At 42.1% G+C, this 57671-nt stretch carries 41 protein-coding genes (1 of these 41 running past the window's edge); 3 read left to right on the forward strand and 38 right to left on the reverse strand.

Annotation, left to right across the window (positions count from 1 at the left end):
* The 7 genes from AR442_RS20995 to ctpB all read right to left on the reverse strand — a co-directional run.
* Positions 1 to 3182, reverse strand: a 3182-nt coding sequence (locus tag AR442_RS20995) for a non-ribosomal peptide synthetase (RefSeq protein WP_157843470.1), incomplete at its 3' end; no start/stop codon positions are given.
* A gap of 11 nt (positions 3183 to 3193) precedes the next feature.
* The gene (locus AR442_RS15125) at positions 3194 to 20296 is read right to left on the reverse strand and encodes a non-ribosomal peptide synthetase (protein ID WP_053285367.1); all 17103 of its coding nucleotides are present in this window, start codon (positions 20294 to 20296) and stop codon (positions 3194 to 3196) included.
* A gap of 506 nt (positions 20297 to 20802) precedes the next feature.
* Positions 20803 to 21498 (reverse strand): SDR family oxidoreductase, encoded by a 696-nt coding sequence (locus AR442_RS15130; RefSeq protein WP_014418997.1) that lies wholly within the window; start codon positions 21496 to 21498, stop codon positions 20803 to 20805.
* Positions 21499 to 21787: 289 nt separating this feature from the next.
* Positions 21788 to 22150: a hypothetical protein gene (locus tag AR442_RS20485; RefSeq protein WP_029972814.1), complete on the reverse strand. Its 363-nt coding sequence runs from the start codon at positions 22148 to 22150 to the stop codon at positions 21788 to 21790.
* 812 nt (positions 22151 to 22962) lie between these two features.
* Entirely contained in the window at positions 22963 to 24153 is a 1191-nt protein-coding gene (gene minJ, locus AR442_RS15145; RefSeq protein ID WP_014418998.1) for a cell division topological determinant MinJ, read from the reverse strand.
* A gap of 74 nt (positions 24154 to 24227) precedes the next feature.
* Complete coding sequence (gene swrA / locus AR442_RS15150) at positions 24228 to 24581, reverse strand: swarming motility protein SwrAA (RefSeq protein WP_014305920.1); 354 nt, start codon at positions 24579 to 24581, stop codon at positions 24228 to 24230.
* Positions 24582 to 24953: 372 nt separating this feature from the next.
* On the reverse strand, positions 24954 to 26312 hold the full coding sequence (ctpB, locus tag AR442_RS15155; RefSeq protein WP_373925933.1) for a carboxy-terminal processing protease CtpB: 1359 nt from the start codon (positions 26310 to 26312) through the stop codon (positions 24954 to 24956).
* A 209-nt stretch (positions 26313 to 26521) separates the two neighbouring features.
* Here ctpB and AR442_RS15160 point away from each other — a divergent pair, with 209 nt between their 5' ends.
* Positions 26522 to 27928 carry a right-handed parallel beta-helix repeat-containing protein gene (locus tag AR442_RS15160; RefSeq protein WP_014419000.1) on the forward strand — a complete coding sequence of 469 codons (1407 nt, stop codon included), beginning with the start codon at positions 26522 to 26524 and terminating at the stop codon, positions 27926 to 27928.
* 46 nt (positions 27929 to 27974) lie between these two features.
* Here AR442_RS15160 and ftsX read toward each other — a convergent pair whose 3' ends face one another.
* From ftsX to degS, 26 genes are all read right to left on the reverse strand, one after another.
* Entirely contained in the window at positions 27975 to 28865 is an 891-nt protein-coding gene (ftsX, locus tag AR442_RS15165; protein ID WP_007407464.1) for a permease-like cell division protein FtsX, read from the reverse strand.
* On the reverse strand, positions 28858 to 29544 hold the full coding sequence (gene ftsE, locus AR442_RS15170; RefSeq protein WP_007407465.1) for a cell division ATP-binding protein FtsE: 687 nt from the start codon (positions 29542 to 29544) through the stop codon (positions 28858 to 28860). Before ftsE ends, ftsX begins: the two co-directional genes overlap by 8 nt.
* 218 nt (positions 29545 to 29762) lie before the next feature.
* Complete coding sequence (gene cccB / locus AR442_RS15175) at positions 29763 to 30104, reverse strand: cytochrome c551 (RefSeq protein WP_003151417.1); 342 nt, start codon at positions 30102 to 30104, stop codon at positions 29763 to 29765.
* A gap of 35 nt (positions 30105 to 30139) precedes the next feature.
* Complete coding sequence (locus tag AR442_RS15180; protein ID WP_007614078.1) at positions 30140 to 30988, reverse strand: YitT family protein; 849 nt, start codon at positions 30986 to 30988, stop codon at positions 30140 to 30142.
* Between the two features lie 169 nt (positions 30989 to 31157).
* Positions 31158 to 32259, reverse strand: a protein-coding gene (gene prfB / locus AR442_RS15185; protein ID WP_101293994.1) for a peptide chain release factor 2 whose coding sequence is annotated in 2 segments (ribosomal slippage) — positions 31158 to 32186 and positions 32188 to 32259 — 1101 coding nt in all. Because the reading frame shifts where the segments join, the coding sequence is not laid out codon by codon here.
* 74 nt (positions 32260 to 32333) lie between these two features.
* Positions 32334 to 34859 (reverse strand): preprotein translocase subunit SecA, encoded by a 2526-nt coding sequence (gene secA, locus AR442_RS15190; RefSeq protein ID WP_007407469.1) that lies wholly within the window; start codon positions 34857 to 34859, stop codon positions 32334 to 32336.
* Positions 34860 to 35025: 166 nt separating this feature from the next.
* Entirely contained in the window at positions 35026 to 35592 is a 567-nt protein-coding gene (gene hpf, locus AR442_RS15195; protein ID WP_003151413.1) for a ribosome hibernation-promoting factor, HPF/YfiA family, read from the reverse strand.
* Positions 35593 to 35786: 194 nt separating this feature from the next.
* Entirely contained in the window at positions 35787 to 36164 is a 378-nt protein-coding gene (locus tag AR442_RS15200; protein ID WP_003151412.1) for a DUF8042 domain-containing protein, read from the reverse strand.
* A gap of 9 nt (positions 36165 to 36173) precedes the next feature.
* Positions 36174 to 36518 (reverse strand): flagella biosynthesis regulatory protein FliT, encoded by a 345-nt coding sequence (fliT, locus tag AR442_RS15205; RefSeq protein ID WP_007407472.1) that lies wholly within the window; start codon positions 36516 to 36518, stop codon positions 36174 to 36176.
* Positions 36518 to 36919, reverse strand: a complete 402-nt coding sequence (gene fliS / locus AR442_RS15210) for a flagellar export chaperone FliS (protein WP_003151407.1) — start codon at positions 36917 to 36919, stop codon at positions 36518 to 36520. The genes fliT and fliS overlap by 1 nt, the downstream gene beginning before the upstream one ends.
* A 19-nt stretch (positions 36920 to 36938) precedes the next feature.
* Positions 36939 to 38459, reverse strand: coding sequence for a flagellar hook-associated protein 2 (locus AR442_RS15215; protein ID WP_053285366.1), 1521 nt, complete (start codon positions 38457 to 38459; stop codon positions 36939 to 36941).
* A 251-nt stretch (positions 38460 to 38710) separates the two neighbouring features.
* The gene (locus AR442_RS15220) at positions 38711 to 39706 is read right to left on the reverse strand and encodes a flagellin N-terminal helical domain-containing protein (RefSeq protein ID WP_022553864.1); all 996 of its coding nucleotides are present in this window, start codon (positions 39704 to 39706) and stop codon (positions 38711 to 38713) included.
* A 143-nt stretch (positions 39707 to 39849) separates the two neighbouring features.
* Positions 39850 to 40074 carry a carbon storage regulator CsrA gene (gene csrA, locus AR442_RS15225; RefSeq protein ID WP_003151402.1) on the reverse strand — a complete coding sequence of 75 codons (225 nt, stop codon included), beginning with the start codon at positions 40072 to 40074 and terminating at the stop codon, positions 39850 to 39852.
* Positions 40068 to 40499 (reverse strand): flagellar assembly protein FliW, encoded by a 432-nt coding sequence (fliW, locus tag AR442_RS15230; RefSeq protein ID WP_007407475.1) that lies wholly within the window; start codon positions 40497 to 40499, stop codon positions 40068 to 40070. The genes csrA and fliW overlap by 7 nt, the downstream gene beginning before the upstream one ends.
* 29 nt (positions 40500 to 40528) lie before the next feature.
* Positions 40529 to 41098 (reverse strand): DUF6470 family protein, encoded by a 570-nt coding sequence (locus tag AR442_RS15235; protein ID WP_053285365.1) that lies wholly within the window; start codon positions 41096 to 41098, stop codon positions 40529 to 40531.
* Between the two features lie 90 nt (positions 41099 to 41188).
* Positions 41189 to 42106, reverse strand: coding sequence for a flagellar hook-associated protein FlgL (flgL, locus tag AR442_RS15240; RefSeq protein WP_014419007.1), 918 nt, complete (start codon positions 42104 to 42106; stop codon positions 41189 to 41191).
* An 11-nt stretch (positions 42107 to 42117) separates the two neighbouring features.
* Entirely contained in the window at positions 42118 to 43635 is a 1518-nt protein-coding gene (gene flgK, locus AR442_RS15245) for a flagellar hook-associated protein FlgK (RefSeq protein ID WP_014419008.1), read from the reverse strand.
* A gap of 15 nt (positions 43636 to 43650) precedes the next feature.
* Entirely contained in the window at positions 43651 to 44133 is a 483-nt protein-coding gene (locus AR442_RS15250) for a flagellar protein FlgN (protein ID WP_003151394.1), read from the reverse strand.
* A gap of 14 nt (positions 44134 to 44147) precedes the next feature.
* Positions 44148 to 44414, reverse strand: coding sequence for a flagellar biosynthesis anti-sigma factor FlgM (flgM, locus tag AR442_RS15255; RefSeq protein WP_003151393.1), 267 nt, complete (start codon positions 44412 to 44414; stop codon positions 44148 to 44150).
* Between the two features lie 69 nt (positions 44415 to 44483).
* On the reverse strand, positions 44484 to 44903 hold the full coding sequence (locus AR442_RS15260) for a TIGR03826 family flagellar region protein (protein ID WP_014419009.1): 420 nt from the start codon (positions 44901 to 44903) through the stop codon (positions 44484 to 44486).
* A gap of 73 nt (positions 44904 to 44976) precedes the next feature.
* Positions 44977 to 45666 carry a ComF family protein gene (locus AR442_RS15265; protein WP_197535984.1) on the reverse strand — a complete coding sequence of 230 codons (690 nt, stop codon included), beginning with the start codon at positions 45664 to 45666 and terminating at the stop codon, positions 44977 to 44979.
* Positions 45667 to 45671: 5 nt separating this feature from the next.
* Positions 45672 to 45956, reverse strand: a complete 285-nt coding sequence (gene comFB, locus AR442_RS15270; RefSeq protein ID WP_014419011.1) for a late competence protein ComFB — start codon at positions 45954 to 45956, stop codon at positions 45672 to 45674.
* Between the two features lie 57 nt (positions 45957 to 46013).
* Positions 46014 to 47399 carry an ATP-dependent helicase ComFA gene (locus tag AR442_RS15275; protein WP_014419012.1) on the reverse strand — a complete coding sequence of 462 codons (1386 nt, stop codon included), beginning with the start codon at positions 47397 to 47399 and terminating at the stop codon, positions 46014 to 46016.
* Positions 47400 to 47506: 107 nt separating this feature from the next.
* Positions 47507 to 48355, reverse strand: coding sequence for a DegV family protein (locus tag AR442_RS15280; protein ID WP_003151387.1), 849 nt, complete (start codon positions 48353 to 48355; stop codon positions 47507 to 47509).
* 97 nt (positions 48356 to 48452) lie between these two features.
* Positions 48453 to 49142: a two-component system response regulator DegU gene (gene degU / locus AR442_RS15285; RefSeq protein WP_003219701.1), complete on the reverse strand. Its 690-nt coding sequence runs from the start codon at positions 49140 to 49142 to the stop codon at positions 48453 to 48455.
* Between the two features lie 76 nt (positions 49143 to 49218).
* On the reverse strand, positions 49219 to 50382 hold the full coding sequence (gene degS, locus AR442_RS15290) for a two-component sensor histidine kinase DegS (RefSeq protein WP_007407484.1): 1164 nt from the start codon (positions 50380 to 50382) through the stop codon (positions 49219 to 49221).
* A gap of 222 nt (positions 50383 to 50604) precedes the next feature.
* Between degS and AR442_RS15295 the strand changes: the two genes are divergently transcribed.
* Positions 50605 to 51252, forward strand: a complete 648-nt coding sequence (locus AR442_RS15295) for a YigZ family protein (protein WP_007614107.1) — start codon at positions 50605 to 50607, stop codon at positions 51250 to 51252.
* Positions 51253 to 51256: 4 nt separating this feature from the next.
* Positions 51257 to 52471: an LCP family protein gene (locus AR442_RS15300; protein ID WP_014419013.1), complete on the forward strand. Its 1215-nt coding sequence runs from the start codon at positions 51257 to 51259 to the stop codon at positions 52469 to 52471.
* Between the two features lie 89 nt (positions 52472 to 52560).
* Here AR442_RS15300 and AR442_RS15305 read toward each other — a convergent pair whose 3' ends face one another.
* From AR442_RS15305 to tuaE, 5 genes are all read right to left on the reverse strand, one after another.
* The gene (locus AR442_RS15305) at positions 52561 to 53637 is read right to left on the reverse strand and encodes a glycosyltransferase family 4 protein (RefSeq protein WP_003151382.1); all 1077 of its coding nucleotides are present in this window, start codon (positions 53635 to 53637) and stop codon (positions 52561 to 52563) included.
* 132 nt (positions 53638 to 53769) lie between these two features.
* Complete coding sequence (gene tuaH, locus AR442_RS15310; protein ID WP_014419014.1) at positions 53770 to 54966, reverse strand: teichuronic acid biosynthesis protein TuaH; 1197 nt, start codon at positions 54964 to 54966, stop codon at positions 53770 to 53772.
* Between the two features lie 19 nt (positions 54967 to 54985).
* Positions 54986 to 55744, reverse strand: coding sequence for a teichuronic acid biosynthesis protein TuaG (gene tuaG, locus AR442_RS15315; RefSeq protein ID WP_003151380.1), 759 nt, complete (start codon positions 55742 to 55744; stop codon positions 54986 to 54988).
* Between the two features lie 23 nt (positions 55745 to 55767).
* Positions 55768 to 56448 carry a teichuronic acid biosynthesis protein TuaF gene (tuaF, locus tag AR442_RS15320; RefSeq protein WP_014419015.1) on the reverse strand — a complete coding sequence of 227 codons (681 nt, stop codon included), beginning with the start codon at positions 56446 to 56448 and terminating at the stop codon, positions 55768 to 55770.
* Positions 56445 to 57671: the 3' portion of a teichuronic acid biosynthesis protein TuaE gene (gene tuaE / locus AR442_RS15325; RefSeq protein ID WP_014419016.1), read on the reverse strand. Its footprint extends 261 nt past the window's final position; 1227 of the gene's 1488 nt are visible here — the last part of the coding sequence; its start codon lies beyond the right edge, outside the window — the gene reads right to left on this strand; the stop codon is at positions 56445 to 56447. Before tuaE ends, tuaF begins: the two co-directional genes overlap by 4 nt.

A 57671-nucleotide genomic window follows, 5' to 3' on the forward strand; every position in this document is an offset into this window, starting at 1 on the left:
AAAACCGGTGCCTCTTCTTTAAATACTTCTTTCCAATAGTTTCTCTGACTCTCCAGGTTTCTGCCACGCATCCATTCACTATAATCTTTGTATTGTAGTTCAAGTGGTTGTAATTCTTCACCGTTATACAATCGTGAGAAATCTTCGATTAATAGATTTAGCGTCTGATGATCGGAAATAATATGGTGCATATCAAATAGTAAAATATAGTTGTTCCGATTTCTTTCTTTGACTACTTTAAAACGCATGAGCGGTGCTGTTCCGATGTCAAACGGGCGTACAAATTGTTCCATGTCAGCGTCACTGTAGCTGTCGGTCTCTTCATATTCCACTTGGTAGAATACCTCGTCTGCAATGACTTGATATGCTCCTTCTTCGGTCATTACAAAACTTGTTCGCAGCGACTCATGACGCTTAATCAGACGATCTATGGCTTGTTGTATTTTTTCTAAATCAAGGTTACCCGTTACTTCTAGCGCTGACGCCATGTTATATGCAGTACTGTTGCCTTCCATCTGATCCAGAATAAACAATCGTTTCTGTGTAGAGGATGCTGGATAAGCTTCTCTCTGTTCTGCTTGTGGTATTGGACTATATTCGCCTTCTCCCGCGGCCTCAATCTTTCTCGACAACATGACAGGAGTTGGTAAACTAAATATATCTTTGACTGGCAAACGAATCCCTGTCTTCTTCTCGATGGCATTAATGGCTGCCGTCGCTTTTAACGAATGTCCTCCCAGTTCAAAGAAACTATCCTCTATGCCGACTGGAGATATTCCTAGAATTTCCTCAAATACATCTACGATTGCTTGCTCCGTCTTATTACTTGGTGGTACGTATTTCGAGCTTTCTAACATATCTGGCTCTGGCAACCTAGTTTTATCCAGCTTTCCATTTATGGTTAGTGGAAATTCATCGATCTGTATCATAAAGGCAGGAATCATATACTCTGTTACTTCTTCTCTTATCGCTTCCTTAATTTCGGGTATAATTAATTCTTGACCCTTCTCTCCAATGAGATATGCACAGAGAATTTCATCGTTTCCAACTTCTTTTACAACAACGACAGCATCCGTGATGTTACTCTGTTTTCTTAATACACTTTCAATTTCCCCTAACTCTATCCTGTAACCACGGACTTTCACTTGTTCATCTATACGGCCTAAATACTCTATATTTCCATCTGGCTGCCAACGTGCTAAATCTCCTGTACGGTACAGTTTTCCCTCACCGAAGGGATTTTGAATAAACTTCTTATCTGTCAATTCTGGCTGATTCAAATAACCTCTTGCTAAACCATCTCCTGCAATGCACAACTCGCCAGGTATTCCAATACCGCATAGCTCCATTTCATTTAGAAGATATACCTTTGTATTTGCAATCGGACGTCCAATGGTAATGGAAGTAGAGTCTGTATTCACTCTAAAACTAGTTGCATTTACAGTAGATTCTGTAGGACCATATGTGTTTAGCACTTCTACCTTTTTCGCCCATTCTTTTAAAGTTTCTAGACGACCTGCCTCTCCACCTGACTCCAGCAAACGAAGCGTCGGTAATGCGTCAACACACAACCCGTCTATTAACTTAGGTGTCAATGAAGCTGTTGTAACATTATTTCGATCGATATATTTTTGTAGTTGCTCCATATCATAGGTTAAATGTTTTGGTACAATGCATAATGCCGCACCATTGCATAGTGCAGGGAAGATATCTCCCACCGCTTGGTCAAAAGATACATTTGCAAATTGCAGCACCGTATCCTTGTCGTTCAGTGCAAATGTTTCCTTATATGTGACCCACATATTGACCACATTTCGATGTTCAATTAAAACTCCTTTAGGGTTTCCAGTTGTACCAGAAGTGTAGATACAATACACTAAATCATTAGACCTGTTAACATGCAAAAGATTGTCCGTTTCATTAGCATAATTATTCTCATCTTCTAAATCTAATACCGGAATCCCTACCTTCCCTGGCAGCTTATTCTTATACGTCAATACAATCTTTGGACTACTGTCCTCCAGCATATAGTGAATTCTATTATCTGGATATTCCGGATTGATGGGTACATAAGCTCCCCCTGCCTTGATGATTGCTAATATTCCTACAATCATTTCCATGCTACGCTCTGTAACTAGAGCCACCAAATCGTTTGGAACTACTCCTAAATCCCGAAGAGTACGCGCCAACTGATTTGCTCTCTCATTCAGCTCGGCATATGTCATCTGTTTATCATCAAATTTAAGTGCAATATGTTCTGCTGTTTTCTCTACCTGATTCTCAAATAAGCTGACAACTGTTTGTTCTCGAGAGTATTCTACATTCGTTGCATTGAAATCAACCAATATCTTCTCTTGTTCCCTGATATCAAGCATATGCAAATCTTTAAGTTTTTTTTCTGGATGTGTTACTGCTTCCTCAAGCAGCGTTACATAATGCCTTGCCATATATTCAATCGTTTCTTGTTTGAATAAATCTATGCAATACTCAAAATCAATTTCATACCCTTCTGACACACATTCAACCAGAACGGATAAGTCAAACTTTGAAACATTTCTTTTAATAAATGCACTTTTTCCGCCCAATAGGCCTTGCATTTCCGTCGGTTTTTTCTTTTCTTTTAATCCGAACATAAAATCAAATATCGGATTTCTTGAGAGATCTCTTTTCTTCTCTACGGCTTCAACTAAATCTTCAAATTGGTATTCTTGGTTATCATAAGCCTGCAGACACTTCTCCTTCACAGCTAATATCAAATGCTCAAAGGTCTCATCCGGACTAACTTCTCCCTTGATCACCAGAGTATTGACAAACATCCCCAACATACCCTTAGTATCTGCATGAACTCGGCCTGACACGGTAGTTCCTACAATAATATCCTTTTGGCGACTATATTTGGCTAATAATAAAATGAACACAGATAGGGTAACCATAAATTCAGTAGCACCATGCTTTAGGGCTAGATTTTTAACCCCTGAGCTTAATGGCTCTTTTACCTTTGCTACAACATTGGCTCCCCTGAAAGACTGGATTTGAGGACGGAGGAAATCCGTCTTCAAATCCACCCTGGCAATTTCACCAGCGAATTCCCTCCTCCAATATTCTTCCTGTTTTGAGATATCATAAAAATTCTGCCATACGCTGAAATCTTTATACTGGATTCGGTTAGAATTTTTATTCATAAGTTCTCCTCTTATTCATGATCAGTTTCATCATTTTCATAAAATTCGTTCACCTGATGCAGTATAACTGGCAGGCTTTCTCCATCACATATAATGTGATGAATATCAACAAATAGATAGGATGCCGTTGTTGTCTTCATTAATTTCACACGCATCAACGGTGCTTCGGATAAATTAAACGGTTGTATAAATTTATCGTATTCTGTTTGTACATCTATTTCGTCCACTTCGCTGTAGTCTATTAAAACCCTTGCGTCTGGAGAAATCGTTTGAATGGGTTCACCGTCCACAACATGGAAACTAGTTCGCAGTATCTCTTCTTGCTGTAACAGCTTATCCAAAGCCTTCTGTAGCCTTTCTTTATCCAGCGGTTCTTCGTAGGCATAGACATCCGATACGTTGTAGTTAATGTTAGGTCCGGTCATCTCGTCTAGAAGATAGAGTCGTTTCTGAGCTGAACTTGTAGGGTAGTATTCAGCTGCTGAAGCTTGTTCTATTGCCACAAACATCTCGTTCTCAATCGACTCGATATTTCCCGCTATCTGCTCGGGCGTACCAAAAGTAAAAACATCTCTAATTGACAATCTTACTCCTATGGCCTTCTCCAATTCATTGCACAAGAGCACTGCTTTCAGTGACGATCCCCCTAGATCAAAGAAGCTATCAGTTACACTGACTTTTTCAATATCTAGAATGTTCTCAAATGCCTGCACGATCAGAGTTTCATATTCATTTCGTGGTGCAATATATTCCTTTGACTTATACTGCGGCTGTGGTAAAGAGGCTTTGTCAAGTTTCCCGTTACTTGTCAGCGGAATCGCATCAACCGAAATAATATGTGCAGGCACCATGTAATCTGGTAATACTTTACTTAACTTGATCTTAACGTCCTTTTCTTCTATTTCTGTCTCAGTTATTACATAGGCACACAGGAATTTCTCATTCCTTTTGTCTTCTCGCACTATGACTACAGCTTCATTTATGCCTTCAAGCTCCAATAAACGGCTTTCTACTTCTCGTGGTTCAATACGATATCCTCTGATTTTTGCTTGGTCATCCATCCGTCCAATATATTCAATGTTTCCGTTAGGTAACCAACGTGCCAAATCACCTGTCCGATACATCTTTCCGGATCCAAATGGGTTGTGTACAAACTTCTCGTCTGTCAGGTCTTGTCGATTTAAATATCCTTGAGATACACCCTCACCTGTTATACATAACTCACCTGGAACTCCAATTCCACAAAGTTCATTTCCATTTAACATATAAATCTTCAATGTTGGAAGTGGCTTTCCTATGTCGCTAATTCCTTTCTCGATGGCTTCAGCATCAATATCGCGATAAGTAGCGTATACCGTGGTCTCTGTAGGCCCGTACATATTAACCAGACGACAATGCCTATTGTTCTCATGCCATTTCTTCAAATGTGTTGGATAAAGTGCCTCTCCTGCAAAAATAACATATCGTAAACTATTTATTGTTTGTCCTGTCGTTGCATCGATCAACGCATAAAATGGCGAAGGTACCTGGCATAAGATTGTTACCGCTTCTTTTTGCAAAAGCTCTCCAAAAGCATATCCATCTTTTACCGTATCTTCAGAAGGAATTACAAGCTTTGCTCCATTTAATAGGCATCCGAATATTTCCCAAACCGAAACATCAAAACAATAAGAATGGAATTGAACCCAAATATCATTTTCATAGAAATCAAGCTTAAACTTGTCATTCTTAAGTAATCGCACTACATTTACATGCTGAACCATAACACCCTTAGGCCTGCCAGTCGTACCAGAGGTATAAATTACATACATCAAATCACTTGATTGATTTACATGGACAAGGTTACTGCATTCCATTTTATAATTTGCCTCATCATGAAGATTCATGATAGGAATGTCAGCTTCAGGTTCTTTTGTACCGCATAATACGACCTTTGGTTTACAGTCATTAATGATATAATTAATTCTTTCCTCTGGATAAGATGGATCAACCGGTACGTAAGCTGCTCCAGCCTTTAAAATAGCGTATATACCCACCACCATCTCCAAACACTTCTCTGTTGAGATCACCACAAAGTCATTGGGTTGAATGTTATAGTCCTTACGAAGCTTTCTTGCCAGAGCATTCGCCCGTTCATTTAATTGTGCATAGGTCAGCTGTTGTCCATTAAATGTAATTGCTATACTATTAGGTATTCTGGCAGCCTGCTCTTCAAGTAACTGCACAATCGTCTTATTATCAGGGTATTCTGCATCCGTCATATTGAACTCATCCAATATTTTTGCTTCTTCGTTCATATCTACCATGGCAATATCCTGCAGCTTCTTTTCCGGAGACATTAAAACTCCTTCAATTAGTGTTAAGAAGTGTTTTGCCATGTACTCGATCGTTTCTGGTTTGAATAAGTCTGTAGAATATTCAAAATCAATCTTATAGCCTTCTGAATCACTTATCATGGTTAAGGTAAGATCAAATTTAGAAATACTTCCTTCAACGGATTCCCTCGTTCCAAATTGAATTCGATCCGAATAACTCTCTCTCTCATCGTCCTGCAATACAAACATCACATCGAATACTGGGTTTCTTGAGTAATCTCTCTTTACTCCCACTGCTTCAACTAAATCCTCGAACTGATAATCCTTGTTATCGTATGCCTGTAAACATTTCTCTTTTATACCTAATAATACATCCTCAAATGAATCATCGGAGCAGACATTCCCTTTGATTGCCAGAGTGTTTACAAACATGCCCAACATATTTCGGGTATCCGTATGGTTTCGTCCCGATATTGGAGTTCCTACTATAATTTCTTCCTGTCGACTGTATTTTCCTAACATAGAGAAAAAGATGGATAACAAAACCATAAACTCAGTTGCACCATACTTCTTCGCTAACTCTTTTACTTGAATACTCGTGTTTTCTTCTACCTGTGTTCGGAAATTAGCACCTCTAAAACTTTGTTTATGAGGGCGTGGATAATCCATGATTAAATCCAGGACTGGTATATCACCAGAAAATTCTTTCTTCCAGTACGCTGCCTGTTCTGTTATATCTCTAGCATTTTGCCAAACACAAAAGTCTTTATACTGTACTCGTGGTGTTAACAATTCTCTTCCTTCATATAACTCTTGTATTTTGTAGAGCATAATCGGCATGCTTTCTGCGTCACATAAAATATGGTGAATATCCAAAAATAAGTATGAATCATTTGGAGTATCCAGTATTTTTGCACGCATTAGTGGTGATTTTGACAGGTCAAATGGTTGGACGAAAGTATTATATTCATCCTGGATATACTGTGAATCTGCTGTATTAACTTCACTGTGCTCCAGCACAATTCTTGCATCTGAAGAAATTTTTTGAATTGGCTCACCATTCACTATATGGAAGCTTGTCCTCAAAATTTCCTCTTGCTCTACTAATTGATCCAATGCTCTCTGAAGTCGCTCATTGTCTGGTTTAACTTTAAGCTTGATTACTAAAGGAATATTATAAGTTGTACCAGGACCTGTTAGTTGGTCTAAAAGATAAAGTCTCTTTTGAGCTGAACTTATAGAATAGCTTTCTGCTTCTGCTATTTCTGGTATTTCTTCAAACGTATTTACAACCTTTGAGTTTTTAATTTGTTCTGCAATATTTTTTGGTGTAACTAAATCAAAAATTTCTCTAAGTGGTAACCTTACCCCTGCACTCTTCTCTAATTCATTACACAGCCGGATTACATTAAGCGAGTATCCACCCAAATCAAAGAAATTGTCGTTTACACTTACTCTATCCACACCAAGTACATATTCAAATGCCTCTACTACCAATTTCTCCGTCTGGGTCCTTGGTGCCTCATAACCCCTGATCATCTGACTTTCTTCAATATTCTTTTCCGGGTCCGGCAATAATTTACGATCTACCTTACCATTTGCAGATAGTGGAATCTCATCTACCTGTATGAATTGTGCCGGGATCATATAATCAGGCAGATATTTGGCTAACTCTCTTTTTATTTCTGCCAATTCTACTGTCTCATCTGCAACAATATACCCACACAGCTGCTTCTCTCCATGTGAATCACTATAATCAGCGACTACGGACTGGTGAATATTTGGCAAATGATTGATACAGTGTTCTATTTCTCCCAGTTCGACACGATGTCCACGTATCTTTACTTGACTGTCTTTTCTTCCAAGGAAGTCTACATATCCTTCCTGACGCATGACACCATAATCACCTGTTTTGTACAGATACCCTAATCTATGGTTGATAAAGGCGGCCTTCGTCTTCTCTTCTTCATTGAGATAACCTACGGCGACTCCTTTTCCACCAATATGCAGTTCTCCTGGAACGCCTATCGGGCATTCCTCTCCCCATTCATCCAGTACATAAATTTGTTGATTTTTCAACGGATAGCCATAAGGGATACTTTTCCACTCCGGCTTCACTTCTGTGATTGGGAAATAGATGGACCATATAGTGCCTTCTGTTGCTCCACCTAACCCGATGACTTGTGCTTTTGGCATTCTTGTTTTGATTTTCTCCGGCAAACCAAGAGCAATCCAGTCTCCACTTAGCATCACCCTACGTAAGCGTTCTGCTGCAGATCTCTGCACTGTATCTTGTTTTGTATTCTCCAGATACATATCCATAATGGCCGGAACCGAGTTCCATATCGTGATTTCTTCTTCGATCATGATCTGATGAATGCTGGCCACATCTAAGAGATCGGGAATTAATACTAACTGGGCTCCACTAATGAGTGCTCCAAAAATATCATAGACAGATAAATCAAAGCTCATCGATGATAGGGCAATGATTTTATCTTCGCTGCCTACTTTGAATCTCTCATTAATATCTAATAGTGTATTCACTACTGCCTCATGGGTGATCACAACGCCCTTAGGCTGTCCAGTACTTCCTGACGTATAGATAGCATAGGCTCTATCCTGCTGGCAGCCTTCTAGCGATTCCAAGGCACCATCGTTATAGGTGGAAAGGTTCTCTTTTTCATATAAATCCGGATGAATCATGAGCTTGATATCACTATTTTCCACGATATATTCTATTCTTTCCTCAGGATGTTCCGGGTTCACAGGAATATAAGCATGGCCGGCTTTTAAAATAGCCACCGTATTTACAATGGTCTCGATTCGTCTCTCTGCCCAAACGCCAATATAAGAATTGTGCGCATAGTTTTGTTCTGCTAAATAACGAGCGACCTGATTGGATTTTCTCGCCAACTCGCCATAAGTCAATGTATCCTGTCCTAATTTGACTGCAATAGCATCTGGCGTCTTCTGACATTGCCGGTCTATTAATCTTTGCAGTAAATCCCCTTCATAATCTCCTTGTGTATCATTGTAATCAAGCAGTAGTTCAGACTGTGTTACAGGCAGCGGCATAGATGAAAGATTATTGTCTATAACTTGCTGCAATCGAAGTTGATACGTTTCAAACATGGCACGGATCATATCTTCATCAAGCAAATCCTCCACATAATCCCAAGTCATCATTAATTGTCCGTCGCTTTCCGCAACTTGGAAGTCCAAAAATACTTCAGGGGCCTGATTTATTCCGTATTTCAATTCTCCCCTACTACCTATATTGGCATTGAAAGAATCCACTTCGCCACGAAGCATGCTTGTAAATATAATTGGCATTATAGCTTGAGCTTCTTGACCACGATGTTCAGCCAGATCACGCAGGAAATCAACCCCACTGTAAAATCTGTGGTTTAACGCTTCAAATAACCGATTCTGAATCTCAGTAGTTCTTTCCCAAAATGGTCTGTGAGATGATAAATCGATATCCAACAACAATTTTGATACAAAATCCCCCATCAGCGACATTCCATCTTGATGAAAAGGCTGATTACTAAACAGATTTAAGCTAAGTGCCATATTGGATTGATTGCTCCATTTAAATAGAACTTCCGCATATATTGTGCACAATAACGCAGATGGTGCAATTCTGTTATCCAAAGCTTTGTTTCTCACAATCGCCCAGTCTTTTGCAGAAATTTTCGTTTCTAAACGTTTTACTGTTGCGTTGTTTACAGCACTCCCATTAGAAAGAAGCGGTAACTGTGGTGCATCCGGGAAATCACCTACTTTCTTCTTCCAGTAGGCTTGATCTCTTTGATGCAATGCTTTCATCAAATCTGAAACTTGCCGTGCCAAAAGATTGGCATGATTATCAAGCTCTGCTTGGGTCGAATCTTTCTCCTCTTTCTTAACATCCTCTTTCTTAAGTAGCTTTTGCAAACGATCTTCTGGATTCTTGACAACTTCTGAAAGCAATGAAACATAATCATCCAACATTTGCTTTATCGTTTCCTGTTTAAATAAATCTGTAGAATACTCTAAATTGACCACATAACCCTCTGATGTGTGTATTACCATTAAATTCAGATCAAACTTAGCTACTTTTCCTTCCATTGGTACCCATGTTCCACTCATAATGCTCTTTGAACCAGACATAATTTCACTCTCTGGCATCATAAACATTACATCAAATAATGGATTTCTTGATAAATCTCTCTTTACATCTACTGCCTCAACCAAGTCTTCATATTGAAAGTCCTGATTATCGTACGCAAGAAGACATTTTTCTTTTACTCCTAGCAATACTTGTTCAAAACTCTCCTCTTGTTTCACATTTCCTTTGATAGCCAAGGAGTTTACAAACATCCCCAGCATGTCTTGTGTATCAACGTGGGTTCTACCTGATACAGGAGTTCCGACTATAATTTCTTCCTGTTGACTGTACTTGCTCAATAGAAGCATAAAGGTTGATAACATAATCATGAATTCCGTAGCACCATGCTTCTTCGCTAATTCTTTTATTTCCATAAAAACTGGTTCTTCAATCTTAGTTTTTACGTCGGCTCCATTGAAGCTCTTTTTCTTAGGACGTTGGAAATCTGTATTCAAATTTAGTATTGGAATTTCGCCTGAGAACTCGTTCTTCCAATATGCCGCCTGCTTCGTAATATCCTGAGTCATTTGCCAAGCAGAGAAATCTTTATAATGAACCCTTGGCATTGATAAAGTATTTCCTTCATATAACTCGCTTATCCAGTTCATCATAATAGGCAGACTTTCTCCATCAGAAACAATATGATGAATATCCAGCATCAAGTATGAAGCTTGTGGCGTCTGTAGTAACTTAACCCGCATCAAAGGTGCTTTGGATAAATCAAATGGGCAAACAAAACGATCATATTCATCTTGAATATCTAGTGTATCTGCTTCTTTGTATTCTAATACTACTCTCGCATCTGGTTGAATCACTTGAACTGGCTCTCCATTAATAAGATGGAAGCTGGTTCTCAATACTTCTTCTCTCTCTAAGAGTTTATCTAACGCTCCCTGTAGCTGCTCTTTATCCAGAGTGTTTTCATATTTTATGACATTCGAAATGTTATAGGAAATACTAGGACCTACTATCTCATTGAGAAGATAAAGTCGCTTTTGAACAGAACTCATAGGATAGAACTCTGCTTTAGCTATTTTCGGTATTTCCGAAAAACTATCATATTGTAAACTTCCAATTCTTTCTGCAATACGTTTGGGTGTAGATAAAGCAAATATTTCACTAAGCTTCAGTTTTATACCGATTGTCTTTTCTAATTCATTACACAATAATGTAACTTTCAGTGAATGACCACCCAAGTCAAAAAAGCTATCATGGACACTAATTTCTGTTACTCCTAGGATTTTCTCAAATGCTTCAACTACTAACTTCTCTTCTCTATTTGTTGGTGCTGCATATTCCTTAGACTTGTATTCTGGTTCTGGTAGTGCCGCTTTGTCCAGCTTTCCATTATGACTTAATGGAATTTGGTCAATTCGAATAATATATAAAGGAACCATATAGTCTGGTAACTTCTTGCGTAATTCACTCTTGATTGTATCTTCGTCTAATTTTTCTACTTCTGTATGAACGACTACATAAGCACACAGATATTTTTCTCCTTGCTTGTCTTGTCGTACTACAACGGCTGCTCCACTAACTCCTTCGAGTTCCATCAAAGTACTTTCAATTTCTCCTGGTTCGATTCTGAAACCTCTTATCTTAACCTGATCATCTATACGGCCAAGGTACTCAATATTTCCATCCGGTATCCACCGTGCCAGATCACCTGTTTTATACATCATTCCTGAACCAAAAGGATTTTTAATAAATTTCTGTGCTGTCAATTCTTCACGATTTAAGTATCCACGCGACACACTTTCTCCTGCAATACATAATTCCCCTGGTACACCTATTCCGGCTATTTTTTCATTTGATAATATATAAATTTGTGTATTACTAATAGGCTTACCAATCCATACTTTATCTACATTTAAGTCTGTTGGACAATGATATCCACTGGAATTAACTGTAGTTTCTGCTGGACCATAGAGATTCAGTAGTTCTGCTCTTACTTGTCCTTTTTCCCTTAATTGATTATAATGTCTCACACTTTCTGCATTCAGTTTCTCACCAATATTAATGATATAACGTAGCGTATTTATTCTCTCTTTGCTCATATCTAATTCTTCTAAGAACATATTGAACATTGAAGGAACGAACTGGATTGCATTGACTTTATAATCCTGAATTACCTTGATGATCTTATCACTTTGTCTTTCGTCTCCTTGTTGCAAAATAACAAGTTTACCACCCGCTAACATCCACCAAAATACTTCCCAGGCAAAAACATCAAAGGCACAAGTGGTCTTCATTAAAAGAGATTCTCCCTCGTGTAATGGATATTCTCTTTGTGTCCACATCTGCTGATTGACTATATTCCGATGCTCTACCATAACTCCTTTTGGTTTTCCTGTTGTACCCGATGTATAAACCAGATAAATAAGATCATGAGGAGTATTTACATGTTCAGGATTCTCTGCACCTTCTTCATAATTGCTTGCACTATATAAGTCGACAACCTTTTCAGGGGAAATATTATACTTTCCATGACCAATTAAAACCGCTTTCGGCTGGCTATCTTCCAATATATACTCGATGCGTTCTTCTGGATAAAACGGGTCAATTGGTACATATGCTGCACCCGACTTCAGGATGGCATATAATCCGACCACCATCTCAATACTTCTTTCTGCTATAATCGCAACAAAATCATCAGGCTGGACATGGTATTCCCGTCGTAACCTTAATGCAAGTTTATTGGCACGAGCATTTAATTCAGCGTAACTCAATTGCTCATTCCCGCATACCACTGCTGTATTATGGGGTGTTCTTGCTACTTGTTCCTCAAATAATTGGACAATGGTCTTGTCTCTTGGATAGTCACGATCCGTTGCGTTAAACTGTACTAATTCTTTCATTTCTTCCGCTTCATTTGTCATGCCTAATTCGGTTAATTTCGTGTGTGGTGCTGCAATTGCTTGTTCCATAAGTCTTTGCAAATGGGAACCGATAATGTTTATTTCTTCCTTGTTATATAGCTTTGTACTGAATAGAATTCTAAAATGAAGACGATCACTCTTAAATGCTGTCATTCCCAAGTCATACCCGATTTGTTCGCGGTAATATTCAGATTCCACATTTAATTTGCCATCAATATTGATACTTGTTCCTTGATAGCCTTCAAAGAAGAATAAGGTTCCAATTAGATTCCTTCCTAATAAAGTACGATTCTGTATTTCTGCTAAAGAAAGAAAATCGTGATCATTTGCAGCAATTGCTTGGTCCTGTAATGATTTCAACAAATCGGCAAATGTGTCTTCGTTTGTTGTCGATATACGTACAGGTATTGTATTGATAAATAAACCAACGATTTCTTCAATACCTTCAATCTCTGCATTTCTACCAGATACAACCTTTCCAAAAACGACATCATTGGTTGAGTTGTATTTTTCCAATAAAACGCCCCAACAAGCTTCTACTAGCGTGTTCAATGTTACATCGTACTTGGCACATACCGCTTCTGCTTGTTCGGTTACCCCCAAGCTTAACTTAAACTCTTGACTCTGACTCTCTTCTTCTGTTTCTTCTGGACGACCCATATGTAGAATATCAGCCCTTGTCTCATATCCTTGAAGAAGGTCTTCCCAATATTTAAGGCTCGGCTCTTTATCTTTTTCATTTAAATAATCTACAAATTTTTCATAGCTGCCCATTTTATTAGAAGCAGTCTTATTAGGTATTTTTAAACACTCTTCGTCTGTTGCCATATACGCATTAAACAAATCTCTACGCAAAATTGGCAAACACCAACCATCTAAAATAATATGATGGTTCGTCATGATCAACCGATATCCACTATTGTTTATTTTTATCAGATTCATACGAACTAGTGTATCTTCTTCTAAATCAAATCCACGTTTTACATCTTGTTCCTTTAAATCAAGATAATCGGATTCATTATCTACTTCCATATAATTAAATTCCAGATTTCTTTCTTTCAATACAACTTGTCTTGGCACACTTACTCCCCGATAACAGATCTTTGTACGTAAAATATCATGCTGTGTTGCTAGAGATTCAAAAGCTTTGTGCATCTTCTCTACATCTACTTCCGTCAATCGCAACGTCTGCTGAACAACATACTTCGTAGAGGATTCATCCAAAAGCTTCTCATAGAGCATTCCCTCTTGCACAGGAGCCAAAGGATAGATACGTTGAACTTCTTCGCCGCGGTTTTTGGCAGCTTCCTGTACATAACAAAATTCGCTATCTTTCCATACCCTCTCACCAAAATCACTTGCCGTTGACTCACTCTTCTGTGCATGGGAGCAATGTTCTGCGACCGCTATCAGTTCTTCTTCATATGCTTTTCCTATTTGCTCAATTCTCTCAGCTAAATAACGACTGCTGTTGCAGGTTACTGTCATAGATAAACTACCATTTTGCACATGACCTATGACGTTAATGGATGGTCCAAATTGATTGCGAGGATCCGTATCCTGTCCATAACCCAGTTGTGAAAACTCAAAATATGGATCGCCAGATTCTTTCTTTGTTCCTAGTTCTCCAAGATAATTAAATGATATATCTGGTGCCACTTCCACATCCATTTCTTCTGAATTAACCATGTCTGCATACTTTATGAGGCCATAATCAATTCCATGTGCTGGCACACGTCGTAGGTTCTCTTTCGTATTTCGAATATCCTGAGCAATATTAGTGCCTAACTCTTCTAAAACTACGGGATATATACTAGTGAACCATCCTATTGTCCTACCTAAATCAAAAGACCCTACTGTTTCTTCACGACCATGTCCTTCCATCTGTATAGCAAGCGTTCTCTGACCTGTTACTTTGTTTACCGCACGTCCCAGTGCTGTTACAAGTAAGTCATTAATCTCTGTATTATAAGCATGTGCACTTTCTTTTAATAACTTTTCTGTGATCGTGGAATTAAGACATACCACGGCTGTCTTTGGTTCGAATTTATCATCAGTGCTATCTTCTTTTAACTTGCCATCAACCAATTTATTTTCTAACTCTGACCAGTAAGCTATCCTTCTCTTTAACTTTTCACTCTGGCTGTAACGAGCTAATCCTTCGCTCCATACTTTAAAGGAAACGGTTTTAGCTGGTAATGTTATCTCTTTCTGATTCAAAGCTTGAGAGTAGCCCTTCTCCAAATCCTCACTTAAAATTCGCCAGGAAATCACATCCATTATCATATGATGAGCTAGCAACATCATATAATCTTGCTCCGGCGTACTAAATAAAACAGCCTGCAATAATGGTCCTTCCGCCAAATCCATCTTTACTTTCGTTGTCTTAATTTTTTCCTGAATCTCTTCAGATTCACATGCTATTGTTGTAAAGCCGTACCATTTCTTATCTTCTACTTTCCCTATAACCTGTTTCTTATCTTTGTACGTAGCTCTCAACATATCATGATGCTGTACTAACGCAGACAAAGCTTTTTGTAGTGCCAGGACATTTAGTTTTTCACGAACCTTAAACACTTGGCATACATTAAAATGTTCAGGATTCATCATATTTTGTGCGAAGAAGTAGTTTTGAATTGGTGTCAGTGAAATCTCACCACTTATTTCTCCTTGCTCCGCAGGTATAATTTCTTTTTTCGTGGATAAATTCATGGCTATTAGCTTCGGTGTTCTCTCCATCAAAAGATTTCGCATGGAGCTATCGTATCCAGCTTCTCTTATCTTGTTTAGAATATGGATAGCCTTAATCGAATCTCCACCCAAATCAAAGAAATTGTCATTTACACTTACTCTTTCCATACCAAGTACATGTTCAAATGCCTCTACTACCAATTTTTCCGTCTGGGTCTTTGGTGCCTCATAACCCCTTATCATCTTACTTTCTTCAATATATTTTTCCGGGTTCGGCAATAATTTACGATCTACCTTACCATTTGCAGATAGTGGAATCTCATCTACCTGTATGAATTGTGCCGGGATCATATAATCAGGCAGATATTTTGCTAACTCTCTTTTTATTTCTGCCAATTCTACTGTCTCATCTGCAACAATATACCCACACAGCTGCTTCTCTCCATGTGAATCACTATAATCAGCGACTACGGACTGGTGAATATTTGGCAAATGATTGATACAGTGTTCTATTTCTCCCAGTTCGACACGATGTCCACGTATCTTTACTTGACTATCTTTTCTTCCAAGGAAGTCTACATATCCTTCCTGACGCATGACACCATAATCACCTGTTTTGTACAGATACCCTAATCTATGGTTGATAAAGGCGGCCTTCGTCTTCTCTTCTTCATTGAGATAACCTGCGGCGACTCCTTTTCCACCAATATGCAGTTCTCCTGGAACGCCTACCGGGCATTCTTCTCCACAATCATCCAGTACGTAAATTTGTTGATTTTTCAACGGATATCCATAAGGGATACTTTTCCACTCTGGCTTCACTTCTGTGATTGGGAAATAGATGGACCATATAGAGCCTTCCGTTGCTCCACCTAACCCGATCACTTGTGCTTTTGGCATTCTTGTTTTGATTTTCTCCGGCAAACCAAGAGAAATCCAGTCTCCACTTAGCATCACCATACGTAAGCGCTCTGCTGCAGATCTCCGCACTGTGTCTTGTTTTGTGCTTTCCAGATACATATCCATAATGGCCGGAACCGAATTCCATATCGTGATTTCTTCTTCGATCATGATCTGGTGAATGCTACTCATATCTAAAAGATCTGGAATTAATACTAACTGGGCTCCACTAATGAGTGCTCCAAAAATATCATAGACGGATAAATCAAAGCTCATCGATGATAGGGCTATGATTTTATCTTCGCTACCTACTTTGAATTTCTTATTAATATCTAATAATGTATTCACTACTGCTTCATGGGTGATCACAACACCCTTAGGATGTCCAGTACTTCCTGACGTATAGATAGCATAGGCTTTATCCTGCTGGCAGCCTTCTAACAGTTCTAAGGCGCCATCGTTATAGGTGGACAGGTTCTCTTTTTCATATAAATCCGGATGAATCATCAGCTTGATATCACTATGTTCCACGATATATTTTATTCTTTCCTCAGGATGTTCCGGATTCACAGGAATATAAGCATGGCCGGCTTTTAAAATACCCACCGTATTTACAATGGTCTCGATTCGTCTCTCTGCCCAAACTCCAATATAAGAATTGTGCGCATAGTTTTGTTCTGCTAAATAGCGAGCGACCTGATTGGATTTTCTCGCCAACTCGCCATAGGTCAATGTATCTTGTCCTAATTTGACTGCAATAGCATCTGGCGTCTTCTGGCATTGCTGGTCTATTAATCTTTGCAGTAAATCCCCTTCATAATCTCCTTGTGTATCATTGTAATCAAGCAGTAGTTCAGACTGTGTTACAGGCAGCGGCATAGATGAAAGATTATTGTCTATAACTTGCTGCAATCGAAGTTGATACGTTTCAAACATGGCACTGATCATATCTTCATCAAACAGATCCTTCGCATAATCCCAAGTCATCATTAATTGTCCGTCTCTTTCCGTGACTTGGAAATCTAAAAATACTTGAGGGGTCTGGCTTATTCCGTATTTTATTTTTCCTAATTTTGGCAGAACATCTGTAAATTCCGATTTATCGAATAACATACTAGTAAATACAATTGGCATAATCGCTTTACTAGTCATTTCTCTCTTACTTGCAATATTTCGTATAACATCAACACCACTATAAAAACGATGGTCTACTGCTTCAAATAATATATCTTGAACCATAGATGCTCTCTCCCAAAAAGCACTATGAACAGACAAATCAATATCTAACAGTAAAACTGATGTGAAATCTCCAATTAACTTCATTACGTCTGGATGAAAGGACTGCCGATTAAATAAAGTTAAATTAAGTGCCATTCTGGATTGATTGCTCCATTTGCCCAAAACTTCCGCATAAATTGTACATAAGAATACAGATGGTGTTACACCATACTGAGCTGCTAAGCCTTTCACAACATTCCATTCATGAGTTGTCAGACTCTTCTCCATGCGCTGAAATATTGGTCTCTCTATGAATTCTGGCTCACAAACTAATGGTAGCTGAGGTGCATAGGGAAAATCCTCTATTTTGGCTTGCCAATAGTCTTGAGCTTTTTGATAGGCGGAAGATTCACGAAAGCTCTCCAATGCCCTTACATAATCTGAAAATTGAAAGGTTAAAGGTTCAATCTCCATATTCGGTTTCTCATAATAATCCATTATCTCTTGTATTAAAATTAATAAACTGCCTCCATCAGCAATTAATAAGTCAATATCCAGGAAGAGATAATTTTTCTTCTCGCCAAGAATAAATGCAGACAACTCAAATAATGGCCAATGATCTTGTTGAAAAACAAAATGTGACCTGTGATTTCTTTTTTCCAATATACGTTTTTGTTGATCCTCTAAAGACAAGTCTTGTAAATCTTCAATACAAATATCATAAGAAGAATTAGAACGCCGAACTTTTTGCATTCCTGTATCATCAAAAATAGTACGCAGCATAAGCTGACGCTCTAAAACTCGATTCAATGCATCGTTTAAGCGTTTAATATCTAATTCTGTTTCAAACTCATAATAGGCATGTGTGGAGATGTTGCCCATTTCCATAATATTTTGTCTTCCAACTAAATAGGCTCCTTGTATTTCTGTTACCGGAAATGGCTCATACCACATGTCTTTATTCCCTGTTAATTCAGATGTTTGGACATCCTCTACCTGTAGTTGTTCCCCTACAATCGTAATTATTTGTTCTAGAGTAGACATTTTGAAAAGGCTTACAATGGGGATTTCAACTTGAAATCGTTGATTGATTTCATCCTGGAAACGAATCAACGTTAACGAACTAACTCCCATCCGAGAAATCGTATCGTCTACTTTCAAAGAAGGGATAGAGAATACTTCTTTTGCAATTTCAACGATTTGATTTTCAATCTCCGCTTTGTTCCATGCTGGCTTCTTTGCAGATTCCTTGCTACTCTCATAATAATATGGAGCTATTGCGATAACATCATCAAACTCATGATTCTCAAATCGCTCTATTAAAAGAAAACGTTGCACCTTTCCACTTGTTGTTTTCGGTATCGTTTTTATTGGAATTACATAATCTGCAGCTATTCCAACCCGTTCTAATACCATATCCTGCACTTGATGGGCAAGTGGCAAAAATGCCTTGGCATCTTTTCGATTATGTACAAATACTATAATTTCATCCCTGATCGATGACGGATTGCGAACACCACACACAACGACTTGAGACAACTCTGGGATCGCCAATGTTAACATATTTTCTATATCGCTAGCATAATAATTCTGACCATTCACAAACAGAATATCCTTCTTTCTGCCCATTACAATGAGTTCTCCATTGCGTAAAAGTCCTAAATCTCCTGTACAGAAGAAGCCCTGTTCATTAAAAGGGGAACTATCATGATTCATATATCCCTCAAATACATTTTTCCCCTTGATCACTATATTGCCTATGTAATTTTCCCCTAAGATGTGGTCTTCATCATCTACAATCAATATTTCTAATTCATATAATGGTTCTCCTACTATGGCAAACTCTGCTGCATTTGGCTCCTTCGTTTCTATATACTCCACTTCTTGACCAATACGAGCTTTATGACGGTTAATACATACACTTCTATTATGTCCTTCTTCAGGAATAGTAACAGCCAGACTAGCTTCTGCCATACCATAGACTTGATGGATCGTATTTTCACGCAAGCCAGAAGACGAGAATTTTTCATAAAATCGTCTAATGGTATCCATTGATATTGGTTCTGCACCACACATTATGTTTCGCACACTAGATAAATCAATATTTTCTAAATGTGAATCCTTTACAGTCTTTATCATCCAGTCTAATCCAAAATTCGGACTTACAAGCACCGTTGCTTTTAATTGCGCACATTTTTGAAGATATAGCCAAGATTTCTTTAAAAATGTACCCGAATTTAGAAGGGAATGAGATATACCCGCAAATATCGGAGTTAAATGATAACCGATCAAGCCCATATCATGTGTCAATGGTAACCAACTAGCCATGACATCATTTGTGTCTAGTTTCAAACGATCTACTATCTGTGCCAAATTATAAACTAGATTTTCATGTGTTAATTTTACTCCTTTAGGGTTACCTGTGCTGCCAGACGAATATTGTATATACGCTAAGTCCTGACAATCTACTGTAACGCATTGCCCCTCTTCCATATTACATGCTAAGGTTTCATACTCTAAGTATTTCAAATTATTGGCTTCATAACTTTCTCTAAACGTATTTAAATTTCTTTCATCAGTAATTATCCACGCATTCGGCAACTGCTCACTTACTTTCACTAACTTCTTGAAAGCTTCAGTGTCAGGCGATGCAATTAGCGGTACAGACAGAGGAACGGGGATCATGCCTCCTAAAATACAACCCCAAAACAACCTTATAAAGAATAAATTATTGTTTGTCTGAAAGATAATATAAGAGCCCTTCTGAAATCCCTGCTTTTGTAGTGCCCCTAAGATGGATTTGGCATTAAAATAAAGACTTTCATAAGACTCAAACAATTCAGAGCCATCGGATTGAGTAAAGTAAACTCCCCTTGATTTCTCGTTAGCATAAATTCCAAGTAATTGATCAAGTGTTATATTAACTCCATCCTCTAATACTGATTTTGTATAGGGTTTCATATTGCACCTCTTAAAAAGTTATTGTTTTTATGCTGCGATATTATCTTTGTTACAATTGATGCAACGTCTTGATCTTGCCTCATTAATATTAAAATTTATGTTGAGAATTATTTATGTATATTGGCTTCTATAATTCTATTATATTATATTTAAGGATTATATCAACAAAATTCTTAAAATTTTTCCAGCTCAAAGGTCGTGGTTTAAACCCACCGCCCTTAGCCTTCGGGTTGGATAGTAATAATCAGAATCACTTAAAAAAACACTCAATAATGCCCCCGTTGTCAAGACACGATTTTTTGAGGAAAAAGTTATGTCCTTCTTATCATGTCATGTAGCATTTCAGGATGCGATCTGTTCTCAATATATCATTTTTTTACATTTTCCAATTTAATAGCGTGCAGAAAGGCAAACAGCCTCTGCACGCTTGTGTATAAATCTTAAATTTCAACTTATATCTTATATCATACAGCAGTCATTTTCTTGATCATCCAGACGGTGCTACATCAAATGCTCATCGGTTTCCCTTGATAGTCAACGAAAACAAATTCACTATCGATACGAACTTGTCGATTAATGAGATTATAAATATCTTCTGCTGTTTCTTTTGGATGTGTCGGGGCTATCATTCCTCCCATATCCGTCCTTACCCACCCTGGATGGACGGAAAGGACTTGAATGCCTTCATTCTTTAATGCTACATGGAGCTTCTCGGACAACATATTTAAGGCAGCTTTCGACAATCCATAAGGATAATCACCACTATATGCATTTGTTAGACTACCACCTTCTGACGAGATGTTGATAATGGATTGATTCTCACCCTTTTTCAGCAAAGGTAGAAAATGTTTAATCACACGGGCTGGTCCTAACGTGTTGACATCAAATGCTAGTTTGATAGCCTCTATATCAAGATCCTCAATAGACGTACCCCTTCCATTAAGAATGGCAGCATTATTGATAATCACATCAAGACTTTCACCTACATTACGAGCTGCTTCACGAACAGATTCCTCGTCTGTGACATCTAAATGAAGAATTTCTAACTGGTTGCTATTTTTCTCTTTTAATTTGGTTAATTGAGTCCTTTTTTGTTCATTCGGATCTCTGACTCCAGCAAAAACTCGGTACCCTTTTTCTAATCCAACTTCGACAAATCCAAGCCCTAAGCCCCTATTTGCCCCAGTAATTAATACATCCACCATAATCCTCCCAGATTTTTTTTAATAGTTACTTCATTTTGCATTGAAAAATCAACAATTGGCCTCTTCTCTTTATTATACCCTCCTATCCTTAACCAAATTGTAATCATTAAATTAAGTAATTCTACAAATTTAAGGTTCCATATCGCATCTATTTGAGTATCAAAGGTTTTAATTTCATAATATAAATTATAAAAAAAATGAACAAAACTAATACAACCCTCTTCTACCTTTACATGATCTAACAATTTCAGTTCAAATCCACAGTTACATTTTTTTAATGTTTTTCTTATCGGAGATATCTTACTGTTACATCTTGGGCATTCATTAACCAAATACAAATTATGTATGGGACAAATAACATTAACTGTATAGTTCCAAATTTTAATTGTGGATTTTCTTTCATTCCTCTTTCCCATAATTCTCTAGGCGTAGCCCCTCTTCTAGAATCGTAAGAATTTGCAATTAAATCTAAAAGTTCTATATGTAGCATATATATAAACCCTTGCATAGTAATACACGCCTTTCCTTCTGAATCATATTGTCCCCGTTCAAGAGGATTTGAAAAAGTCGTTCCTTTTAAGCTATATCCCTTTCTTATATCATCCTCAGTCATAATTGAATATATCCAATCTTGTTGTTCACAGTACATCTTTCCTACCTCAAACTTAACGCCAAAATTATAGGGTTAAGACAATCAGTAATTTCAAGTTGGATAAAAAGAGGATTTTTAATAGGAAATGGTGATTCAGGAGGGAAAAGGTTTGCATTAGAAGATATACAGATGTTTCAAAAAAATATATTACTCTAAAAGAAATTGCGGAAAAGCATAATACCATCTCTGTGTATATGATGAAAAAATTAAAGTGGGATGGGAATTGAGCCGATTTCAGGTATTGAGATTGATGGGAGCGAAGGATATCTTTATAAAAGTGAAGATGTAATGGTGATATTATAACCTACCAGTTACGTATTTTGGTAAACATGTAATAGGTAGGTGTTTTACGTTTGTAATTGAATTTTAAAAGTGGTATTTGTGGACTTGAATGTCTTTTAATACATTAATGGGGAAAAGTATTTTATTTCCATCATTGAACTTTGGACCAGAAATAGAATGGATTTTTCCAGTATAATTTTTCTCATAGAATGCTTTTTAAATCATTAGAATTTTTCGCAACATGGATTCCTCAAATATTGCCATAGTATATATCAAACTAGAATTTTCATAACCATTATAATCAGTTATTCTTAATATATATCCTGCTAAAGATTCATCTTCTAAAGGTTTTGGAGTTAGCAATAACCTTTCCAATAAGCCATACCTCTCCTTCATTTATTTTTTTATTATTTCAAAATAAAACAGCTAAGAAAATATAATTTTCTTAGCTGTTTTACTTTCTAGCTGATTTTGAAATCTAGTTTAGGAGTTCTTGAAACTATTCCGAATAATTATGAAAAATCACATTATAATGCTGTCATTTCTTCGTGCTCGTGTTCATCCTGCACGAATAAAATACCTAATTCATGATGTTCGCCTTCATAGGACGCGCGCTGATCAAACCGGATCTCACCGTTCAGGCCGATGATCTCCATTTTTACAAATGCGCGGTTTTTTTGAAGTGCTTCATAAAAATCCGATACATGCTTCACGGGGATGCCGTTTACCTTCGTAATAATCTCACCGATCTTCAGCTCAAGATCGTCCGCGGGTGTGTTCGGAATGATGCCGAGCACCATTAAGCCCTGATCCCGCTTAGAGAAATAAAACGGAGCCGCGTTATCGTTCAGCCGCTGTCTCAATGATAAAAACAGGCGTCCGAGCACCGCAATACAAGCGGCAGCTCCGGCAAGCGGAGTCCACCAAAGGGCCGCTGCCCCGAATACGGCCACGATAATCCCGAGAATCATGACACGTTTCGCTGTTATCCTTATGCTGACTTCCGGAAGTGACCCCTGCACACGCTGTCCGAAGCCGGCGATATAAGGAATCCAGATCAAATGGAAAGAGCCGCCCGGCACGGTAAAGACAGGCCACCAGGAAAGGTGTGACTCAAGCCCGCTGCCCGGCACCAATAAGAAAAGCGGAAACAGCCATGCGCGATTCGCCAATTGTCGGCCGATGGGCAGGCCTCTGCTGCTGACGACAAGCGCCGGAGATGTTTTCAGATGCGCTGAACGGCAGGCAGCCGCTCCCTCCGTGATAATCAAAAGGCCCATAAACACGGCCGCCGATGCCCAATTCACGCCGAATGCCTGCGGAAACCGATCCGCAAACGGCACTGTGTCGGTATACTGAAGGATAAACGCAATGAACATGCCGGCGCTGACAATATAAGCTGATGACAGCCAATTCATACGGAACGTCAGCGAAGCCAAAGCCGTCACAGCCGCGATTATGCCGAGAAGACCGAATGGAATCGAAATTCCCAGTCCAAAAAATAATATGGAGAGAAGAATACCCGGTATAAGTCCTTTTATGTATGTAAAGATAAGCTCGTCATACATATCCGCGATTTTTGTATGAAACGTATGGCGTTCACGTTTGATCCGCAAATATCCGCATGCGAGACTTATGATGATAAAAAACCAGAACATCGGGTGCAAAAAAAACAGACCGATACTTTTCAGAAGTTCAATTCCCCATTGAACAGACACTGCTTTCACCGCCTCAAGCCAAACATTTTAATTCTATTCTACCAAATAATCATTGGCTTGAATATCTCAAACGTCTATCTCTCTTCCGTCATCCACAGCGTTACATTTGAGAGAGAGAAATCTTTCAGATAGTGGTCAACCTCCACCTCGATCACGCCGCTGATCAGAAGCATGGACCGCTTAATATCCGTCAGATTGATTCCTAAACGTTTATGGTTTTTCATTAAGTAAGTGAAATAATGCTTCGCACACTCTTCATTGATTTCGTGAACGCATTCAACATTTGTGTAATTGACCAGGTATCTGCTGAACAGCATAAGAAGACTTAGTGCTTTTGTTGATGAAAATGTGACGTCTTTTGTTCTGTCTTTTAGTTGTTCCACTAATTCATAATATTTTTTTTCACGCACAATACTTGCCCTCTTCAATTGTGAACCCCCATTTTTTTATCCAGATAAGCACGGGTGATTACAGCTGCCGTGCTGAAGCGCCGCAAACACTTCTGCTTTCGATACTGAAATGCAGCTGCCAAACTAAAACTGTTCTCTATTAGAACCTTCTTTTATTGTAAGAACTAAAACTGACTGAGGCAACTTTCAAAAGTTTCATTTTGAATACATATTAACTCGGCATAAAGTCTCTCTTCTCTATAAATATCGGGTAATGTTTGTCCTTTATAAATGTTTAAATGTGAAAATTTTTTTAATATCTTGTCAAAACCGACATAATTATATGTCTTTTAGTTCATTTTTAGAGAGTGACAAAAGAAACAGGAGACGTAAAAAACGCCTCCTTTTCATTTATTTTACAAATAATGATTTTAACGCCATTTGCAGCTGTAAATCATTTTTTTCGTCAGATTTCTGTTCATTCATCAGCTGATTCATTTTTTCCGCTGTCTTTTTATCAATGACCGCTGTTTTATCAAGCTTGTACCGGTCTTGAAACGCCAGAACGGCTTTTTTCATTGTTTTGCTGAAATAGCCGTCTGCTCTGCCCGGGTCGAAGCCTAGGCCTTTCAGCAGGATTTGGGCGTGCTTGACATCCGCGCTGTTCATATCAGGCTGAAGCGGCTGTTTCAGCTGAAGCGGTCCCGCCGCAAAATAATCCGGCTGGCTCACAGCGATTGTCGGAGCAATGCCTTTTTTGTGAATCCAATTGCCTTTCGGTGTCAGCCATTTGTAAAGCGTCAATTTAATGTTGCTCCCGTCTCCCATAGGCACGGCCTGCTGAACCGTTCCTTTACCGAAAGAAGTGTCACCGACAACGTCATAATGTCCCGCTTCTTTTAACGCACCCGCAAGAATTTCTGAAGCGGAGGCGCTTCCTTTATCCGTAATGACATTGACGGGATACGGCTTCTTATGTTTTAAGGTTGAGAAATATTGTTTTTTATCGCCGTTACGCTCCGCAATTTGGATATACGGCATGTCTTTTGTGATGAAATGCTTTAAAATTTGTTCGACGCTTTGAAGGTAGCCGCCGGGATTCCCTCTTACATCAAGGACGAGACCGTCAATCCCTTGTTTTTCAAGCTTTTTCAGCGCCGCGGCGAAGTCCTGGGCGGTATGCTCGGAAAATGTCGATATGCCGATGTAGCCGACATGATGGCCGCCTGATTCTTTGCGGGAAGCAAATACGGTTTCAAGCGGGATTTCCGCTCTTTTAATCCGGAATGACAGCTGTTTATCAGTACCCGGACGCTGTATTTTAATAGAAACCTTCGATCCTTTTTTTCCTCTGATTTTCAGCACGGCTTCGTTTAAACCTTTCCCGTTCATTGACTCGCCGTTTATGCTGATGATTTCATCATTCGGCTTGAGGCCCGCTTTTTCCGCCGGAGATTGCTTAAACGGTGATACGATAATGATTTTATTGTCTTTCATACCGACTTCAGCGCCGATCCCTTCGAAAGAAGAATCAAGAGAATCGGAAAACTGCTTGGCGGTCTGCTTGTCCATATAAACGGAATAAGGGTCGTTTAATGTAGACAGCATCCCCTGAATCGCTCCTTCAAGAAGCTTTTCTTTATCTACATTTTCCACGTATTCGTTCGAGATCAGCTCATATGCTTTTTCGATTTTATCCATTGCCCGGCTTCTTTCTGCGTCTGATGAATTCGGCTGTGCCGCCCCGGCAATATGGGCTCCGCCGCACATGATGCTGACGGCAGCTATCACTGCGATCATTTTCTGCTTCATCGTTTACCTCCTCTTAGTCCTTTTACGAAAACCTGGAGATAGTATGTGTAAATTGCAAAGAATTCATGTAACGGCAACAAAAAAATGAAAAAGCGAGATTGTTACATATATATGGGTAACGTATAATATTTTGTATGCAATTCATTAAATATACAGGAGAATGCGATATGAAAATAAAATTATCGATTTTATCCGCGGCGGTTCTGGCCGCAGGCATTACCGCCTTTGTCTGGCCAAAAACAGAGGCCAATGAAAAAATGCAGACGGACGCCCTGTATGTTTCTCCGGCAGGCAGCGACCAAAATGAAGGAACGAAAGAAAAGCCGTTCCGCACATTAAAACATGCGGCTGAAAAGGCAGAGGCCGGGACAACCGTATTGATTCGGGAAGGGACGTACGATGAAACGTTTGAAGTAAAGCACAGCGGCACGGCCGAAAAGCCGATTACATTTCGGAACTATCAGAATGAGCATGTCTCAATCAGCGGCAAATCTGCGCCAAAAAGCGATTCTGAAACTCCGTTAATTCAAATCCGCAATAAACAGTACATTACCATTCACGGCGTTACGCTTGAGAATCTCTCCGTATCATCAGAAGATGCGACGGCCATGGGGATCTGCGTTACCGGATCAAGCAGTCATATCAACATTGACGGCAACCATATCCGAAACATTAAAACCACGGCTGATGAGGGAAATGCACACGGCATTGCGTTTTACGGCACAGGCGCCATGAAGGATGTCAGCATCACAAATAATACGGTTGAAAAACTGACGCTCGGCGCAAGCGAAGCGGTCGTGCTGAACGGGAATGTTGACGGATTTAAGATTGCCGGCAATACCATCCGGGACAATAACAATATCGGGATTGACGTGATCGGATACGAAGGAACGTCCAAGCAAAACGACTATGCACGAAACGGCGTCATTGAAAACAATACGGTGAGCCATAACTCTTCTTACGGAAATCCCGCTTACGGAGATGAATATTCAGCGGGCGGTATTTACGTTGACGGCGCAGAACATGTGGACATTAAGAATAACACCGTTTACAACAATGACCTCGGCATTGAAGCCACTTCCGAACATAAAGGGAAATACGCACGAGATATCCGGATTACGGATAACAAGGTGTACGGCAATGCTTACACCGGTATTTCAATCGGAGGCTATGACACGAAACGCGGCGGCACCATCAATTCGGTGATCGCTCATAACATTATGTATCGAAATGACACGAAGGACCTTGACGGCGGCCAGCTGCTGCTGCAGTACGGCACAAAAGGGAACACGATCGAAAAAAACATCATGACGGCAAGCGGTTCACGGATTTTTATCGCAAATGATTATACGAAAAACGAAGGCAATACCGTTAATCATAACGTCTATCACAAAGAAGCGGGAAAAGACGGCATTTGGTATTGGAAGAACAGAGAATATGATTCATTCACAGCGTACCAAAAAGGAACGGCAAACGATTCGGATTCCATTTATGCGGACCCGATGTACCGTGACGAATCGTCTTATGACTTTACATTAAAGCCCGGATCACCGGCCCTGCCCGTCATTCAGTAACGAAACCATTAAAAAAAGCCAGTCTATATCAGACTGGCTTTTGTATTTATACACGAAGGAATTTCCGGATGGAAGTCAGACTTCCCCATACTCCGATAACCGCGCCGATCAGAATGAGCACAAGTGATACTTGGAACACAAACGGGCTGTACGGCAGAAGTGAAACAAATGAGCCCTGAACTTTCGGGGCCACCCAAGCGACCATCGACTGGTACGTACTCAGCACGAGAGCGATCGGTATGATAGAACCGAATACCCCCAGCAGCAGCCCTTCCAGGAAGAACGGCCAGCGGATAAACCAGTTTGTCGCGCCGACAAGCTTCATGATTTCAATCTCTTTTCTTCTGGCGAAAATCGTGATTTTAATCGTATTTGAAATTAAGAACATCGCCGTGAACAGAAGGCCGATGATTAACGCAATCCCGATGTTGCGTGACACCCCGACGATCTTAAACAGACGGCTGACTTCTTCTTTCCCGTATGTCACTTTATACACATGATCAAGCTTCTCAATTTTTTTCGCGACTTTCGGCGTATCATGCGGATCTGTCGTTTTGACGATAAACGCGTTGTTCAGCGGGTTTTCCTGATCTTGCATTTTCATGGCCTTTCCGCTGTCGCCGAAGCTTTTGACCAATTGATCAAGCTCTTTATCTTTAGATGAAAACTCTACGCTTTGGATTCCCGAGATGTCTTTAATCTCATTCTGCAGCGTATCCTGCGTTTTCTTATTAGACGTCAGATCGATTAATACTTTAATTTCCACTTCTTTTTCAGCATTTTTAGCCATGTTGTTTAAATTCAGCATAATGACTAAAAACACGCCGACCAAAATCAATGTAACGGTAACGGCGCTGATGGATGCAAATGTCATCCATGTGTTTCTTCCGAGAGATTTAAAACTCTCACGCAAATGGCGCCCGAGAATTTTAATCATAAGAACCATACTCCCCTCTTGACTCATCACGCACAATAATTCCGTCTTCGATCGCGATGACCCGTTTCTTCATGGTGTTTACTATTTCTTTATTGTGTGTCGCCATCACGACGGTCGTTCCGCGGTTATTAATCTCTTCCAGCGTCTTCATGACTTCCCATGATGTTACCGGATCAAGGTTGCCCGTCGGTTCGTCAGCTATCACGACGTCAGGATTGTTGACGATGGATCTTGCGATGGAAACACGCTGCTGTTCTCCTCCGGAAAGCTGGTCGGGAAACTGCCGCGCTTTATGCTTCAGCTGCACAAGATCGAGCACTTCGAGCACGCGTTTTTTAATGACTGACTGCTGCTCTCCGATAACCTCAAGCGCGAACGCGACGTTTTCAAATACCGTCAGTTTCGGAAGAAGTTTGAAATCTTGGAAAACAACACCTATTTTACGCCGCACGAAAGGAATCTCTTTTTCTTTCACAGACGCGAGATCTTTATGATTAATCAATATTTGCCCTTTTGTCGGTTTTTCTTCTCTGTAAATCATTTTAATAAAAGTAGATTTACCGGCTCCGCTCGGTCCTACGACATATACAAATTCTCCGGGATGAATCATGACTGACAGCCCGTTAATCGCTTTTACACCGTTCGGATAGGATTTATATACTTCTTTCATCTCTATCATGAAATCACCTAATCTTTTAATTATGTCTTGCAGCCATAGAGTTCGCAAACGTACAGCGGTTTATGGCCGATTTACCAGGAAACAGATGAAAAATCTGAAAGTTCCTTTTCCTCAGTACACTTCATTATACGTCAAATTTAGACATATTACTATTACAGTTTCTTTTCATTCCCAGGCCGTGAAAAAACCTTGCCCCTATAACAGGCAAGGTTTTTCTGTTATTTTTTCTGTGACAGCCATTTTGCGATCTTCGCGGCTTCCTCATCATTTACAAGATGGCTCGGCATATTGCCGCGTCCGTTTTTAATGATGCTTTCAATTTTAGCTTCATCATACTTCCCGCCGACTTCCTGTAAATTCGGACCTCCGCCGCCTTCTAAGTCTTTACCGTGACAGCCGATACAGCTTTGCTGATAAAGCTCTTCTCCCGCTGACGCAGATGCTTTTGACCCGCCTGAGCTGTCAGAGCTTTCTTTTTTCGATTCATTGGAACCGCCGCATGCCGCCAGCAGGACGGACATGGTCAGAACCAGCGCCAGCAGCGCCCATTTTGATTTCATATGTAAGATGCACCCCTTCGCTATTATAACCCCGTTTACGCGCGTTTGAAACCCTCGCCGAGCACCTCGCTTGCGTCTGCGACAATGACAAAGGCTGACTCATCAATTTGTTTGACGATTTGTTTCAGTTTTGTGAATTCGGTCTGGCCGACGACACACATTAAGATCGGCCGGTCATGTTCCGTATACCCGCCGACTGCGGAAATCTTCGTCACACCCCTGTCGATTTCTTTAAACACAGCCGACCTGACGGCTTCTTCATGCTGCGTAATGATTAAAGCCATTTTGGAGCGGTTGAACCCGACCTGCACGACATCAATCGTTTTGCTTGAAATAAATACCCCGAGCATCGCATACAGTCCCTGCTCCACTCCGAAAACGAGCATCGCGCTCAGCACAATTAATCCGTCCATGATGGCAAGGCACGTTCCCAGCGACAGTCCCGTGTATTTGTGAATGATCTGCCCCGCCAGAGCCGTTCCCCCCGTGGAGCCTTTGCCGAGATACACGATGCCGATTCCCGTTCCGATCCCGACGCCTCCGAAAATCGCCGCCAGCAGTTCATGGGTCGTCGCGGCAGGCAGATCTCTTGTTAAATAGACAGCGAGCGGCAGAACGATGGAACCGACCAGTGTCTTCATTCCGAACTTCCCGCCGAGAATAATCACTCCGGCGATAAACAAAGGGATGTTAATAATCCACTGCACGTAAGCCGGTTCAAAACCAAACGTTTCTAAAATGGTGCTGATCCCGCTTACTCCCCCCGCTGCTATACGGTTCGGCAGCAAAAATACGTTAAACACGACCCCCGTAATCGCCGCGCCGATCATGATGTATATATAATCTTTGATCAGACGGAGCGGCTTATTGTGATTCACATCCATGCAAAATCCTCCGTTCTCCGATTTTCTCTCGATAGCATTTTAAGTCTTCCCGGCTTAGAAGTAAATAACAGCCAAATACCGTATTAATTTGCTAAAGCGCTGTTGTGAAAAATGGAAAAAGAGAACGGATAAAAAAACACACCTTGCCACAGGCAGGTGTGTTCCCGGATTACGACAGTTTAGAACGTAAATAGGCGTCAATGAAGATATCAATATCTCCGTCCATAACCGCCTGCACGTTCCCCATTTCCGTATTGGTCCGGTGATCTTTCACCATGGAGTACGGATGGAAGACGTACGAGCGGATTTGGCTGCCCCAGCCGATTTCTTTCTGTTCGCCGCGGATTTCGTCAAGCTCCGCCTGCTGTTCTTCGATTCTGCGCTGATACAGCTTCGCTTTGAGCATTTTCATCGCCCGGTCGCGGTTTTTGATTTGTGAACGTTCCGTCTGGCACGTGACGACTACATTTGTCGGCAGGTGGGTGATCCGAACGGCTGAATCAGTCGTATTGACGTGCTGTCCGCCGGCACCGCTCGCCCGGTACGTATCAACTTTAATATCTTCGGTACGAATATCAATGTCGATTTCTTCATTGAATTCAGGCATGACTTCACATGACACGAATGACGTGTGGCGGCGGCCTGATGAATCAAATGGAGAAATCCGCACGAGGCGGTGTACGCCTTTTTCCGCTTTTAAATAGCCGTATGCATTGTGGCCTTTAATAAGCAGTGTGACTGACTTAATTCCCGCTTCATCTCCCGGGAGATAATCTAGCGTTTCAACTTTGAAACCGTGTCTTTCCGCCCAGCGGGTATACATTCTGAGCAGCATGGAACCCCAGTCCTGGGATTCCGTACCGCCGGCGCCCGGGTGAAGTTCTAAAATCGCGTTATTTTTGTCATATGGTTCACTGAGCAGCAGCTGAAGCTCAAATTCATTCAATTCCTTCGTTAATGACTTCAGCTCTTTTTCAAGCTCTTGCTGAAGGTCCTGGTCAGGGTCTTCTTTTAATAGATCATGTGTCATTTGCAGCTCTTCGTGAGACTCGCTCAGCTGATGATAGGAGTTCACGTATTCTTTCAGACCGTTCGCTTCGTTAATGACGGTTTGGGCCTTCTGCTGGTCATTCCAGAATTCCGGTTCCGCCATCTTTTCATCTAATTCTGCAATGCGGGCTTCCTTTGATTCGAGGTCAAAGAGACCCCCTGAAGTCCGCTAAACGAGAAGCCATATTTTCGAGCTCTGCCCTGATTTCTGATAATTCCATTCCATTCACCTCATTAAAAGATCCGGGGCGCCATAAGACGCAGACCCGGTCATGTTCGCTTCATACAGTCGAGACTATTCTGTCCGGCCGCAGCAATTTTTATATTTTTTTCCGCTGCCGCAATGGCAAGGCGCGTTGCGTCCGATATCCACAACTTTGCGCACCGGCGCTTTTTTCGCTTGTTTGGCCTCATCGCCGTCCTGCGGCTGATGAGCCGTCGTTTGGCCCTGAACAACTTCTTCGCGTTCCAGATTGCTTTCAATCTCGGCCTTCATAACGAATTTCGCAACTTCGTCCTCAATGGACTCAATCATGTGCTCAAACATTGCGAAGCCTTCCATTTGATATTCACGCAGCGGATTTGTCTGCGCATAAGCGCGGAGGTGAATCCCTTGACGCAGCTGATCCATCGCATCAATATGATCCATCCATTTTGAATCAACGGCACGCAATACGATGACTTTTTCAAATTCACGCATCTGCTCTGTGCCGAAATTCTCTTCTTTTTCATTATATTTTGTCATGATGCGGTCCATGATCATCTCATGCATTTCATCCGGTTCTTTTCCGAAGATATCGCTCTTTTCAAGCGCGCCTTCATCAAGATACGTTGAATTCACCAGCTCCACGAGGCCGTCAAGATTCCATTCTTCCGGAAGCTCCTCTTTCGGCGTATAAGCGGCAATCGCACGCTCCAGTGAAGACTTGATCATGCCTTCCACAATGTCACGCAGGTTTTCAGAGTCAATGACTTCAAAACGCTGCTTGTAAATGACTTCGCGCTGCTGACGGAGCACGTCGTCATATTGAAGAAGCTGTTTACGTGAATCAAAGTTGTTTCCTTCGACACGTTTTTGAGATGATTCCACGGCGCGTGACACCATTTTGCTCTGAATCGGCGTGGAGTCATCCATACCGAACCGGTCAAGCATCGCCATCGTCCGTTCAGCTCCGAAACGGCGCATCAATTCATCTTCCATTGAAAGATAAAATTGTGTGATGCCCGGGTCTCCCTGACGTCCTGAACGTCCGCGGAGCTGATTGTCAATCCGGCGGGATTCGTGGCGTTCCGTACCGACGACTGCGAGGCCGCCAAGCTCTTTTACGCCTTCGCCGAGTTTAATGTCGGTTCCGCGTCCCGCCATGTTGGTCGCAATCGTGACAGCGCCTTTTTGTCCCGCTTCTTCAATAATCTGAGCTTCACGCTCATGGTTTTTGGCATTCAGCACCTGATGCGGAATCCCTTTGTTTTTCAGAAGTTTAGAAATCAATTCAGACGTTTCAACGGCAACCGTACCGACAAGAACCGGCTGTCCGGTCATGTAGCGCTGGGCGACATCCTCCGCCACCGCCTTGAATTTTCCTTCCATTGAGCGGTAGATCAAGTCCGGACGGTCGTCACGGATGACCGGCTGGTTGGTCGGGATAGATACAACCTGCATGTTATAAATATTGCGGAATTCTTCCTCTTCCGTTTTTGCGGTACCGGTCATACCGGCCAGCTTTTCGTACATACGGAAATAGTTTTGGAACGTAATCGTCGCCAATGTCATGCTTTCATTTTGAATCTCCAGGCCTTCTTTCGCCTCAATCGCCTGGTGAAGACCTTCGCTGTAGCGGCGTCCTTTCATCAGACGGCCGGTGAAGGAATCAACGATGACGACCTGGCCGTCCTCAACAACATAATCCACGTCTTTCTGCATCGCCGCATGAGCTTTTAAAGCCTGGTTGATATGGTGGTTCAAGGCCACGTTTTTGACATCAAACAGGTTGTCGATGCCGAACGTTTTTTCAGCCTTCGTCATTCCTTCTTCCGTCAGCTGAACGCCCTTCGTTTTGACGTCATACGTATAATCCTGATCTTTCTTGAGTGTGCGGACAAACGCATTTGCCTGCACGTACAGTTTTGTGGACTTCTGAGCTTGTCCGGAAATAATCAATGGCGTTCTCGCTTCATCGACTAAAATTGAATCGACTTCATCAATAACGGCAAAATGAAGCGGGCGCTGCACCATTTGTTCTTTATAGAGCACCATGTTGTCACGCAAATAATCAAAGCCGAGTTCATTGTTCGTTGAATACGTGATATCGGCTGCGTAAGCTTCGCGTTTTTCGTCTTTTGACATCGAATTCAGGTTCAGGCCGACTGTAAGCCCGAGAAACGCAAAAATTTCTCCCATTTGCTGGGCATCACGGCTCGCCAGATATTCGTTGACCGTTACGACGTGAACGCCTTTTCCCGTCAAGGCATTTAAATACACGGGAAGCGTGGACGTCAGCGTTTTCCCTTCCCCTGTTTTCATTTCGGAAATGTTCCCCTCATGAAGGGCGATGCCCCCCATCAGCTGCACTTTAAACGGGAACATGCCGGTTACGCGGCGGGAAGCTTCACGAACGACGGCAAACGCTTCGACAAGAAGATCATCCGTTGTTTCTCCTTTTTCAAGCCGCTCTTTAAATTCTGCCGTTTTATGTTTAAGCGCCTCGTCAGAGAGATTTTCATAATCTCCTCTTACGGCATCAATGTCATTTGCTATTTTTTCGTATTTGTTCAGCGCACGTTTGGTCGGATCAAACATTTTATTTAAAATCCCAAGCATCTATAACGCTCCTCTATGTTCACATGCAGATTTTGCATGGAATAAATGATAATTTTCTGTCCATGTATACCTCTCATTATCATAACATACCTTTTGCTATTTCCAAAGAATTTGCAGATAAAGATAGAGAAAAACCCTCCGCGCGTTCACGGAAGGCTGGGTGGGTTTATTCAGTCGGTTCAATTAATCCGTATTTGCCGTCATTTCTGCGGTAAACGACATTTGTGAGATTCGTCTCCGCGTTGGTGAATACGAAGAAATTATGTCCGAGCATATTCATTTGGAGAATCGCTTCTTCATTATCCATCGGTTTTAAATTAAAACGCTTTTGACGGACAATTTCCGGGCTGTCATCTTCAATTTCGTCCTGAACCGCTACGCCCGTATCAGCAGCGCTGCCGTTCTCGAAATAATGTTTCGGAAGACCCTGCTCGCGGAATTTTCGGTTGACTTTTGTTTTGTGCTTTCGGATTTGACGTTCCAGCTTGTTTGTTGCGAGATCAATTGCATTGTACATATCCTCGTTATGCACTTCGGAACGAAGCGCCAGATCAGTCATCGGAATGGTGACTTCAACTTTGGATTCCTTATCATTATAGAATTTTAAGTTGACGTTCACATCGGCATTGACGCTCTGCTCGAAATATCGTTCCAGCTTGCCGATTTTTCTCTCCACATGATCCTTTAACGCAGGTGTAACCTCAATGTTTTCTCCTCTGATATTGTAGTTCATCAAAGAACGCCTCCCTTTATCTAAGGATATGTAACTATTTCTCTTTTACCCCTTCTGATCCCTGCTGAAACGTTAAAATAATGTGTAAATTCGGTGAACGATGACGAATGGTGTCGGTTTTATCCCGCAGCTTCCGGCAGGATTATAAGTATATGCAGAGGACGCAGGCAAAAGACCTGCCGCTTGCAGCAGGTCTAGTGAAGAACATACGGTTTGATGCAGTCGTGCGTCTGCTCCATCCATAGCTTATAATGCGGCAGAAAGATGGTTTTTAAAAACTCCTGAAAAGGGGCGGACGGGAAATCATAATCATTTAACATGCTGAAATCCTGAAAGATCTCGTCAAATGAGCGGATCGCCGTCTCCACGCATCGGCACTCAATGATAGACAGCAGAAGCGCATGAGAGGAATCGAGATGAAAAAAAGCCTGAATCAAATCGTTGTAAATCCGCTCGCCCTCCGTCTTAAAAAAATCATCCTGCGTGTCCAACAGGTAGCAAAGCCCCTCATCAATCGTAAAAAGAAGCTGGTAATAGGCTGACACCAAATGGTAATCGTTCAAACTTCTCAAAACACTCACCTATTTGCGTTTGTCGTAATAACGGCCGTCACTTGTCGTTTGATGATACGGATTGAAATACGTATTATGGTAGATTCGTTTTTTCTTAAGCGTTTTTATTTCATTTCGGATACCATCCTGAATCCGTTTCACTTCGCCGGTAATCAGACGGTCCATCGCGGCCACCTGCTGAAGCAGCGTTTTTTCTTCTTCGGAAAAAGGCGGCTTTATGCCCGCAAGCATCTCCTCCCTTTTCTCCGTAAATGCCGTAACGCTGCTGATGAGACCGTCGCTTTCCGGGGCGTCCTTCAGTGCGGCGTACATGTTCTTCGTTTCGTTATACAAAGAAAAGACATTGCTGTTCATCAGGCAAGGCCGCCCGCGCCATGGCTGTTTTTCCGTTCACTCTGCATGGCCTGCTTCCACGTGTCGCGAAATTCAGTAACGAGCTTTTCCGCTTCATCTAAAAACTCTCCGTTATTCTGCACGTTCGCGTCGATCAGCCGGCGGCGGATGTAATCATAGATGGATGACATCTGTTCAGAAATCTCAATCTCCCGGTTTAAGGTGATGCTGAGCTCTTGAATGATGTTTTGCGCCTTTACGATATTTTCATTTTTGGCTTCAAGGTTGTTTTGCTTCATCGCCTGCCTTGCCAGCTTAATGAATCGCAGGCAGCCGTTATAAAGCATAAGGGTCAGCTCTTCCGGAGCGGCTGTAAAGACGGATGTCTGCTGATAAGCAGCAAAAGGATTATTTATTGCCATTTTTATAAAACCTCCAAGGTTATGATGTTGAAGATCCTAACATTGACGTGAGATATGAAGATTGGCTGTTCAATTTCTCCAATGCCGTATCCAGTGCGCTGAACTTTTTATAATATCTCGTTTCGATATCATCCAGCTTCGTTTTCATATTGGAAATATTTGTTTCTATTTCATTCAGGCTTTTTCCGATGGCAAAGCTGGTTGATACCGAGCTTTCCGTACCCGCCTGTTTTGAAATTTGAGTCTGCATTTTGTTTAATGTGTCTTTTAATCTCCGGGCAATCCCCTGTTCCTCCGGGTTTTTGGTTTTCGCTGTATCAGGGCTGTCTGCATTAAACAGTTTAGCCACGAGAGAAGGGTTCTCGGTAATTTTCTGTTTCAGTTTCGCTTCGTCTTTAATAACAAGTTTTCCTTGATCCGTATAACTATCAGACGTCTCAATTCCGAAATCGGCAAGCTGATATTTTTTCCCGTCAATCGTAACCGTTGAGTACAGATCAAGCCGCATCTCCGCCAAACCGTTCTGCAGCGTGCTGTCGCTCCGTAATAAACCGCTTTTGGCCTTTGCTTCCCACTGCTCAATCTGCTTATCGGTCATCGCTTCTCTTTGTTCATCGGTTAGCGGCTTATAATCGCGGTACTTTGATTCTGTCACCTTCTCGTTTGCGCTTTTAATTAACGTATTGTATTTATCAACGAAATCTTTAATGTTGTCAAAAATCCCGTCCGTATCAGTCGTGCTGTTAATCGTAACCGTTTTATTGCTGTCCGTCACGCTGTTCAGCGTGTATTTGATGCCGTTGATCGTAAAGTTATTGGACGTTTTTGTCATTTCAAGCCCGTTGAACGTAAACTTCGCATTTTTCCCTTCGGCATTGGCCGTCAGTTCATTTGTCGCATCATCAACGGCAAAACCGAGCTGATCTTTCAGAAAGCTTTTGGTCGCGTCATCACCTGCGGCAAGTGTAAACCCTTCCCCCGTTTTATTGGAAGTGAACGCGATCGTATCCACATAATCCGTGCCATTAGAGATTTTCTCTTTTAAAGCCGTCACCCCAAGGCCTGAGCTGTTCAGTTTAGAAATGACATCGTCAATCGTATCGGTTGCGGCGATCGTGACGTTTACCTCAGTCGGCTTCGTTTCACCCGGATTTGTGACATTGAATTTCAATGTTTGGCTCTGACCTGAAGTGAAATTGATGGCGCCCGATGATTTATATGTCGTCGGCGTGGCCAGCTGCTGTACAGACATACTCGTTGAAATATTTTGCTCAGCACTGACGGCCGCCGCGCTGACACTGGAATCCGAACTTGTTACTGTTTTTTTATTCCAGTTTGTGGACATCAGCATATTATTAAATGTAGTAGAATACATGTCGGCAATCTGGGTATTCATTTCCCGATAAGCATCGCGCTTCCATTCAAGCGTCTGTTTTTGCTGATTTAATTTATTAAGCGGCTGCTTTTCGGCATCCATTAGTTTTTTCACCAGAGAATCTACATCAAGACCGGAATTAAGGCCTGTGATTCTTGTGACCATATGTACCCTCTCCTTTTCGGCGTTTAGTCGTAGACGGCTCTATGACAACAGTGAGTTTCCGACTGTTTATCATATCACAGCTCCATAAATGTATGATCTTATTCTTATATCGGTCATATTAAAAGGTTTTCAATAATTTAACTGCAAAATATAATGTTTCATTTTGTCAATAGGGTTCTTTGGCTTGCTGAAGGGGGGAGATAGCTGAAGAAATAAAAAAAAGACCCTGGAGAACCAGGATCTTTCCGTCATTAACCTTTAAGCAATTGAAGAACTTGCTGAGGCTGTTGGTTAGCTTGAGCAAGCATAGCTTGAGAAGCCTGAGTAAGGATGTTGTTTTTCGTGTACTCCATCATCTCAGAAGCCATGTCTACGTCACGGATACGTGATTCAGCAGAAGTCAGGTTCTCAGAAGAAGTACCAAGGTTGTTGATTGTGTGCTCTAAACGGTTTTGAACCGCACCAAGTTTAGCGCGCTCGCTTGATACTGTGTCGATAGCTGTTTTGATTGTTGTAAGAGCTGAAGACGCAGCTTTAGCTGAAGAAGAGATGTCGATACCTTTAGATAACTTTTCGCCTTCTTCTAGTTTTTCACTTCCTACTAGAGCACCTTTATCATCATAATAACCAGCTTCTTTTGTAACTTTACCGTCTGTTACTTCTTCATCTGCCCAAGTAGCAGTGCTATTTCCATCACCTGATTTAAGTGTTCCATCAGCTTGAGCTGTATAAGTCGTACCAACTTTCAGGCTTTCAGAGTCCATTTTATTGATAGACAAAGTCATGGTTTGACCTTCGTTAGCTCCGATTTGGAACGTAAGATCTTTTGCAGTTCCGTCAAGAAGTTTCTTCGTGTTGAACTCAGTGTCAGTAGAGATTCTTGTTACTTCAGATGATAATTGGTCCATCTCTTTTTGAAGCTCAGAACGGTCAGAATCTGTGTTTGTATCGTTTGCCGCTTGTGTAGCAAGCTCGCTCATACGCTGAAGAATGCTGTGAGTTTCGTTCAATGCACCCTCAGATGTTTGGATAAGAGAGATTCCGTCTTGAGCGTTTTTAGACGCCATGTCTAAACCGCGAATTTGAGAACGCATTTTTTCAGAGATCGCAAGACCCGCAGCGTCATCACCAGCGCGGTTGATGCGAAGACCTGAAGATAATTTTTCCATGTTTTTTGCAGCAGAGTTTGAACCTGCATTCAGCTGACGGCTAGTGTTAAGAGCCGCGATATTGTGGTTGATTCTCATTTTGTATTTCCTCCCTGAATTGTTTTTCGCACGTCCTTGTGCATTTGCGCAGCGTCATTCTTAAGAAAATTTTTCCTCTCATTGGCTACACTATATATATCGGATGGCCGCTTCTATTGTTTATATTGAAAATAAAAAAATCCTCACTTTTTTTGTGAGGATAGGTTAAGTAATAAATCAGTATTAAAAGATACGGCTCTGTTGTTCTCTTCCAGGATCGACAAGTAGATTTCTTTCCGATGAATATCTACGTGCTGAGGCGCTTCAATTCCCAGCTTCACTTGCTCTCCTTCGATTGCGATCACCTTTATTTCAATATCCGGCCCGATCTGAATGGACTCATTCACTTTTCTTGAGAGAACTAGCATGATCCTCCTCCTATCAGATGTTTTGTTTCATAGGAAGCATCATGTAAAATGATTTGTTTCGCCTTCATTTCCTTTTTATTGACGATAATCGGCGCTTTTAAATTGGCGGTCGTGTTTTCAAAAGGCTCTTCCAGCGTTAAAATCGCCATCACTTCGACGTCCTCTATATCTTCAATATGCAAAAGCTCAAGCGTCGCATGGTCAATGTCAAATTCGTACCCTTTAAAGAAAATAAACGGACTGGCGACAATAAAGGCGATGTGCTCCTGTTTGACAGACTGCAGCGCCAAAAACGGTGAATCTTCCGACAAAGGAAGAACAACAAATTGAGTCTCGTCATTAAATCCCGGCAGGCCGTTTTCAAATGAGATAATCTGCCCTTCGTCTATTCTGATTTCTCCGTGATATTTTGTTTTAATTATCATGCTTCACAATCCTTTACCACTTTCATCTTTTATTCTGCGTTGCCATCGTCAACCGAAATCGTCACCTTAGGGTCTTGCATCATATCAATCTGAACTTTCCCCGGCGTATAATTCCATACAGGTTTATTGACGGCTGCTTCAATTGAAGGTTTGCGGGCTTCAATATCAATCGTAAGCTTTGAAGGAATGCAGTCAATGTCGACGAGAAACTGCGCAGGCAGAAAGTCGCTGAATTCGCCGAATGGATCGGGCGGACTGACATCTGCTGCCTGCCGGGCCATCACATTGCCCGTTTTCTTTTCGATAGCCGCCATTTCCTTCCCTTCCCTGACTGTTTTGGCAATAAACTCGCTGCAGACTTCCGCACCTTTCTGGGCGGCTTCAGCGTTCAGCTTTTCAAATGATTTGAGATTCAAGTTCTCCCACGCCCTCGTCTGGTCAATCGTCAGTTTGGCCGGCGTGCTTTCAATGTTCAGCTCTGCCGGCGGCTGCTCAATTTCCAGGTCAGCGGGCGGCTGTTCCATCTCGATTTCTTCCTTTTGAAAGGTTATACCGATTTTAGCAGGCACACTGTCAATAATCAATCTCGGCATCTGCACAGAGACCCCTCCTGTTTATAGTATTTTAGTAAAAAAAGCGATCTCCCTGGTGTGAGTCGCTTTTTTATATATTGAAGACGGTCAGTTATATTATTTCAGAAAGTCAATCAGTGACGGCTGAATGATATTCGCATTCACTGACAGCGCTGCTCTATGAACCGTCTGTTGAGATAAATAATCAACAATTACATCTTCCATTTCTACATCTTCATTATCGGACAATACTTTTTCAGCGGTTGCCGCTTGTGATTCCAATCTTGTCTGAATGAGTTCCAATCGGTTTGTGCGTGCGCCGATATTGGATTTTTCAGCATTCATTTTATCGGTAAAACCGTCAATATCTGACAGAATTTGATCTGAATCTGCTTCGGACAGCGTGCCTTTGCTTAAAGAAGCTTCTAAGGAGTTGAGAAATTCAAATACATTATCTCCATTTTGTGCGACGCCTCCGAAAGCTGAGTTTGGATCAGAATTCACTTTAAGCACTGCTCCGTTTGAGATGTTGATGTTAACATCCGAAGCACCGGTATAATTCTCATAGTTGTACGTATATGTGCCGTCGGCATTTTCAGTGATCGGCGGGACGTCTGAATTTGTTCCGTTAAACAGATAACGTCCGTTTACCTGAGTATTCGCGACAGAAACGAGCTGCTTTTTCAGCTGGCCGATTTCTGTACCGATTGCTTTCAATTCTGTTTCACCGTTCGAATCACTTTTCGCCTGAACCATCAAGTCCCGAATTTTCCCCATAATATCCGTTTCCGAGTTTACGCTTGATTCCGAGTTTTCCAGCCATGTAAAACCTTGCGAAACATTCCGCTGATACTGGTTTACCTGCGCAAGCTGAGTACGGTACTGCATTCCCTTCATTGCAACGACCGGATCATCAGAAGCTTTCGTGATTTTTTTCCCCGTAGACACTTGCTGCTGAAGCCGATCGAGCTTGTCAAAACTTGAGCCGATAAATCGAAGAGAATTTTTTGCGATCATCCCTTGAGTTACTCTCATTTACTTATCTCCTATCTTCCTCCGGTGCCCATACCGTTAATAATTTTATCGAATATTTCATCCTGCATCGTTATGATCCGCGCAGCCGCATTATAAGCGTGCTGAAACTGAATCATATTTGTCATTTCTTCATCTAAAGAAACTGCACTGACTGATTGTCTCCGTTCATCGGCTGAAAGGGTGTTGCTTTCAGAGTTGTTCATAAGATTGGCCGCTTTTTGTGAATTAACGCCCAGCTTTCCGATAAGGGATTCATAAAAGTCATTAATTGTAGTGGTTTCACCGTTAATAGTCAGCTTGCTGTTCTGTACGGCTGCAAGATTTGTCGCGTTGGTGCCGTCACTTTTTTCTCCGTTTAACGACGCTGCGATATTATCAGTAGACGCAAGAATTTTGTCACTGACTTTTATTTTCGCTGCCGCACCTTTTGCCGGCACCGCTTCATCACCGCTGAAATCAAAAAATGCTGCACCCTGTTCGCCTGTATAGGTCTTCCCTTTTTCATGAACTGCATTAAACGCGTCAGCAAAGGATAGCGCCATATTGTCAAGAGCCGTCAGCATTTCAGGATAAAGACCTTTTTCTTCTCCATTTGACATATAGCCGTATGATTCAATAAGACCTAAAAGTGAGCCTTTACCGGTAAATGCATCCGCATTGACCGTACTGCTGCCGACTGACACACTCGACACGAGGCCGCTGTCCTTGTCGTAGTTGATTTTCATTTCTGAAACTGTTTTTGTGTTACCGTCGAGCAGCGTACCGAGAGAATTGTTGTTTCCGTTCAGCAATTCGACGTTAACCGTGCCCTCAGCAGTCGCCAAGGCATGTCCGCCCGACTTATTATATGAAACTTTTATATTTGCCATAGAAGATAATTGATCAATTAATCTGTCTCTTTGGTCATACAAATCATTAGGGAGCATACCGCTCGGCTCAACTGCCGCTATTTGATTGTTAAGGTCATTCAGCTGATTGAGAATGGAATTGACCTGATCCGCTGTGTTATCCAGGTTCTTTTTAATATCACCCTGAATGTTAGTCAAAGAGGTAGATATATAGTTAAAACTTTCGGCAAGAGATTTCCCCTGCTCCTGCAAAACTGAGCGCGCTCCCGTATTTTCCGGATTCGTCGCCAGATCCTGAAGGGCATTCCAAAACGAACTGAGCGATCCGTTTAATCCGTTATCGTCAAGCTCTTTCATGACGCCTTCCATTTGCGACAATGAATTGGAACGGGCAGTATAGTACCCTAATTTTGTATTTTCAGTTCTGTACTGATAGTCTAAAAAACTGTCTCTGACGCGCTCAACTGAACCGGCTTTTACTCCTGTTCCGATTTGGCCGGCCGTCAGATCACTGTTTTTTGATACTGCGGGATAAGGGCTCGTCGATTGTAATGTGACGCGCTGCCTCGTATATCCTTCTGTATTTGCATTTGCAACGTTATTTGAAACTGTGCTTAATGCAGTCTGCTGCGCACTCAATGCACGCCTTGCTGTTTCGAGCCCCATAAAAGTCGATGGCATTGAAAATCCTCCGTTCTAAGCTTTTGAATCGAATAATGTCAAACGGCTGACAGGCTTGCGCGCCGCTTGCGGCTCTTTATAATTCATATTCTCTTTTTCACCCGGCATGATCATATCGAATGCCCCGGAGATGAATTGTAAAGCCTGAATCGTGAGCTGTTTGTTCATCTCATTCACTTCTTTCAGACGGTCGAGAAGCGCAGACAAAGAGTGAAATAACCCTTCAAGCTCCTGTTTTTCACTGCCTGAAGTTCTGGAGATGCATGCAGCAATTGTATTGTCCTCACCGCGGCTGAGAAACTGAGAAGTTAACCTGATTCGTTCTTCCTCAGTCTGTCCGATTGCCTGAATATACTTTTGCTCTTTGGTCAATATGTTGGAGAGCTCTTTTGTTTTACCTGCTTTCAGCGCTTCCGTTTTCTCCTCAGACAGCGTGAGCAGATGTTCATGCAGTGCGCAAAGTCGCTTCAGTTGATCAATAATTGGCTTTGCTGACATTGGCTTTCTCCTTTTTATTGCTTTTTATAGAAATTCACTATGTTTTCAGCGATGCTGTTTGAATCTATTTTATATGTTCCGCTCTCTATATCCGCTTTAAGCTGAGCGATTTTTTCCTGACGTGTTTTAGTGACCGCATCTGACGCATTTTGAAGCTCTTTTGCATGAGAAGAAATTTCCACTTTGTCCTTCGGCTTTGCAGCCTCTTTTTGTACGGCTTGCTTTTCGTAATTTTTTTGGTATGGATTAACGGATTGTGTTCCGTACTGATTGATTTTCATAGGATTCCTCTCGCTTTCTGTTCGCAGTCTAATTCTTTTATCGACTGCGTTATCAGTTAGTTTAGGGAATCAGGTGTTTTTGGTATTATAGGCATAGTATGTGTCTTTTGTACTGTTTTTTTCATCAAATTCAGCGGCTGTTTTTTGGTTCATATGGTCTAATTGCGACTCAATATCTGTCTGACAGGACTTGCAAAATTTCCCCGTCCTGATTGGATTTCCGCACCTTTCGCAAGGATATGCCAAATTCGGAAGCTGGCTGATCTGAATCCTTTTTTGTTTGATAAACTTGAGGATCAGCTCTTCATCCACACCTGTTTCCTCAGTGATCTGCTGCATCGTCGACTGTCTGTTGATCTGCTTTCTCAAAAATTTATAGACGGTTTCAAATGCTTTTTCTTCTTCTTTAATACATGCCTGGCACACGGTCTGCAGGTTCGTTTTAAAAAATAAAGCATTGCATTTTGGACAATTCGCCAATTCACCCATCGTATTAACTCCTATTCCTTCTTTAATCTGCCTTATATTTCTATCAATTATATCGGCAGAAAAAAAGAATGATTTAGCTTCTGATTAAAGTAAAAGAGGAGACCGATGACGCTTTACCCGCTGTCAGCAGGACTTCGGCGGCTTGGTGAAGTGTGGCGCCCGTCGTATAAATATCATCTATTAAGATGACGTTCATACCTTCGGCGGAGTTTTCGGCTGCTGAAAACTTTTTTTCTGCGGACAGCCTTTCTGTTTTGCTCTTTTTGGATTGTTTTTCATTGTTCAGTCGGATGAGGGGGAAAATGACGGGCATTCCGAGCAGAGAGGCCAGCAGCTCGGATTGATTGAATCCGCGTTCCGCCAGCCGTTCGCCGCTCAGCGGAATAGGGATGAGAGTATGTGTATTTGATGGATATGCCGCTTTAAAGCCGGCAGCAAAGTCACGTTCAAATGCTTGAATGATTTTCGCATCACCCCTGAATTTAAACCGGGCCAATGAGTCCTTCATCGCATCATTATACAAATATACCGAACGGTTTTGCCGCAGCAAAAAGCACTTTTCCGTTTTTGATTCCCGGGCCGCACAATCAGCGCATTTTTCATTTGACTCCTGAGGCCTCCCGCATATACTGCATACGGGGCCTTCAATTTTTTCGAATTGGCTGCTGCATATGCTGCATATCTCTTGCTCGGGCGCCAGAGAAAACAGAGATCTCCAAGTCAATGAACTTGAAATTGGTGAGTCACACAATAAACAATTCAGAGATATTACGCTCCTTCCCGAGTTTCACAGAACTCGCTTGGATTAACCGAAACAATCGCCGCTGATTCAGCCAGAATGACAAGCAGCGCCGTATTTTTCTGTTTATCAACTATCTCTGCTTTTGCATAAGCAACTTTCTTTTTATCTGTAACATATGCCGGCTCAGCCCGATTTAATGAAAGTGCCAGTACGTCATTTTTGCATACCCGGCATGTGCAGTTCATATGAAGCTGAGACATATGGCGGTCGAGAAGTTCCCTTAATACGATTTCTTTTGAATTGACAAGCATGCTGACAGCTCCTCATAGGAAAGTATGAGTATACTGTATCACGTTTTCTGAAATTAACTAGTCCAACAATTTACTTTTTTGTGCCAATTTGTTCATATGTTCTATATGTTTTTTTGCTTTTTTCATTCCGTTTGTAATTCCGAAATGAAACATGACGACATCACCGCTGAAATGTTTATAATGCCTTCCCGTTCTGCCCGCGATCTGTACGAGCGCGCTCTCAGTAAAGATAGGTGCTTCTGCGCCGAGGACACATGTCTGAACTTTGGGCACGGTAACCCCTCTTTCTAAAATCGTAGTCGTTACCAGCAGGTCAAGCCGGCCGTCTCTGAATCGTTTCACTTTATCCTTTCTGAATGTGTCTTCCGCATGTACGCCTTCTGCCCGTATGTTTAATTTCCGAAAATAATCCGTTGTCTTTTTCAATACGTGTACAGACGGGACGAATAAGAAAACCGGCAGCTGTAATTGAAGTTTTTGGCGGACCCAATCCGTTACAGAGCGCGGCAGTTTTCCTTTCTGAAGCTTCTTCTTCCAATTGCCGCACCACAAAAAACGCGGCTCCGGGAGGGGTTTCCGATGATATCTGGCCGGTATGCGGACGCTTTTCAGCAAACCGGCTTCAGCCTTCTTTTTTAATGTGTCTGAAGGAGTCGCCGTTACATAAACAAGGGCGCTGTTTTTCTTCCTCGCTTTATCAACAGCGAATCTTAATGTCTCATCGGCTGAAAAAGGAAACGCATCTACTTCATCTATTATCATGACATCAAAAATGTCTCGGTAGCGCATCAGCTGGTGAGCGGTTGAAATCATCAGCGGAGTCAAGCGGCCTTTGTCCTCGCTGCCGCCGTACAAAGCAGAAACTTCGACTTTCTCAAATGCTTTATTCAGTCTCGGCAGCAGTTCAAGTACGACATCTGTACGCGGAGTTGCGACACAAACGCGCAAACCGTGATTCAGCGCAAACTCGATACCCGGAAACAGCATCTCTGTTTTCCCCGATCCGCAAACCGCCCATACTAACAGCTCTTGTCTCTCTTTTATCGCATCTGTAAGCGCGGCGGCCGCCCGCTTCTGTCCGTCTGTCAGTGTTCCTTCCCAAGAAAGCTTTACAGGCTCCCAGCTGTTTTCAGGGGCTTGATTCCAAGAATATAATGATGTCAGTTCATCAGCCCTTCCCATCATGACACAGGCGCGGCAATAGGTAATCTGCCTTTTGGCAGAGGGCGCCCAAAATGCCGCAAAGCTGGCTTGATCAGACTGACCGCATCGTTGGCAGACGTAACGGTTTTTCCGGCGGATGATTGACGGCTCGGCCGTTATATATTCTTTTTCTGTTAAACGCTTGATGCGCTGGTCTGAAAACGGTATCTCAGATCTTAATAAATGCCGGCCGTAAAAGAAATCCCGCACCTCTGAAAATTCTGAAGCACCTTCGGACATCTCCCTGCCTCCTTTCTGCTCAAAGTATGCCTGCCGGGAATTTTTTTGTCGAATCACGAAAACTTAATAATAAAAAAATCTCCGCCCTTGAAAACGGAGATTTTCACTTAGTTTTTAAAGCACCAGCCGATTCCGATGGCGCCTTCGCCCAAATGGGTTCCGATCACGGCACCGAAATAGCTGTTATAGAATTCGACATGAGGATATTTACCGCTTAACTCCTGTATAATATCCGCCGCTTCTTCTTCCCTGTTTGCATGGATGACAGCGGCCCGCATCGGGATTCCTTTACTTGCATCCTCCCCAAACAGCTCAAAAATTCTCGAAATCGCTTTTTTGCGTGTCCGAATCTTCTCAAAAGGAACAATTACCTTATTGTCAAAATGAAGAATAGGCTTTACCTTTAACAGACCGCCGATAAAAGCCTGAGCACTGCTTAGACGCCCGCCCCGCTGGAGGTGTGATAAATCGTCCACCATAAAATACGCACGGACTGTTTTTTTCATTTCTTCCAGCTCTTTTATAATCTCTTCCGGTGAGTCAACACCGTCTTTAATGAGCTGTGCTGCCTTTAATGCATAAAAACCTTGTGCCAAACAGCTGATCTCTGAATCAAAGGGATAAACTTTAATATGATCAACCATAGTGTTTGCCGAGGCGGCGCTGTTATAAGTTCCGCTGATTCCGCTGGACAAATGTATGCTTATGACTGCATCATATGTTTTACCCAGTTCTTCGTACAATGCGATTAATTCACCGAAAGAAGGCTGGGACGTAGTCGGCAGCTCATCATGATTTTTTACTTCTTTATAAAAACTTCTCCAGTCGAGTTCTGTTTCTTCGCGGAATGTTTTTTCACCGAAAACCACTTGGAGAGGGATCATATGAATATGATGTTCTTCTCTCATCTCTTTCGGAATATATGCTGTACTGTCTGTTACAACTGCAATCTTCATCACTTTACCTGCCTTATTAAGTACTTAATAAGTATTTTAATAGATATGCAGCTGTAAAAAAAGACTTGCCTTAACAGGCAAGTCTTCTCACACATGACTAACGCATCTCTACCCAGCCGTTTTTAATGGCTACGACAACGGCTTGTGTCCGGTCATTAACGTTCATTTTCTGCAAAATATTACTCACGTGATTTTTCACTGTTTTCTCACTGATAAACAATGATTCACCGATTCCGCGGTTGCTTTTTCCGTCTGCAAGCATTTGCAGCACTTCACATTCCCGTCTCGTTAATATATGTAATGGTCTCCGGATTTCCGGGTAAACCTCATGCTGAGGATGAGCAGAAACTCCGCTTGTCGCAAGACGGCGGAATTCGTTGACAAGATTGTGGGTTACTTTCGGGTGAAGGTAAGAGCCTCCCTCGGCTACCACTTTCACTGCTTCGATTAAAGTATCTGCGTCCATCTCTTTCAGGAGATAGCCTCTTGCACCTGTTTTTAAAGCATGAGTCACATAGTTTTCATCATCATGGATGGAAAGGATAATCACCTTAGATTCAGGGTACAGCTCAACAAGCTGTTTAGTAGCCTCTACTCCATTTACATTCGGCATATTGATGTCCATTATGACAACATCGGGATGATAATGCTCGACGATTCGAGCCGCCTCATCTCCATCGTCACCTTCTGCTACCACTTCAAAGGTAGGTTCAAAATCCAATATTCTTTTTACACCCTCACGGAATAGTTGATGGTCGTCGATAATAACAATATTTACTTTAGTCACACGCTACGCCTCCTTATCCTATTGTTCTATATACGCCGCTGTTCGGTCAATATGTCTTTTGGCTCTATTTAACAAATTATAGGCCGAGAGATAACGGAACCTTAATCATGATAAATGTCCCAAGACCTATTTTAGAGTCTATCGTTATCGTTCCTTCAAGCAGATCTACTCTTTCTTTCATTCCCAGCAAGCCGAATGACTTGTTTTTCTTTTGTTTAGCATCCTTAATATCAAAGCCTTTTCCATTGTCCTTAATGATGAGAACGACAAAATCAGCGGTTACTTCCACTTTTACTGTAATTTCCTCTGATTCTGAATGCTTGAGTGCATTTGTGACGGCTTCCTGAGCGAGACGGAAAAGCGCCACTTCAAATTGCGGGGCAAGCCTTTGGTTCTCCGTGTCTCCGATGCACTGAAAATGTATTTTCACCTTTCCGTTGTATTCTTCAGTTGTATAAAGATATTTTCTCAGTGTCGGAATCAGCCCGAGATCGTCCAATGCCATCGGTCTTAAATCATATATAATCCTTCTGACTTCGTAAAGGGCATTCCGCACATTCTGCCGTAGATTTCTGATTTCCTGAAATCCGTCCTCCGTGCCGCGGTCGCGGAAGATCCGTTCAATTAATTCAGATCTCATCATGACATTTGCCAGCATTTGCGCGGGACCGTCATGAATTTCTCTGGAAACTCTTTTTCTTTCTTCCTCTTGGGCTTCAATGATTCTTAAACCGAAATCTTGTTTAGCCTGCGCATCGGCAAGAAGAAGCCCTACTTGGCGAAGGTCTTGATTCAGGTAATTCAGAACGACGGTTATTTGGCTGACCAACGATTCTGACCGTTCAATGATTTCCTGAAGACCTAAAAGCCGGCGTTCTAAATCATCTCTGCGCTCCCGCAGCTGCTTTTCACGCTGTTGGATCATCGTCAGTTCCACTTGAAGTTTGTGCGCCTTTTCATAGGCGTTGCGAATTTCTTCTTCGCTGAACTTATGGAAATTTCTGCTTACTTCAGACAAGCGGTTTCGTGCGTGCCGCGTATGAACTTCAAGTTTGTCGCCCAGCTCAATGACTTCGTAGACCTGCTGTTTGATCTGTTTGAGTTCTTCAACCAGCTGCTCATATTGCTGGCGCGACTGCTCTCCGATTTGAAAAACCTCGTCCTTACTCCCGTCCACGGTTTTCAGCATTTTCATAAGTATAGAATCCAAAACTTTGGAGTCCATCTTCGATTTATTCATCTGTCTCCCTCCGTAACGGTGTTGTTATGTATTTTTATTATAAATGTAATTGAACTGCAATTTATGTCGAATTATAATGAAAGAATGCGTATATTCTAGAAAAAAACATTTTTATATAGTATCTTACTCTTTCATGATACCAAAATATGCGCAAAAATTCTAAAGTCTGTTCGAATTTGTAGAAACAAGTCTTTTAATGCTTGTCAGGAGGGTCCAGCAATCATGCTGCACAGCTATTTAACAGTTAAAGAAACGGGTGAACATGAGATTGTGATTGAAAAATCGCGTTTTATCTGTCACCTGAGCCGTGCTGCTTCTGAAGAGGAAGCGCAGGAATTTATACAAAAGATAAAAAAACAGCACTGGAATGCGACTCATAACTGCTCAGCTTATCTGATCGGCGAAACCGACCATATACAAAAGGCGAATGATGACGGAGAACCAAGCGGCACAGCCGGCGTCCCCATGCTGGAAGTGCTGAAAAAACGCGGTCTGAAAGATACCTGCGCGGTGGTTACCCGGTATTTCGGCGGAATAAAGCTCGGTGCAGGCGGATTGATTCGTGCATATGGGAAGTCAGTGTCTGAAGGCTTAAATCATATAGGAGTTACGGAGCGGAAGCTGATGCGGATTATGCATACATCAGCGGATTATACGTGGCTCGGCAAGATAGAGAACGAACTGAGAGAATCAGTTTTTTTACTGAAAGATATCCATTATGCGGATCATGTCGAATTTGAAACGTACGTTGAAGAAAAAGACAAAGACGAGTTTATCAAATGGATGACAGAACTGACGAACGGCAAGAGTAAGAATACAGAGGGAGAACTGACGTATTTAGAAACAGACGTCAGCCCTAAAGGAGACTAATGTAATGGCTGAACGTGTAAGAGTGCGTGTTCGAAAGAAAAAGAAAAGCAAACGAAAGATCATATTCAAACGGATTTTGCTGCTGCTTACCCTCGTTTTGTTAGTCGCTGCCGGGTTTGGCGGATACAAAGTATACAAAACGATCAATGCGGCAGATAATGCATATGATGCCCTTTCCCGCGGAGACAAATCAAAATTGCGGGATAAAGTCATCAATATGAAGAAAAAACCGTTCTCCATTTTGTTTATGGGGATCGAAAATTATGCCACCAGCGGAAAAGGCGGACGATCAGATTCCCTTATTGTCGTTACCCTTGATCCGAGAAATAAAACAATGAAAATGCTGAGTATTCCGCGTGATACGCGGGTGACGCTTGCCGGCGACACAACCGGTAAAAAATCAAAAATCAATGCGGCTTTTGCTAAGGGCGGAGCGGATGAAACCGTGTCAACCGTAGAAGATTTATTAGACATACCGATTGATAAATATGTCACTGTCGACTTCAATGGCTTTAAGGATGTTATTGATGAGGTAGGCGGGGTCGATGTAAAAGTGCCTTTTGACTTCGACGAGATGAGTGACGTCAGTAAAAAGAAACGGATCTATTTCAAGAAAGGAAACATGCATTTGAACGGTGAGCAGGCTTTGGCTTATGCGCGGATGAGAAAACAGGATAAGCGCGGAGACTTCGGCCGGAATGACCGCCAAAAGCAAATCCTAAATGCACTGATCGACCAAATGTCCAGAGCTGGAAATATTGCTAAAATCGATAAAATCGCTGAAACAGCGAGCAACAACGTCCAAACGAATATCCGAATCACTGAAGGACTCGCTCTTCAGCAGATTTACAGCGGCTTTACCAGCAAGAAGATTGATACACTGACCATAACAGGATCAGATTTATATTTAGGCGGAACTGCAACTACGCGCGGAACATATTATTTCCAACCAGATCCGACCAATCTCGAAAAAATACGGCAGGAATTGCAGAAACATTTGGATTACCCATCCGGAAGCAGCACGGCGTCCGATCCTGCTTCTGACAGCACCGGAACGGACAGTACGACTGATTCGACTTCCGACAGCACGGGAACAGACGGCACAACCGATTCAACTTCCGGCGGCACAGGAACAGGCGGCACAACCGACTCAACCAACGGTACTGCTGGTGCAAACGGTACGGACAGCACACAGTCCGGCGGCACAACAGGCTATTAAGAGTAAACCCGATCCTTTGAGCAGGATCGGGTTTTTTTATATAATAAGAGAATAGTAAAAAAGCAGACCATTCGCATGATCTGCTCTTTTTAATTTTTCTTTACCAATCTTTTGTAAAACTTGGTAAATGGTTTAAATTGTTCATTTACTAACCCTGTGACCTCTGCTATGATTTGCATAAATACAATCAATACAAAAATAATAAACAGCGAAAGCCAAATGGTCGCGCTTTTCAGCAGGATGGCACTGACGCTGAAAATAAAGCCGATTAAATAAATGATAATGACAGCCGTGCGGTGTGACAGCCCGAAGGCCATCAGCCGGTGGTGTATATGTGACTTATCAGGCGCTGAGATCGGCTGTTTGTTTAAAATCCGCCTGATGACGGCGAATGTCGTATCAAAAATCGGCACGCCCAAAATGATGATCGGAATAATGATACTGAATAAAGTAACACTTTTATAAAGACCTAATAATGAGAGTACTGAGATGACGTATCCGAGAAAGAGCGATCCGGTATCTCCCATAAATATCTTTGCCGGGTGAAAATTATAAAATAAAAATCCGAGTGTGCTTCCTATCACGACAAGTGAAAGTGACAGAATAAGGATTTTCCCTCCGGACAACGCCATAACGGCGATAGTGGAGAGTCCGATGACCGACAGGCCGGCAGCGAGTCCGTCCAAACCGTCAATCAGGTTCATCGCGTTCGTAATACCGACGATCCATAACACAGTCAGCGGGTAAGCGACCCATCCCAATTCTAAACGTTCCGTTAAAAACGGTACGGAGAAAAAGTCCATTTTCAGTCCCGTGCTCACAATCATAATGGCCACGGCCAGCTGGACGAAAAACTTTACCTTTGCGCTTAATTGGTATTTATCATCAAGGATTCCTAAAATAACAATAATAAACGCACCCACCGTGATGGCGGTCATTTTCGTTTCATTATATATGCCGGCCGCGAGCACACCCGCCGCTACGCCGATAAAGATGGCCAAGCCGCCCATACGGGGCATTATTTTATCATGTACTTTTCGGTTGCTGGGCTGGTCAACTGCACCTATTTTGATCGCAATTTTTTTTACGATAGGAGTTAGGATTAAAACCGTTAGCAGAGAGACAAAAAACGCAACAACTATGCGAAACATGCGTTCGTCAAGCATAAAGAAGTCTCCTTTGGAATTATATGAAGTCTTTTCTGATATTGAACCGTTCCTTCCATTATAATTCTTACTAGTTATTATAACAAGCATCATCAAAAAGAAACACGCAAATCAAAAAATGCGCTTTCCCTTTTAATGGGATTGCGCATTTTTCAATATACCCGTGCATTCGAGCATTCGGCCGAATAAAACATTCCAATCCCGTCTCCGGGCCAATTCACGGCGCAAAGCCTCATATGATCCGCTGCGGTCCGCTGCCAGAAGCGCGTCGCAGGCCGCGATGAAATCTGCGGGGTCACTGCCTTCAACGTATTCATAGACGAAAGGCCTTTTGATTTTTGACGTAGAAGAAAGGTTGCAGCCGACAACCGGTTTCCCGGCGGCTAAAAATTCAAAAAGCTTAAGCGGAAATACCGCATCATTATAAGGGGAATTTTTATACGGCATGATGCCGATGTCGACAAGCTGCATATAGGACGGCACTTCATTCGGCGCGGCAGGTCCCGTCCAGATGACATTCGGACGCTCCAGAAGCGACTTGAAATCCGGATCGTCCTTAGCCGTGTTCGGGCCTACCAATAAAATCGTCCAGTCAGGCCTCACATCTGCCGTTTCCGCCATAAGCGCAAAATCGAGCTTCGGTTTGATTCCGCCGATAAAACCGAGAACCGTTCCGTTCCGTCCCCGTAAAATGTCTTCATCCGGCTGTTTATTTTCCCGTGAAAACAGGTCATATTCCACTCCGTTTTCAATGGTGAACACTTTCTGGTGCGGATTCTCCAGCTTTTTTCCGACCTCTTGGTGCAGACAGTCAGATGTACACGTAATGGAATCGGCACGCTGTATGATTCTCATTTCCGCTTGTTTAATGATGTTTCTTCTAACATTTGACAGAACTCCGGACCGGCCGCTGATCGGAGCGGCCCACAGATCACTGCAATCGTAAATCACTTCATCCCAAGGAAACAGATCTGCCAGCAGCGGAAAACCGGGGAAGGTGTACCATAAGCAGCAGCGGGCCCCTTCTCCTTCTTCCTTCAGCATGTTCAACAATGGTGAAAGCTTATGCCTGTAGCACATGTCTGTATACCTGCCGAAGCGGAAAGCTTTTTTCTGCATGAGATCCTTTACAGTGAACTGCCGGATTCCCTCGGCGATCCCGGCCATCTGACCATCATTGGCTCGCGGAGACGGGCATACCCAAATGACGCTTTTCGTTTCTTTTTGCCGGGCGAGAAATTCAGCCAGCCGGTGCCGTCTGTATCTCAGCCGGTCATGCCCCCATTCCGCCGCTCCGACGATTACGTGAATAATCGGTTCCACCTTCATCACCCAGCTCCTCTGACGCCTACAGTCTTTTCAAGACCGCGTTTTTCGCATATTGCATAAAACACCACGAAGCCTTGATAAAATGCAGGCGCTCAATTTCTCTATAAACAAACCACGTTTTTTTTGCGGCTTTCCACTTGTTGCTTGAAATCGAATTCTGAACAAGCCTGTATTCTGAAAGGCACTCATTCAGGCCGTAAGCCGTAAATCCCCTTTTCAGCAAGGAAAGCCATGTCGCTAAATCCTGCCGCGTTCTGATATCAGGCATTTGAATCTGCCCCGTCTGCTCTCTGTCAATCATGACCGTTAAACAGCCGATAATCGTGTTTTTTAAAGCTTCATCATATGACAGGCTTTCAGGGGCTTGAATGGTTTTGTCCGTCGGCGTTCCGTCCTGCTCCATGACGCTGTAGCCCGTAAATGAAAAAGCGCAGGACCGCTCTGCCATAAACGCAAGCTGTTTTTGAAGCTTTTCCTTTTTCCATCTGTCATCGCTGTCCAGAAATGCGACATAACGGCCCTTGGCATGTTTAAGGGCTGTATTTCTGGCAGCCGCGGCTCCCCCGTTTTTATCTAAATAAACGACGCGGATCCGCTCATCCTTTTGTTCATATTGCCGTAAAATATCTCTCGTTCCGTCCGTGGAACAATCATCCGCGATAATCATTTCCCAATGCGGGTGGCTTTGATGTAAAACGGACTGAATCGTGTCTTCGATATATTCACTTGCGTTATAAGACGGTGTAATGACAGATACGAAAGGTTTCCAGTTTGTCATGGTCACATCTCCATCGCAGATTTTTACAAGGACTCTCTAAAAAACTCAGGAATGACAATGAACATAAATGCAACTGCAATGCCGATTAAAACGCCCAGAACCGCTTTCTTTTTCGGCGGCATGCCTTGTCCCGCCGTTTCATTCATCGGCTCTGAATTGATGACGCCGGCCGCTTTCAGGTTCAGCTGCGTATTTTTCAATTCGTATAAAAATCGTTCCTTATCCACTTTGGCGTCCGCGCTGACGGTTTCTCCTTCAAGCGCAGCAATACTCTGCCGCACTACTTTTGCCCGTTTTTCAAACAGGTCCTGGTCATTCTTCAGAAAAGTTTTTATGACGGCTTGAAACACCGATTCGGTCTCCTGTTTGTTTTGGCCGCTGTAGCTGACCGTGATCAATGAATCTGATTGTTTTTCGACAGTCAGTTTACTTTTCACGGCCGCTCTTTCTTCGTCTGTTTGATCAGGCAAAGCCTGCTTTAAAAAGGCATCGCTCGTCAAAAGGAGCGGGATTTCTTTTGTATTGTTATAAAGCGGATGATCATAATTTCCCGCGGCGATCGCGGCTTCTGATGTAAAACTGCTGTTTCCGCTGATTTTTGACGGCAATACATATCCCGCCGCCCCTAACACAACGGGCAGCGCAATGATCCAAATGATATTCTTTTTGATACGCCGGGTTATTCTTGTCAACATATCCTTCATCTCGCATCTCCCTGTTTTTCATAGTACGCCGTGACGGCAGGCTCCTTTTGTAAACGCCTCAATATATTGACCGCCGCGATCACGAGCGAGAGAAATACCCAGTGGAAAAATAAATTTGATACGGAGCTTGGGCTGATGCTGCTTACCAAAAAACCGGCCATCGCCGTGATAAGTCCTTCTGTGATCAGTCTTGACTGATTTTCCGATTTTCTTTCATGACATTTATAAAGTGTCCAAAAAAGGAACAAATAGACTGTCAGGTAACCGAGCATCGTAAGCACGCCGAAGTTCGCCATAATCTCGACGAGCCAGTTGTGCACCTCTACTACGCCGCCCGTATCATAAACGGGCTCCGCTTTTAAATAATACGAGACGTTTCCGGCACCCACTCCGAACCCCCAAGAATCAATCACATAGTGAAAGGCGTTCTTTAAAAGGTTCGCCCTCGCGAGGTTGGAAGGAAGCGGTTGCTGTCCCGGCATCGCCTGCGGAGCTGAAAACAGATTCAAGACGGCATTGGTGATACGGCCCGCAAATAAAACCGCAAACAGCGCCGCACCCGCTCCCGCAGCGTACAGCGCGAGTTTTTTCAACAGGGAAGGCAGCAGGATGAAGACGTATACAGCCGCCCCCGCGCATATGCCCAGCAGACTCGCGCGCGAACCGGTCAAAATAATTAAATACAAAGCGCAGATCGCAAAGAGCAGGCTGACGGCCTTCACATAGCCGTTTTTCATATTTTTCACCGCCGCCGCATACAGAAAGAAACTGATGCACAAAAACGTCGCGAAATCATTTTGATTAAAGAAAACGGACGTCGGATAATGCTGTTTGTACTGCGGGCCGTTATAAAGCGTGGAGCTCGGCAGATGGTGGTGTGTAAAATGGTTGTAAAAGCCGATCGCCATCACAAAAATGGTCATCACAAGCCATATGCCGTAAAAAACCATCAGCTGATCAAAGCGCTGAATGAACATGACAATAAGATAAATCAAAAACATGCCCATTCCCATTAAAGCTAAATATTTAATCCCGTACGTCACGGATTTTGCCCACAATAACGATAGGAGACCGTATGTAAACCATAAGGCGAAAAACATCAGAACCCCTTTTACATTCACCCGATTCCATCTGTCAATATGATGACGGTTTGTCAGGATGCCGGCGATGTGAAGGGCGCCCGCTCCGATTAATAACAACCGGTATATAAATAAGCTGAAAAA

Source organism: Bacillus velezensis (genome assembly GCF_001461825.1).
Taxonomy (GTDB): domain Bacteria; phylum Bacillota; class Bacilli; order Bacillales; family Bacillaceae; genus Bacillus; species Bacillus velezensis.

Bases quoted from the DNA above. Each gene is read 5' to 3' on its own strand.
- AR442_RS15215 (WP_053285366.1), bottom strand. From the start codon at position 38,459: ATGGTCACAAGAATCACAGGCCTTAATTCCGGTCTTGATGTAGATTCT.
- AR442_RS15125 (WP_053285367.1), bottom strand. From the start codon at position 20,296: ATGAAACCCTATACAAAATCAGTATTAGAGGATGGAGTTAATATAACA.
- fliT (WP_007407472.1), bottom strand. From the start codon at position 36,518: ATGAACAGCAATGTCTTTTCTTTGTATAACGAAACGAAGAACATGTAC.
- flgM (WP_003151393.1), bottom strand. From the start codon at position 44,414: ATGAAAATCAATCAGTACGGAACACAATCCGTTAATCCATACCAAAAA.
- AR442_RS20485 (WP_029972814.1), bottom strand. From the start codon at position 22,150: ATGTACTGTGAACAACAAGATTGGATATATTCAATTATGACTGAGGAT.
- flgL (WP_014419007.1), bottom strand. From the start codon at position 42,106: ATGAGAGTAACTCAAGGGATGATCGCAAAAAATTCTCTTCGATTTATC.
- AR442_RS15160 (WP_014419000.1), top strand. From the start codon at position 26,522: ATGAAAATAAAATTATCGATTTTATCCGCGGCGGTTCTGGCCGCAGGC.
- AR442_RS15280 (WP_003151387.1), bottom strand. From the start codon at position 48,355: ATGAAGATTGCAGTTGTAACAGACAGTACAGCATATATTCCGAAAGAG.
- AR442_RS15260 (WP_014419009.1), bottom strand. From the start codon at position 44,903: ATGGGTGAATTGGCGAATTGTCCAAAATGCAATGCTTTATTTTTTAAA.
- ftsE (WP_007407465.1), bottom strand. From the start codon at position 29,544: ATGATAGAGATGAAAGAAGTATATAAATCCTATCCGAACGGTGTAAAA.
- AR442_RS15180 (WP_007614078.1), bottom strand. From the start codon at position 30,988: ATGGATGTGAATCACAATAAGCCGCTCCGTCTGATCAAAGATTATATA.
- AR442_RS15250 (WP_003151394.1), bottom strand. From the start codon at position 44,133: ATGTCAGCAAAGCCAATTATTGATCAACTGAAGCGACTTTGCGCACTG.
- secA (WP_007407469.1), bottom strand. From the start codon at position 34,859: ATGCTTGGGATTTTAAATAAAATGTTTGATCCGACCAAACGTGCGCTG.
- tuaH (WP_014419014.1), bottom strand. From the start codon at position 54,966: ATGAAGGTGGAACCGATTATTCACGTAATCGTCGGAGCGGCGGAATGG.
- degS (WP_007407484.1), bottom strand. From the start codon at position 50,382: ATGAATAAATCGAAGATGGACTCCAAAGTTTTGGATTCTATACTTATG.
- flgK (WP_014419008.1), bottom strand. From the start codon at position 43,635: ATGCCATCGACTTTTATGGGGCTCGAAACAGCAAGGCGTGCATTGAGT.
- AR442_RS15300 (WP_014419013.1), top strand. From the start codon at position 51,257: ATGGCTGAACGTGTAAGAGTGCGTGTTCGAAAGAAAAAGAAAAGCAAA.
- ftsX (WP_007407464.1), bottom strand. From the start codon at position 28,865: ATGATTAAAATTCTCGGGCGCCATTTGCGTGAGAGTTTTAAATCTCTC.
- hpf (WP_003151413.1), bottom strand. From the start codon at position 35,592: ATGAACTACAATATCAGAGGAGAAAACATTGAGGTTACACCTGCGTTA.
- AR442_RS15305 (WP_003151382.1), bottom strand. From the start codon at position 53,637: ATGCTTGACGAACGCATGTTTCGCATAGTTGTTGCGTTTTTTGTCTCT.
- AR442_RS15220 (WP_022553864.1), bottom strand. From the start codon at position 39,706: ATGAGAATCAACCACAATATCGCGGCTCTTAACACTAGCCGTCAGCTG.
- csrA (WP_003151402.1), bottom strand. From the start codon at position 40,074: ATGCTAGTTCTCTCAAGAAAAGTGAATGAGTCCATTCAGATCGGGCCG.
- comFB (WP_014419011.1), bottom strand. From the start codon at position 45,956: ATGCTTGTCAATTCAAAAGAAATCGTATTAAGGGAACTTCTCGACCGC.
- tuaF (WP_014419015.1), bottom strand. From the start codon at position 56,448: ATGAAGGATATGTTGACAAGAATAACCCGGCGTATCAAAAAGAATATC.
- ctpB (WP_373925933.1), bottom strand. From the start codon at position 26,312: ATGTGCGGCGGAGCCCATATTGCCGGGGCGGCACAGCCGAATTCATCA.
- cccB (WP_003151417.1), bottom strand. From the start codon at position 30,104: ATGAAATCAAAATGGGCGCTGCTGGCGCTGGTTCTGACCATGTCCGTC.
- fliS (WP_003151407.1), bottom strand. From the start codon at position 36,919: ATGGCAATAAATAATCCTTTTGCTGCTTATCAGCAGACATCCGTCTTT.
- AR442_RS15295 (WP_007614107.1), top strand. From the start codon at position 50,605: ATGCTGCACAGCTATTTAACAGTTAAAGAAACGGGTGAACATGAGATT.
- tuaG (WP_003151380.1), bottom strand. From the start codon at position 55,744: ATGACAAACTGGAAACCTTTCGTATCTGTCATTACACCGTCTTATAAC.
- fliW (WP_007407475.1), bottom strand. From the start codon at position 40,499: ATGATAATTAAAACAAAATATCACGGAGAAATCAGAATAGACGAAGGG.
- AR442_RS15275 (WP_014419012.1), bottom strand. From the start codon at position 47,399: ATGTCCGAAGGTGCTTCAGAATTTTCAGAGGTGCGGGATTTCTTTTAC.